Origin of the sequence: Labrys sp. 22185 (assembly GCF_052045555.1) — a bacterium.
Lineage (GTDB): Bacteria > Pseudomonadota > Alphaproteobacteria > Rhizobiales > Labraceae > Labrys > Labrys neptuniae.
The window spans coordinates 97433-154848 of record NZ_JBQEPH010000015.1; the positions used below are offsets into that span (position 1 = coordinate 97433).

A 57416-nucleotide genomic window follows, 5' to 3' on the forward strand; every position below is an offset into this window, starting at 1 on the left:
AAGGTCCTGGTGCATCAGGGCTATTCGACGCTCCTCGTGCTGGTCCTCGGCCTGGTGATCATCGGTGTCTTCGACGTTTCGCTGCAATATCTGCGCACCTATGTCCTTTCGCATACGACGAGCCGCATCGATGTCGAGCTTGGCCGCCGCCTCTTCCATCACCTGCTACGCTTGCCGCTCGGCTATTTCGAGACCAGGGCGGCAGGCCAGACCGTCGCCCGCGTGAGGGAGCTCGAGACGATACGCTCCTTTCTGACAGGCCAGGGCCTGTTCTCGGCGATCGACCTGTTCTTCACCTTCATCTTCATCGCCGTTCTCTTCCTCTATTCCTGGAAGCTGACGCTGATCGTCATCGCGGCGATCCCGCTCTATTTGATCATCACCCTGCTGGTGCGTCCGCATCTGCGAGACAAGGTCAAGCAGAAGTTCAACACGGGAGCCGAAAGCCAGCAATTCCTGGTCGAGACCGTGGTGGGCATCCAGACGCTCAAAGCCGCGGCCGTCGAGCCGGCTACGCAGTCGCAATGGGAGGAGCGGCTCGCCGCCTATGTCCGCACGGCCTTCGATGCAACGCTCCTGGCGAGCATCGGCCAGAACGCCATTCAATATGTCAGCAAGCTGATGACGGCCGCCCTGCTCTTTTTCGGCGCCATGGCCGTGATCCGCGGCGAGATCACGGTAGGCGAACTCGTTGCTTTCAACATGATCTCCGGGCAGGTGATGCAACCCATCCTGCGCCTATCGCAGTTGTGGCAGGATTTCCAGCAGGTGCAGGTTTCCATCGAAAGACTGGGAGACATTCTCAACACCGTTCCGGAACATTCACCCCGGATGCCGTTGGCGTTGCCGACGCCGCGCGGACAGATTGCCTTCCGGAACGTATCCTTCCGCTACAGAGCCGGTTTGCCGGAAGTTCTCAAAACCATCACCCTGCAGATCAATCCGGGCGAGGTGATCGGCATTGTCGGTCCGTCGGGTTCGGGCAAATCGACGTTGACCAAGCTGATCCAGCGTCTCTACACGCCGGTAGAGGGACAGATCTTTCTCGACGGAGCCGATATTTCACAGGTCGACCCGGCTTGGCTGCGCAGCAATATCGGCGTGGTCCTGCAGGAAAACCTGCTGTTTCACCGTTCGGTTCACGACAATATCGCCTTGGCCAATCCAACGATGTCACGCGGCGCAGTGATGCAGGTCGCACGCCTTGCCGGCGCCGACGAATTCATCAGCAAGCTGCCGAGCGGCTACGAGACCATCATCGAGGAACGCGGCGCCAATCTCTCGGGTGGGCAAAGACAGCGCCTCGCCATTGCCCGTGCTTTGGCAACCAATCCGCCGATCCTCATTTTCGACGAGGCCACGAGCGCCCTCGACTATGAGAGCGAGCGTGTCATCCATCGTAACATGCGACAGATCGTCAAGGGGCGCACGGTCATCATCATCGCCCACCGGCTTGCCGCCGTCAGGAACTGCAACCGCATCATCAGCATGGCCGATGGGCGCATTGTCGAGATCGGCACGCATGACGCATTGGTGGCGAGAAAAGGTGGTCTCTATGCTCATCTGTGGGCGCTGCAGACCAGCCAGGCGAGTGGGGAGGACGTATCGTGAGTACCGCCTCACTCTCCACCGCACGCAAGCGGCCCACACCGCGGCGATCCGATCAGGAGTTCCTGCCGGCGGCGCTCGAAATTCTGGAAACCCCGGCGTCTCCGGCAAGGCTGGCGCTGCTGCTGCTGATCTGCGGTTTCCTTGCCAGCGCGCTGGCCTGGTCCTACTTCAGCCGGATCGACATCTTTGCCGTCGCTGCCGGCAAGATCCGGCCGATCGGCCAGATCAAGACCATCGAGCCTCTGGAAACAGGACGCATTCGGGCGATCCGGGTCGACAATGGCGCGCATGTGAAGGCCGGGGACATCCTCGTTGAACTCGACACCGTCGAGACCGAGGCCGACGTCGGCAACATCGCGGCAAGCCTGGCCGCCTATCAAGCCGAAGCCTTGCGCCGACGGGCAGCGATCGAAACTGCGGAGAAGAACATCGTCGATATAGCCCCCGCCATCCCATGGCCCGAGACCATTCCCGCCAATGTGCGTGCACGCGAGGAACAGGTGCTGCGCGATGACCTGGCAAGCCTGCGCGCCGAGTTGAACAGCTTGGCTGCCAAGAAGGCGGTGAAGACGGCGGAACGTGATCGGCTGATCGCCACCACGACTTCCCAGGCGACCCTGATAGAGACCCTGCAGAGCCGGGTCGACATGAGAAACACGCTGATGGAGAAGAATGCCGGCACGCGCACGAACCTGTTTGACGCGCTCCAGGCTCTCCAGTCGGAAAAATCCGCCCTCGCCGCCAACAATGGCTGGCTGGAGCAGGCGAAGGCCGAGATGGTCACCTTCACGGTTGAAGCCACCAAGATCCGGGATGCCTTCATCAGCGACAACTCCCAGAAAAAGGCGAATGCCGAACGCCAGGCCGACGACCTCAGCCATCGCCTGATCAAGGCGAAGGCGAGCCTCGAACACAAGACCTTGATCAGCCCGATTGACGGCACCGTGCAGTCCGTCTCCGTGACCACCATCGGCCAGGTCGTGACCACGGGCCAGGAATTGATGCGGGTGGTCCCAGCCAATGCCACGCTCGAAATCGAAGCCTATGTGGAGAACAAGGACATCGCTTTCGTCCATAAGGGCCAGGAGGCCATCGTCAAGGTGGAGGCCTTCCCGTTCACCCGCTACGGTACGATCTCCGGCCTCGTGACGCATGTCGCCGCCGACTCCATCCCTGCGCCGGAAGCCCAGCGCGCCGAAGGCGACCCGACGCAGGCCATCCGACAGCAGGATATGTTTGCCGGCGCTTCGAGGGTTCAGGCACTCGTCTATCCCGTCACGCTCACTCCTTCGACCACCTTCATTGCAGCAGACGGCAACAAGGTGCCGCTCGGAGCAGGCATGACGGTAAGCGTCGAGATCAAGACCGGCAGCCGGCGTGTCTTGGAATATCTCTTCTCGCCCCTTGTCGAGGTGTCGTCCCAGGCGATGCGCGAGCGCTGATCCGCGGCGCGGAGAACCCAGGCGCTTCCCCCTGGGCATATGTCAGTCGTCAGCGTTCGGCTGCGAAGGTCCCAGATCTGCGTCGGGGATGGGGGAGCCCCGAGGCGAATCGACAAGCGGAGCCTGCGTAGCGGGCGGCGTGGCACTGGCAACCGGCTTCGTTCTGGCCGGAGCCCAGGGACGGGCCCCCTCGAGGTCACGCGCCATGACGATGCGCCAGGTGAGGCGGCCGTCGCCGCCACGCGGGCCGGCATAGAGCGCGATCGAACCCGCCGCACGGATCAGCTCTCGGTCCAGTGTCAGGCCAAGCGCGGCACAACGGGCACCGATCGAAACCGGCCCGGCCAGGACGCTGACGCGCCCGCAATCCTCCTCCGCCGCATTCGCCGTCTTGTCGAGCATGAAGACCCCGCCTTCCCCGATAGGCGCGGAACAACCTTCCCTATCGCATAGGCGCTGCGCCGCCAGAGTGGGATCCTCCGGCTTGCGCCGATCACCCATGGCCAGCAGCCATTGCTGAACGGTGAAAGCATCGGACCGCTGCGCGAGCACGGTCAATTGATCGCCCTTGCGAACGAGGGCCGCATGGCCGTTGGCGCCGAACAAGGCCACCGGCAGCGGCGCTGTCGCGGCCAGGGCAATACCCCCGCCAAGGGGCAACAAGGCCAGCAAAGCCAGGCGCGTGCGCAGGATGGTCAGCAGAACCAGCGTCAGGGCGAACAATCCGAGAGCAACGGCCGAAAATTGCGGCATCACGAGGTCGGAACCGGGCCAGGTGGCAACCGAACGGGCCACCTGCATGAACAGGCCGACCGCCCAACCCATCGCCTGCCAGAATGGAGCACCGTAGCCGAACGGCTCGGCCACCAGCGCCAGCATGGCGAGTGGCATGATCAGGAAGGAAACGATGGGAGTCGCGACCAGGTTGGAGGCCAGCGACTGCAAGGTAAGACGATGGAAATGAAAGGCCGAGAACGGCGCCGTGGCGAGCGAGGCGACGATCGTCGTCAGCATCATGGCAAGGACCAAGGTCACGGCGCCGCCAATGGCCCTTTCCCACGCCATCGCAGATTTCTCTCGCTCACGCCGGCTCCATTGCTCATGTGCGATCACCAGCATCGCCACTGCCGCAAAGGACATCTGGAAGCTCGGCCCCAGAAGCTGCTCCGGTGTCGTCAACAGGACGAAGCTCGCGGCCAGGGCGACGTTGCGCCGGGTGATGGCATTGCGTCCCAGAGCTACGGCCAGCAGCACGATGGCCGTCATCAGGAAGGATCGGACGGTCGCGACCTCGGCACCGGAAAACAGCGTATAGGCCGCCGCCGGCAGCAGCGAGAGCAGCGCGGCGAGTTCCTTGGTACCCCGGTAGAGCACGATGCGGCGCGACAAGGCCAGCATGGCGCGGATGAGGCCGAACAGCCCACCCGCAAACAGCGCCATGTGCAGGCCGGAAATCGAAACGACATGGTAGAGGCCGGAAGCGCGCAGCGCATCGTTGGCATCGCCGGGTATCTGGCCGCGCTTGCCGGTAACCTGCGATGCGGCGATCGCCCCATTCTCCCCCTGTATCGTCTCGACGATCCGCCGGGTCAGATGGTTGCGCTGCCGGTCGATCCAGATAGTGAAGGCTTCCGCCCAGCTTGCTTCGACCGGACTGGCGGCGGGCGAGATCTTGCCTGCTGCGAAGCCAACACCGCCAATGCCGTCGAAGAAGGCATCGCGGGCAAAGTCATAGCCGCCCGGCAAGGCCGGTGGCGGGGGCGGTCGCATGATGGCCTTGAGGCTGACGCTGTCGCCGGCACGGATTTCGCTGCCCTTGCGGACCGTGAGGCGTATGCGGGCCGGCATGGCTGCAGGCTCCAGTTTCTCCACCGAGACCGGTCTGATGACGATGCGGGCACTGCTGCCCAGGCGGGGTTCGACCGAAAGGACGAGGCCTGTGACGGCTCCCGCCATCGAACGTGAAAGCTGCGGCGCGGCGACGCTCATCGTACGCAGCTTGGCCGAGCAAAAACCTGCTCCTACCGCCGTCAGGCAGACCAGGCCGACATGCAGCCCCCAGCGCCCTCGCAAACCATAGGCAAGGCAGGCCATGCCCACGGTAAGAAATGCCGGAAAGACAAGACCGGGCTCTTCCGGTGCCGCGAAATAGGCAATGACGCCCAGACCCAGAAAGATCGGAACGACGAGAGCAAGCTCGAAGGCGGCCATCTCAGCTGCAAGCGCGGCTGCCACCCAGGCCAGCAGCCGCTGCAGCCCCTGCCCGAACAGCATGCCACCGGGCAATGCCAATCCCCGCTGTCCCGGCCTTCCGCCAAGGACACCAACTCGCGCGCGGCCCCGATCATTCTCAGGCAAAGGCGCCCCCGCCGCTACCGCCCGATGAAACCCTGTGCTAAAGCCCCAAGCTTATTGATGTGATCCGGGTTAGCCAAGGGCCTCCACACTTCCGCCTCTATGCTGCTTCGCTCTGGCTTCGCTCTCCCTGCCTTTTGGAATTGCCAACTTCGATGTCTACTCCTGTCGTCACCCGCTTTGCTCCCTCCCCCACGGGCTTCCTCCATATCGGCGGCGGCCGCACGGCGCTGTTCAATTGGCTCTATGCCAGGGCCAAGGGCGGCAAGATGCTGCTGCGCATCGAGGACACCGATCGTGAACGTTCGACCGATGCCGCCATCACCGCCATCCTGGACGGCCTGGCCTGGCTCGGCCTCGACTGGGACGGCGATCCGATTTTCCAGTTCTCCCGCGCGGCTCGTCATCGCGAGGTCGCCGAGTCGATGCTCGCTCAGGGCAAGGCCTATTATTGCTACGCCACCCAGCAGGAGCTCGAGGAGATGCGCGAGCTCGCCCGCAAGGAAGGACGGCCGCCGCGCTATGACGGCCGCTGGCGCGACCGCGACCCGGCGACCGCCCCCAAGGACGTCAAGCCGGTGATCCGCCTGCGTGCCCCCACCGAGGGCGAGACTGTCATTCATGACGACGTCCAGGGCACCGTGCGCTGGGCCAACAAGGATCTCGACGATCTCGTCCTGCTGCGCTCCGACGGCACGCCGACCTATATGCTGGCCGTGGTGGTCGACGACCACGACATGGGTATCACCCACATCATTCGCGGCGACGATCATCTCACCAATGCCGCCCGCCAGAAGCAGATCTATGAAGCCATGGGTTGGGAGGTGCCGCATATGGCGCATATTCCGCTGATCCATGGGCCCGATGGCGCCAAGCTCTCCAAGCGCCATGGCGCACTCGGCGTCGATGCCTATCGCGCCATGGGTTACCTGCCAGCGGCAATGCGCAATTATCTGGTGCGCCTGTCCTGGAGCCATGGCGACCAGGAAGTGTTCACCACCAAGGAGATGATCGAGCATTTCGATACGGGTGCCATCGGCAAATCAGCCGCCCGCTTTGATTTCAAGAAGCTCGAAAACCTCAATGGCATCTATATGCGCAACTCCACGGACGAGGAATTGCTCGCCGCCATCGACCAGTTGCTGCCCCATATTCCCAATGGCCCTGACCTCGCTGCCCAACTCGCCGCCGGCAATGGTGCCAGGCGCTCCCAATTGCTCGCCGCCATGTCGGGCCTGAAGGAACGCGCCAAGACCCTGGTGGAACTGCTGGATGGCGCCAATTTCCTGTTTGTCTCGCGCCCCCTGCCGTTGGACGACAAGGCCAAGGCCATGCTGAATGAGGAAGCGCGCGCGACCATCGCCCTGCTGCTGCCGCGTTTCGAAGCCTTGACCGAATGGAGCGCCAGTGCGACCGAGGCCACGGTGCGGGCCGCGGCCGAGGAAACCGGCGCCAAGCTCGGCTCGCTCGCCCAGCCGCTGCGGGCTGCGCTCACCGGCCGTACCACCTCCCCACCGGTCTTCGACGTGCTGGCCGTCCTCGGTCGCGAAGAAAGCCTGGCCCGGCTGAAGGATCAGGCTGGCTGAGACCAAGCGCCGCATGATTGTGTTTCCCGGGCATCGGGTTTCACGCAATAGGTGTATTTTTCGCAGCTTTGACGCGAAAGATTTGGAAAGCTTTCGCGTCAAAGTGGGGCAATCGACCCCACCCTGGACTATTGCTGCCAGGCCTGTCGCCGAACCGACAGTTCGCCTCTTCGTCTTTCTTGCGGCATTGCAGCAAATGGTCTACCCAACACCGACGGATCGGCGATACGTAGGCCTTACTTGAGCCGGGGGGCTCCTTTCTGGCCAAGGCGTGACCGCGTATTTCCGTACAAGGAGGATTGCATGAGCGGTAACACGGCGACTCTGACTATTGGTGACAAGGCAATCGAATTGCCAACCAAGGCCGGCTCCGTTGGTCCGACGGTTGTTGATATTGCGCCCCTTTATAAGCACACGGGCATGTTTACCTATGATCCGGGCTTCACCTCGACGGCGAGCTGTGAGTCCCAGATCACCTATATCGATGGCGATGAGGGCGTACTGCTCTATCGCGGCTACCCGATCGAGCAACTTGCCGAGCATGGCGACTTCCTCGAAACCTGTTATCTGCTGCTCTACGGCGAACTGCCGACTGCCGCGCAGAAGGCGGACTTCGACTATCGCGTCACGCGCCACACCATGGTGCATGAGCAGATGGCCCGCTTCTTCCAGGGCTTCCGCCGCGACGCCCATCCGATGGCGGTGATGGTCGCCTCCGTCGGCGCCCTCTCGGCCTTCTATCACGACTCCACCGACATCTCTGACCCGCATCAGCGCATGATCTCGTCGATGCGGCTGATCGCCAAGATGCCGACCCTGGCTGCGATGGCCTACAAATACACCATCGGCCAGCCCTTCGTGTATCCGCAGAACAATCTGGACTATCCGTCCAACTTCCTGCGCATGTGCTTCTCGGTCCCCTGCGAGGACTACAAGCCCAATCCGATCCTGGCCCGCGCTCTCGATCGCATCTTCATCCTGCATGCCGATCACGAGCAGAACGCCTCGACCTCGACGGTGCGCCTCGCCGGCTCCTCGGGCGCCAATCCCTTCGCCTGCATCGCGGCCGGCATCGCCTGCCTGTGGGGCCCCGCTCATGGCGGTGCCAACGAGGCTGCCCTCAAGATGCTCCAGGAAATCGGCACCGTCGATCGCATTCCGCAATATATCGCCAAGGCCAAGGACAAGAACGATCCGTTCCGCCTGATGGGCTTCGGCCATCGCGTCTACAAGAACTACGATCCGCGCGCCAAGATCATGCAGCGCACCACCCACGAGGTGCTGAACGAACTCGGTCACAAGGATGACCCACTGCTCGAGGTGGCGCTGGAGCTCGAGCGCATCGCCTTGCACGACGAGTACTTCATCGAAAAGAAGCTCTATCCCAACATCGACTTCTATTCGGGCATCACCCTCAAGGCGATGGGCTTCCCGACCTCGATGTTCACCGTGCTGTTCGCCCTTGCCCGCACGGTCGGCTGGATCGCCCAGTGGAAGGAGATGATCGAGGATCCTTCCCAGAAGATCGGCCGCCCGCGCCAGCTCTATACCGGCGCAGCCCGTCGCGACTACGTTTCACCGGCCCAGCGCCGCTAGAGCGTTTTCCAGAAAAGTTGATAGACTTTTCGATTAAGAAAACGCGTCAAAACAAAAGGTTAGAGAAAAGTGCGATTCAGCGAAATCGCCCTTTTCTCTAGAAGAACAAAGGGCGGATCCTCAGATCCGCCCTTTTGGTTTCCAGCCTCTGTTTCGTATGCTCGAAGCGTTCACTTGGTCTTGCCGGCGATGGTTTCCAGGACGATGCGGGCCGCTCGTTGCGAGGGTGTTTCCCCCACGACCTGCATGCGCTGATCGATCTCGTCGAAGGCTTGCATCTGGGCTTGCCGCTCGTCCGTATCCCCCAGCAATCCAGTCATCAGGTCGGCCAGGTGTTCAGGCACGACTTCTTCCTGGAAAAGTTCGGGTACCGCCCGCCGATCGAGAATCAGATTGGGCAGCAGGAAGAAACGGCCCTTGACCAGACGCCTTGCCAGGAAGGCCTCCCAGGCCGGAAAGCGATAGGTGCCGATCATCGGCACCTGCGCCAGGGCCAGTTCGAGCGTCACCGTGCCCGATGCCGCCAGCGCTGCCCGCGCCCGGCGGAAGGCCGCGTATTTCTCATCGGGGTCAGTGATGACGCGCGGCTTCACAGTCCAGCCGGCCGTCGCCTGTCGCAAACGTTCGGCATGGCGCGGTACCGTCGGCAGCACGGCATCGAAAGGCTCGATCCTGGTCGACAAGAGCTCGATCGTCCTGCCGAAATCCTCGGTCAGCAATCCCACTTCACTCGAGCGGCTGCCCGGGAGCACCAGCACCAGCGGGCGCGTCCCTTGCCGGATCGCCTCTTCCTCGGCATTGGGCCGCAATTCGCCAAGACGTTCCATCAGGGGATGGCCGACATAGGAACAGGGCGGACCGTTCAGCCGGCGATAGGCTTCGGGTTCGAACGGCAGCAAGGCAAGTACATGGTCGACATAGGCCCGCATCGACACGGCCCGGCCCGGGCGCCAGGCCCAGACGCTGGGCGAAACATAGTTGATGATCGGCAGATGCGGCAGGCGCCGGCGCACACGCTTGGCGACGGCATGGGTGAAATCCGGGCTGTCGATGATCACCAGGCCATCCGGCGGATCGGCAACGATGGCATCGATCACCTGCCAGGCCCGCCGGTAGATCGTGGGAAAGCGCCCGATCACGGCGGCAAAGCCCATCACCGCGATATCATCGAGGGGAAACAGGCTTTCCATGCCCTCGCGCGTCATGGCGGGACCGGCAGTGCCCTTGAACACGACAGGCATACCCGCCTGGGCCCGAAGGGCCTGCATCAGCTTGAAGCCGAGCTGGTCGCCGGAATGTTCGCCCACGACGATAGCGATCTTCAAGGGCCGATCGGTCATCGTCACACCCCGACAAGGAATAGGCTGGCCGCGTCGGCCGCCGCGATGGTGGCATCACGCTCCAGCACGAGCACATTGCCCGCCTCGATGGCGATACCGGCGAGACCGGCTTTCTTGGCGAGACGCACGGTACGCGGGCCGATGCCCGGAAGATCGGCCCTGAAATCCTGCTCGGGCTTGGCTGCCTTTACCAGCACGCCACCATCCTGCTCGGCCACGGGCGGTCGGCCATGGCGCAACAGGCGTCCGAGCAAGCCAGGCCGACGCAAAAGAGCCACCCTCCGGATCATATTGTCGGTACCTTCGGCCGCCTCGACGGCCAGCACGCGCTTTTGGGCCACGACCACACCCTGGCCGATATCATCGGCGCCCATGGCGACAAGAGCACGTCGGCCGATGGCGATCCCCTCTAGTTCGGCTGAACTCGGCGACAAGCGGCCAAGCGGCCCCACGGGCGCCATCAACGCCGGCGCGACGTCACGAACGCCGACGACCGCATAGCCGTGCTTTTCCAGGAACACGATCACGCCCCGCAGGAGATTGTCGTCCCCGCCCTCGAGCACGTTGCGGATTTCATCGAGATGCCGGACAGCCTGGATGCCTGAGCGTACCATGCCAAGTCCCGGCCGATGCACGGCGCCGGCCAGGACCACGCGGCCGGCGCCCGCCCGGGCCAATTCCTGCAGAACCCCCTTCGGATCAATCAGGCTGACGGGATATTGGGCGTAGCCCGCAAAATCGGCGTCGGCGAAGCCCTTCAAAGGCAAGATCGCGACAGTCTCACCCCGTTTTGCAGCCTCTGCCGCGATCTCGGCCGGCAAACGCCCTGCCCCGGCGATGACCGCCAAGGCAGGCAAGGCCGAAACCACTCCGGCAACAGGCGGTGTGCTCACGCCTCGCTGCCTGCGAGATCGCGCGCCGCCGCATCGCGCGGCGTCACCAGGGCACGATGGCCCCCGGCTCTCACAAAATCGACGATCTCTATGACCGCCGCCTGATCGGCGAAAGTCTCGGCAACCCGCTCGACTCGCTCCTTCAATGTGCCGGCGGAAGCGAACAGCATGCGATAGGCGTGGCGCAAAGCATGGATCTGTTCCCGCCCGAAGCCGCGGCGCTTCAGGCCGACGATATTGAGGCCAGCCAGGCTGGCACGATCGCCCAGGGCCATGCCGAAGGGAATCAGATCGTTCTCGACGCCGGACAGCCCACCGACGAAAGCATGCGCGCCGACCCGTGCGAACTGAATCACCGCCGCCGCGCCGCCGAGAATGGCGTAGTCGCCGACAGAAACATGGCCAGCCAGCAAGACGCCATTGGAGAGGATGATGTTGTTGCCGAGCCTGCAGTCGTGCCCGACATGGGAATTGGCAAGAAAGGCACAGCGATCGCCGACCACGGTGTGCATGCCGCCACCGCTGGTGCCGGGGTTCATCGTCACCCCTTCGCGGATCAGGCAATCGCTGCCGATGGTGAGATCCGAGGGTTCGCCCGCATATTTGAGATCCTGCGGCTGGTGCCCCAGCGAGGCGAAGGGGAAGACCTTGGTACGCGCCCCGATGCTCGTCCGCCCGGTGACCACGACATGCGAATGCAACGTGACACCGTCCGCCAGCGTCACTTCAGGCCCGACGACGCAGAACGGGCCGATACTGACGCCCTCGCCGAGCTTCGCTCCCGCCTCGATGACGGCGGTGGGATGAATGGTCTGTTGCGCCCCCCCGACCATTATTCGGTAACCAGCATGGCGGAAACCACGGCCTCGGCCACCGTGACACCGTCGACCTTGGCCTCGCCCTTGTACCACCACATATTGCGGCGATTCTTCAGCTTGGTCAGGTGCAGGCGCATCTGGTCGCCCGGGGTGACCGGCTTGCGGAAACGGCACTCGTCGATGGTCATGAAATAGACGACCTTCGGCTTGGCCTTGCCTTCCGTGCTGAGCACACAAATCGCGCCGGCCGTCTGGGCCATCGCTTCGATCACTAGCACGCCCGGCATCACCGGCTGTTCAGGAAAATGGCCGGTGAAATGCGGCTCGTTGAAAGTGACGTTCTTGATGCCGACGGCGGAATTGTCGCCATCGATTTCGACAATGCGATCCACGAGCAGGAAGGGATAGCGATGCGGCAGCAACGTCAGGAGCTTGCCGATATCTGCAGTTTCCAGCGTTCCAGGGGTTGCTTCACTCATATAGGTCTCGTTTCCTGAACCGGCTCGGCCTCTGGCCAGAGCGCTTAAGCCAAACTCCAACTCGCCCCCTCAGGGAGCGGATCCCTCATCCGTTCCCTGCCCCGACCGAACCCGCGAATTCTTGACCAGCTTCTTGAGCAAAGCCAGTTCGCGGGCATAATCGCCCAGCGGCTGAGCCGGCGTGCCGCCCATGCGTGCGCCCGGCGGCACATCATCCTTGACATTGGCGGCGCCGGCGATCTGGGCACCCATGCCGATGCGGATATGGCCAACCGTGGCAGAGGCGCCGCCCATCACCACGAAATCTTCCAGAACGGTCGAACCGGAGATCCCGACCTTGGACACCAGCACGCAGTGCCGGCCGACCATCACGTTGTGGGCGATCTGCACCTGATTGTCGATCTTGGTACCCTCACCGATGATGGTGTCCCGATTGGCACCTCGGTCTATCGTGGTGCAGGCACCGATCTCGACATCATCCTGCACGACGACACGGCCGACCTGCGGCACTTTGAGATGGCCGCGCGGCCCCATCGAAAAGCCGAAACCATCCTGGCCAAGGCATGCCCCGGCGTGGATGATGACGCGATTGCCGATCAGCGAATGCTGGATCACGACATTGGGACTGATCGAGCAGTCACGCCCGATCCGCACATCCGGGCCGATCACCGCATTGGCGCCGACGATGGTTCCCGCCCCGATTTCCGCACGAGGCCCGATCACGGCACCAGGGTCGACCGTCACGCCGATCTCGAGCCTCGCTTCGGGATGCACGACGGCGCCCGGTGAAATCCCCTTGGCCCCGAAGAAGGATTGAGGGCGTGCCGCATCCGGGAACAGGGCCATGCCGATCTGCGCGAAGGCGCGGTAGGGCTCGCGCGCCACCAGCAGCGGTGCATGTTTCGGGGCACGATCGACGAATTTGGGAGAGATCAGGATGGCCGCAGCCTTGGACGTTTCCAGCATCGGCAGGTAGTGCGGATTTTCGAGGAAGCTCAGATCGCCTTCCCCCGCATGATCGAGCGGCGCGACGCGTTCCACCGTCAGGTCCACCGACAGACCGGCCACGGGTTCCGCGCCGGTGAGTTCGACGATATCGGCAACGGTGAGGCGGTTGCGCGCGTGAAAGAATACCGGATCCGTCATCAAGTCCACGCTACGGTCAGCCCCTCCAAATCCGGCTTCGAGTGGCTGCTTCGAAACCGGCGATCTTTTCCATCATGAATAGACCAGTCCTTTTGCAAAAGCGTTACCGGCCTGAACATTCATGCGCCAGCCCATACACGACGAAAGGGGTGGGATGCAAAACACCGAATATGTCCGTTCGTTGCGACATCCAGGCGATGGCACTTTGCGAACAAAAAACCGGCCGGCCCCGAAGGGACCGGCCGGCGAAAACGTCAGGTCAGATCATCAATAGTTGACGATCGTGCCGAAGCGGAAGGCCTGCGTGTCGTCATGCTTATCCTTGGTCAGGACATAAGCGTAGTCGAAGCGCAACGGACCGAGCGGCGAGGCCCACAGCAAGCTGGCGCCGACCGAAGAGCGGATCTTGTGGCTGTCGACGAGATCGAACTCGCCGGGATGCTGGATGGCGAAATTCTTGCCACCATAGCCATAGAGCGTACCGGCGTCTGCGAATACGGCGCCGCGCAGACCGACTTCACGCGGCAGGCCGAAGATCGGGAACTGCAGTTCCACCGTGCCGCCGAAGTAGGTGGTGCCGCCCAGGCCGTTGCCCTTGGCACCACCGGCGATGTCGCGTGCACCGATACCGCCCGGAGCAAAGCCACGCACCAGATCGGGGCCGGGGTTGAACTGGTCGACGATCGCCAGACTGTCCTTGTCACCGAAGCCGCGCATATAGCCGCCCTGGCCGCGGACCATCAAGGTGAGGTCGTCGGTCAGCGAATAGTAATAGCGGCCATCGATCGACTGCTTGATGAACTTGGCGTCACCGCCCAAGCCGGCAATGTCCTGCTTGAACTGAACATAGACACCCGAACTCGGCTGCTTGAGATCGTCGAGCGTGTTGTAGGTCAGTGTGTAGCCGATCATGGAGACAAGGCGCCTATCGCCCGCCAACTCCTTGATTGCCCACGATGCTTCGCCGTTATCGAACTTGCCGTCGGTGTAGCGCGTATCCGGAATCGTCACCTTCTCCGAATAGATCGTGTAGTTGACACCGACGGTGAAGTTCTCGGTGATCGGGAAGGCGGCACGCAGCGTGCCGCCCGTGGTCTGGTCCTTGTAGTAGCTATAGTCGCTGTCATCGGTCGTCTTCGAGAACAGGTCGAAGCCGGCAGCGATGCGCTGACCGAGGAAATAGGGCTCGGTGAAGGACAGGCTGTAGCCCTGCGTGCGCTGGCCATACTGCACCGAAGCCTTCACATACTGGCCGCGGCCGAGGAAGTTGCGCTCGGTGAGCGAAACTTCGCCGAGGAAGCCGTCCGAGGTGGAGTAGCCGCCGCCCAGCGAGAATTCGCCGGTGGACTGGTCTTCGACCTCGACGTTGACGACCACGCGGTCCGGTTCCGAGCCCGGCTCGTTGGTGACGCGGATGTTCTTGAAGTAACCCAGATTCCGCAGCCGGCGGGTGGCCCGCTCGATCAAGGCCTTGTTATAGGGGTCGCCTTCACCGATATCGAACTCGCGACGGATCACATAGTCACGCGTGCGGGTGTTGCCGCGGATATTGATGCGCTCGATATAGACCTTCGCGCCCTCTTCCACGACGTAGTTGACACTGATGATGTTGCCGCCGGCATCGCGGACCGCACGAGGACGAACCTGAGCAAACGGATGGCCGGAAGCAGCCAGCTTGACCGTCATGTCCTCGACGGTCTTGTCAACGTCCTCGCCGCGGTAGGTCCAGTTGTTCCAGGACTGAACGTCGCCCTGGAGATCGGCCGGGTTGACGTCGGAAATGCTGGATTCAACCTGCGAAGGACCGAATTTGTAGTACTGGCCCTCATCGACCGTAACGGTCAGGACATAGGCATCCTGCTTCTCGTTCAGCGACGGAACGATGGAGACGACGCGGAAGTCGGGATAGCCGTGGTTCACATAGAACTGGCGCAAGCGCTCCTCATCGCCGGCGAGGCGATCCGGATCGTAGGTGTCGGTGGTGCGCAGCCAGCCGAGATAGCCGCTCTCGACCGTCGCCATCTGGCGCTTCAGGCGCCAGGCGGAGAAATTGTTGTTGCCGACGAAGTTGATCGAGTCGATGCCGACCTTCGAGCCTTCAGCCACGGTGAAGACGAGGTCGACGCGATTGTTCGGCAGCGGGACTTCGCGGTAGGTAATCTGCACCGTCGAGCGACCGGTCCGGTTATAGGCCTCACGCATGCGATCGATATCGGCGTTGAGGGTAGCCTGGTTCACCTGGCTGCCAGGCTTGGTCTCCATGATGGAAGACAGCTGATCCGCGGTGACCTTCTTGTTCTTCTCGAACACGATGCGGTTGACGATCGGCGCCGAGCGCGACGCAACATGCTTCCTCGGAGCGGCTTCAGCCGTGCCCACCAAGGGAGATGCCACGAAGGCCCCGAACAACGACGGAACCGCGACGGCCGCGAGGGCAACGCCCAGCTTCAACTTGTACATTGCTGTTGCCATCGGGTCTAAATCCCACTCTTTTTACCAAACCAAGTCGAGTTCAACGCCAAACCTCGCCAGCCCGCATTGCTCTCATTGGAAATGCTTCTACAGGGTTTCCGGACGCATGCAAACCGACCCTCGGCCGCCATCCGTCCTTTTTTGGGAGACCGTTGCGAATCCGCCACGCCCTCTCAGCCGCCCGATAATTGCTGTGACAGATCATGGCCCAACACCAAAACGGTGATTGTAATTATCAACATGAGCCCGATGCCGAAGGACAACTCCTGCGCGCGCGCTCCAACCGGCCGCCCCCGGATCGCCTCGATGGCGTAGAAGACCAGATGACCACCATCTAGAACCGGTATCGGCAACAGATTGATGAAGCCGACCGAAATAGACAGCCCTGCCGTGAGCAGGATCAAGCCGGCGAGCCCGATGGTTTCCGTGATCGTCTTGGAGGCTACCGCAATGCCGACAATGCCGGTCACCTGTTTGGGATCACCGCGGCCCGCAAAAAGATCGTAGATAAATTTCGCTGACGCACCAATGCCTTGGACAGTTTCCTTGGTACCCTGCCACAGCGCCGATGCCGGATCGAGACGCGACATGCCGCCGGGACCGATGCCGATGATCGCCCGCGAAATGGTCTTGCCATCCGGCGTGGTGAAGGTGCGGGTTTCCGGCGTGACGCTCACGTCGAAACTCTCCTGCCCCCGCTCGATGGTGAGATTCACGGGGCGCCCGGGCTCCGCCGAAATCAGTTCCGGAAGCTGGTCGAACAGTGTGACCTTGGTGCCGTTGACCTCGACGATCCGGTCACCCTTGCGCAGGCCGGCCTTGGCCGCCGGCCCATCGGCCTTGATCGGCCCGATAATGGCGTCAGAATTCGGGTAACCATAAATCGAGAATGCGGCGGCGAAGACGAAGGCGGCCAGGATGAAATTGGCCAAAGGACCTGCCGCCACGATGGCGATGCGCTGCCAGACCGGTTTGTGGAACAGACTGACCGCCCGCTCCTCCGGCGTCATCAGCTGGTTGCGCTCCTCATCGGGCAGAGAAGCGGCATTGGCATCGCCGAAGAAGCGCACATAGCCACCGAGCGGGATTGCCGCGATGCGCCAATGGGTACCGTGCCGATCGTCATAGCCGAACAATTCCGGCCCGAAGCCGATCGAGAAGGTCACGACCTTCACGCCGCACCAGCGTCCGACCAGGAAATGCCCAAGCTCGTGAAAGAAGATCAGGATGGAAATGATCACGATGAACGGCACGAAGCCGAGAGCACCGAGACCGAAACTATCCAGAAGACCCATCATCCGTTCCCCTCACGCACCAGAAGCCAAGCCAGACCGCCCTGCTTTTTCGGCACTACCACACAATGAAGCCCTGGGCCGGGTGCAAGCCGGCATGCACAAGTCCGATCAGCAAGGCGGCCAGTGCCGCCGCCAGGAAGCCGTCGAGCCTATCCATGACGCCGCCATGACCCGGGATCAGATGGCTCGCATCCTTGGCATCAAAGCGGCGCTTCAAGGCGGATTCAAGGAGATCGCCCCCCTGAGAGATCGCTGCCAGCACCGCGCCTATGGGAACCAGAACAAGGGAGCCGCCAACCAGGCCGGCCGCCAGGGCGGCAAACACCGTACCACCGATGAAACCCGACCAGGTTTTCTTTGGGCTGACCCTCGGCCACAGCTTCGGCCCGCCAAAGGTGCGGCCGGTAAAGTAGGCCAGCACGTCCGAACCCCAGACGATGGCGAACAGCACGAAAATGGCACGCATACCATAGGGCTCATCCAACCTTAGCAGGGTAGCCGGCAAGACCACGCAGGCCGCATAGGGCAAGGCGGTCGCGACCAGCAAAGGCTGCATCGCCCCTCTCCCCCAGGCCAGCCCCCCCATCACCGCCGCGCCTCCCAGGACTGTCAGCAGGGCTACGCCTCCCTGCCCGCCCTGGGCGAGCACGGTCGATACCGCGAGCAAGCCGACACCAAGCGCAACGATCAACCAATCCCGTCGGCCGCCGGCGATCAGGAACAGCCATTCGCACAGGACGGCTGTGGATGCGAGAAACCAGAACAACGCGAAAAGCGGCCCGCCCCACCAGGCGGTGGCCAGCGCCAGGCCGGCCATGACCAGGGCCGAGGCGATACGGATGGAAAGATCGGACCAGTTGGCCTTGGATACGCCCGCCATGTCAGAGACCACGGGCGGATGAAACCGTCCCCCGCGGACGGCCAGCCGCTATCCCCCGACACAAAACTGCTCTCACATCATCCCCCACAGGCACGCCGACGATATTGCCCTAGCCGGAATTGGCCTGACGGGGCGGATTGGCCTCGCCGAGCCCCCCGAAACGACGATCACGCGCATGATATTCGGCCAGCGCAGCCTCCAGGGCGCGCCGATCGAAATCCGGCCAGAGCAGGGGGACGAAGACGAATTCGGCATAGGCCGCCTGCCAAAGCAGGAAATTGGAAAGCCTCTGTTCGCCAGAGGTTCGGATGACCAGATCCGGATCCGGAATATCATGTGTGTGAAGATTGGCGGCAAGGGCATCGGCCGTGATGTCCTGAGGATTGAGCGTCCCCTCTGCCACCTGCTGGGCCAGGCGCCGTGCGGCAGCGACGATCTCCTGCCGGGCGCCATAGTTGAACGCCACCACCAGGGTCAGCCCCGTATTGGCAGCGGTGAGGTTTTCGACCTCGACCAGGAGTTCGGCAAGTTCGGCGTCGAGCCCCTCGCGCTCGCCGATGATGCGCACCCGAACATTGTTGGCATGCAGGTCCGCCAGATCGTTGCGAACGAAACGCTTCACCAGCCCCATGAGATAGTCGACCTCGGTTCGAGGTCTCGACCAGTTTTCCGAGGAGAAGGAGTAGAGCGTAAGATAGCGAATGCCCAGTTCCGCGGCGGCACGGACCGTCCGCCTGAGGGCCTCGACCCCCCGGCGATGCCCCTCGAAACGGGGCATCAGGCGCTTGGAGGCCCAACGGCCATTGCCATCCATGATGATGGCGACATGAGCCGGCGGGGCCGCCACGGTGGTATCGTCGATTTCGTCCCTGCCAAACATTGGTGCCTCGAAGCTTCTCCGCCGAACCGGCTGGCACGAATTCTATCGAACGATCATCGGATAGACAGTGGATAATTGGTGTCGAATTGGGGAAGTAGAATAGTCCTTGCGGATAGTCTGCAACCCTCTTCCGTCACACCTGCATGATTTCCTTCTCCTTGGAGACGAGCGTCTTGTCGATTTCGGCAATCATCGCATCGGTCGCCTTCTGCACCTGATCGGCCAGACGCTTTTCTTCGTCCTCGCCGATGGCACCGTCCTTCTCCGTCTTCTTCAGGATATCCAGGCCGTCGCGGCGGACATGGCGGACAGCCACACGCGCGGACTCGGCGTATTTGTGGGCCACCTTGACCAGCTCCTTGCGGCGATCCTGGGTCATCTCGGGAATGCGCAAGCGGATCACCTGGCCCTCGGTCTGCGGATTGAGACCGAGATTGGAGTTCAAGATCGCCTTCTCGACGGCGCCGACCATGCCGCGGTCCCAGACCTGCACGCTGATCAGGCGCGGCTCGGGCACGGAAACGGTGGCAACCTGCGACAGCGACATGCTGGCGCCATAAGCCTCAACATGCACGGGCTCGAGCAGGGAAGAAGAGGCACGGCCGGTGCGCAAGCCGCCCAGTTCATGTTTCAGCGCATTGAGTGCGCCTTCCATGCGACGCTTGACTTCGGCGAGATCGAATGATGCAGCCATGTTCCTGCCCTCGAAATTTCTTGACGGAAGCGGTCAGGGAGTGACCAGGGTGCAACGCCCCTCCCCGCGCAGCACGGCTGCCAGGGATCCGGGTTGTTGAATCGAAAAAACAATTATCGGCAAGCGCGCCTCGCGGGCAAGCGCAAACGCTGCCGTATCCATGATCTTGAGGTCTTTGCGGATGACCTCGTCATGGGTGATGTGATCATAACGGGTCGCGGCCGGATCCTTCTTGGGATCGGCGGAATAGATGCCGTCGACCTGCGTGCCCTTCATCAGGACATTGCATTCCAGCTCCGCAGCGCGCAACGCGCCGCCGGTATCGGTGGTGAAGAAGGGATTGCCGGTGCCGCCCGCCAGCAGCACGACACGGTCCTTGGCCAGATGCTCCATCGCCTGCTGGCGCGTATAGGTCTCGACCACCGACGGCATGGCGACGCCGGACATGGCGCGGGCGGACTGGCCGAGCGATGCGAGCTGGGCTTCGAGCGCGATGACGTTCATCACGGTGGCGAGCATGCCCATCGAGTCGGCTGCAGGCCGCGACAGACCCATGCCGGCAATCTGCGAGCCGCGGAAGATATTGCCGCCGCCCACCACCACGGCGACTTCGACGCCGAGCTTGACGGCTTCGATCACATCCTCTGCGATACGGCGGACCGTGGCCCGGTCGATGCCGAAGGCCTCGCCTCCCATCAATGCCTCGCCGGAAAGCTTCACCAGGACGCGTTTATAGGGAAGTACCGCCATGATTGCTCTCCGATTCGCTGGCCACTTATACAACAGGCGGCCCATGGCCGCCTGTTGTCGATCTCCGTCATCCACATGGCCGAAATGCGGCCAGCGGCATTTCCTGAAACAGAACGCTCAGGCGGCGTGGCCGGCCTGGGCGGCGACCTCAGCGGCGAAATCGTTCTCCTGCTTCTCGATGCCGTCACCGAGAGCGTAGCGCACGAAGCCCGCCACCTTGATCGGCGCGCCGGCAGCCCCTTCGCTCTCCTTGACGGCCTGGCCGACCGACTTGGAGGGATCGAAGATGAAGCCCTGCTCCAGCAAGGTCACTTCCTTGAAATAGGTCTTGATGCCGCTTTCGACGATCTTGGCGATCGCCGCTTCCGGCTTGCCCTGCTCGCGATACTTGTCGGCGAGAATGGTCTTCTCGCGCTCGATGGTTGCTGCATCGACGCCGGCGGCATCGACCGCGACCGGGTTCGAGGAAGCGACATGCATGGCGATCTGACGGCCGAGCTCGGCCAGCTTCTCGGCATTGCCGGTCGATTCGAGCGCAACGATCACGCCGATGCGGCCCTTGTTGGCCACCACGGGATTGTGGACATAGGTCGCCAGCACGCCCTGGCCGACCGAGACGATCTTGGCGCGGCGCAGCGACATGTTCTCGCCGATCTTGGCCACCGTGTTGGCGATCTTCTCATCGACGCTGCCGCCACCGGGGAAACCGGCTGCCTTGATGGCCTCGACATCCTCACCCGTCTTCAGGGCGACTTCGGCGATGCCCGAAACCAGGTCCTGGAATTCAGGATTGCGGGCAACGAAGTCGGTCTCGGAGTTGACCTCTACGGCAACGCCCTGATTGCCATCGACCAGAACGGCGACGAGCCCTTCAGCAGCGACACGGCCAGCCTTCTTGGCGGCCTTGGACAGGCCCTTCTTGCGCAGCCAGTCAACGGCGGCTTCCAGATCGCCGGCGGTCTCGGTGAGCGCTGCCTTGCAATCCATCATGCCCGCGCCGGTCTGTTCGCGCAGCTCTTTCACCATGGCGGCGGTAATGTTCGACATCGCAGGATACCTCTTTGGGAAACCGGAACAGGTCCGGTGATGGGAAGCGGCCCGGCGCTTACCACTCCAACATCACAATTGGAAGGCGAGCAACCGGGCCGTGTTCAGGAATAGATAGGAAGGCTGCAATCAGATTGCAGCCCAAAAAACCACAGACCCTGGAAGGTCAGGCGCCGGCAACCAGATTGCGAGCCAGTTCCACCCAGCCGTCGCGATCGATACGGCCGTTGAGCTTGAGCTCGGCATCGACCTTGGCGACGTCTTCCGGGGTCATGGCAGCGACCTGCCAATAGTGCCAGATGCCGCCCTCGTTGAGCTTCTTCTCGAGCTGCGGGCCGACGCCGGTCAGCTTGGTCAGGTCGTCGGGCGCGCCGCGCGGAGCCGACAGCAGCTCGAAGAGCTCGCCAGCGGGGGCAGCCTCGTCGGCGACCGGCAGTTCCTCGACCAGCGGAGCTTCCTCGGCGCCGATGTCGAGACCCATGTCGCCATGGGCGCGGGAGATGCCGTCGAGAGCGGCTCGGGCGACGAGATCGCAATAGAGCGACAGAGCGCGCCCGGCGTCGTCATTGGCCGGAATCGGGAAGGTGATGCCATCCGGATCGGAATTCGAATCGAGGACAGCAGCCACCGGAATGTTGAGGCGACGGGCTTCCTTGATCGCGATGTCTTCCTTGTTGGTATCGATGATGAAGATCAGGTCGGGGGTGCCGCCCATGTCCTTGATACCGCCGAGGGCGCGCTCAAGCTTGTCGCGCTCGCGGGTGAGGTCGAGGCGCTCCTTCTTGGTGTAGCCCTGCTGAGCACCACCGGAGAGCAACTCGTCGAGCTTGCGCAGGCGCTGGATCGAGTTGGAAATCGTCTTCCAATTGGTCAGCGTGCCGCCGAGCCAACGCGAATTGACGTAATACTGGGCCGAACGGCGGGCCGCATCGGCAACCGCGTCCTGAGCCTGGCGCTTGGTGCCGACGAACAGCACGCGACCGCCACGGGCGACCGTGTCCGACACGGCCTGCAGGGCGCGATGGAACGCGGGAACCGTCTGGGCGAGGTCGATGATGTGGATGCCGTTACGCACGCCGAAGAGATAGGGCCCCATCTTGGGGTTCCAGCGGTGCGACTGATGGCCGAAATGGGCTCCAGCTTCGAGCAGCTGGCGCATAGAGAAATCTGGCAGTGCCATAGAGTTGTAACTCCGGTTTGATAAGGCCTCCGCGGACATCTACCGTGCCTGCCTCGCCGCGCCATTGCGGACGAAACAAAACACGGCACCGGAGCGGCAGGGCCGCTTCGTCCGCGTGTGGAATGGCGCGCTCTATAAGCGGATGCGGCCGATTAGGCAAGCCCCCAGACATCCGCGATCACGATGAAGTCCGATCCTGCGCTCCCTCCACCGCCACGGGCTATGCCTCCGCTGTGTCTTTCGATCGGCGGAGGCGGCCTTCCATCGACCTCAAGGCCCGGTGGTCGCCTGCTCGCCAAGCAGTTCCCTCAGGCTGGCGCGCTGATTCTGCCGGATGTAATCGTCGAGGCGAAGGATACTCGTGCCGCGGACCAGCGCCAATACCCTGCGCGGGTCCGTATTGGTGACGAAGCGGCCGTCCGGTGCCAATGCCAGTGTTTCGGCCCTGCCGCTGGTGGGAGACTGGTTGGCGTGGAGCGTCACCAGCAATGCGCCGCTACGGCCATCGCGCAGTTCGACGCCGCCATTTTCGTCTCGGGACTCGACGGCCTTCCAGCGCCCGTCCCGCGAGACGACCGCGCCATGGGCCGGTGACATCGCGACATCGGCCAGCGTGCCCTGCCCCGTATCCAGATCCCACTGGACCACCCGGCTGCCAGAGGCAACTTGCAAGTACCGGCTGTTGGGCCCGAAACTCAACCGGGAGACATTCGGGTTTCCAGCCAGCGAAATCTCCCGCCAGGCGTTCTCGGCTTTGTTCTCGGCTTCCCGGCCAGCCTTGTGGTCCGCCCCTTGCCAGAGCCGCACCGGATAGTCGAATTCCGCGGACAATACGCTCTGCCCATCGGACGCGAACTGAAAATTCCGCTTGAATCTGCTTTGAGGGATAAAGCGCGACGTTCCGTCGATGGTGGACCAAAGATAGGCGCCGCTCCCGTCAGCCTTGATGATGACCAAGCCGCCATCGGCGGAAAAATCGAGAGCCTGCTGCCTGTCGCCGGGATCGCCCCTTGGCCATGTGGCAAGGCGGATGCCGGTGGCGACATCCCAAAGGACAAGCGAGGAATCGGACATCCGCGACAAGGCGCGTGGATTGCGGGCGGATGCGGCGACAACAGGACCCGGCGGAACGCTTCGCGCCGTCGCAACGCAGCGCCCAACATCCCACGCTATGGCATCGCCGCCGCCCGCGTCCAGGAGCAGCACGCCTCGCCCGTCGAGCGAGAAAACCCTGCCGGCCTCCCGCCGCGCCGCCTGCATCTGGCAATAGCGTCGATCGCCCTCGACGAGGCAGGAAAGCGCAGGGCGTTGATCCGGCATGGTGCAAGTCTTGCCGCCGCTCTCTGCGTCAAAGGACGCGGTTTCCCACCGCGACGACACCGGATCCTTCCAGGAGACCAGAATCGCACGGCCATCCGGAGAGATGGCGACGACGTCGGCCGGCGCGGCGCGGCCCGGGTGGTCAGCAAGAAGGGATCGCACCAGAGCGCCGGTTTCGACGTCCCACAAGGCGATGCCGCCCTTGTTGCAGGCGATGACGGCGCGCCGTCCACCCCGGCTCAATGCCATTGTCGAAATTTGCGACGCCTCGCAGGGCACGAACGTCCTGATCACGTTTCCGCCACGTGTATCCCACAGCGTCAGATCGTCCTGCGAGCGTGCCTTGTTTCGGTACCAGACGAGGAAGGCATCAGCGTCGCGGAGGAAGTCCAATCCCTTGATGACCTTGTAGTTCTGTTCGCCTGTGTCGGGAAATCGGCGCAGCAATGTCGCCGTGGCAACATCCCATAGCCTGAGATCGTCGAATTGATCGGCGGTCAGCAGGAGGCGCCCGTCGCGCGACATCGCCGTCGGGCCATTGCCAAAGGCATTGCCGGCCTGCACCACGAGACGCGGCTCGCTTTCGCCAGAAGGATCCGCAGCATCTGACCTCGGGGCCCCTCCTCCGACGCCGGCTGCCTCGAAGGCCCGGTTTCGCGCCACCATCTGCGCTGCCTCGCCGTTGAGACGTAGCAGCTCGGCATGCTGGTGCTGCCTGAACCAATAATAGACCGCCGAGGCCGCGAGCACGCCGAGAACCAGCAGGGCAGCAAGCAAATGACGTCGAGACCGAACAACCTGGCCCATATCGTTCAATGCGCGCCTCTCATCGAAGGTTGTCCCGGACAGGTTAGCACCCATGTGCTTTGCCGATCTGTGCCCTTCGAAACCATGGCCATGCACGGACCGCGCAGCGAACCGCCATGCAGCCTTACATCTGCATGACGGTCGCCACGCCCGGTATCGCCTTGATCGCGCCTGCGACCTGGGGGGTCACCATGAACTTGCCGGGCAGCTTCAGCTCGACCTCCCGCATGCCGCCATCGAGCTGGAGAATCAGGAAGACCTCCCCTTCCCCGCGCTGACCCAGCCGCTTGGCAACGGATTCGAGCGCCTGCTCGCCCTGCAGGAAGACCTTGATGCCGCGCTGGGTCTTGGCGGTGGCGTTGTCGAGCCTCTCGGCCGTCACGATGCGGATGCGGACGTCATCGCCTTCATGTGCGGCCTGCACGCCGACCAGCACTGCCGTGCCCGGCTCGAGCAGGTCGCGATATTGCGCCAGGCCTTCGGAGAAGAGCACCGCCTCGAACTGGCCCGAGGCATCGGAGAGCATGATCACGCCCATCTTGGAACCGGTTCGGGTCTTGCGCTCGGAGCGCGACAGCACGGTCGCTGCCAGGCGCCCTGCCGTGGCGCCCTGCTTCACCTTCTGGGTGAACTGCGCCCAGGACGGCACCTGCAGGCGCTCCAGGGCCGTGGCATAGGCATCGAGCGGATGACCTGAAAGGAAGAAACCGATCGCGTCGAACTCGCGCTGCAGACGGTCGGCGGGTTCCCAAGGTTCTACGACCGCCCCCTTGAGCGGCTCCGGGGTCGAAGCAGAACCGAACATATCGGCCTGGCCGTCGCTCTTCTCGGCGTGGGAGCGTTGCGCCTGCGCCATGATGGCATCGATGGAGGCGGTGACGCGAGCCCTGTCACGGTCGAATTCGTCGAAGGCTCCCGCCGCCGCCAGGTTTTCGAGAATACGCTTGTTGATGGCTTTGGGATCGATGCGCCGGGCGAAGTCGCCAAGGTCGAAGAAGGGCTGGTCACCGCGGATCTCGACCAGGCGCTCCATCGCCGCGAGGCCGACGCCCTTGACCGCGCCGAGCGCATAGCGGATCGCGCCGTCATGGACCTCGAAGTCCGGTCCCGAACGGTTGATGGAAGGCGCCTCGACCTTGATGCCCAGCCGACGCGCCTCCAGACGGAATTCGGCGAGCTTATCGGTGTTCGACATATCCAGCGACATCGAGGCCGCCATGAACTCGACCGGATAATTCGCCTTCAAGTAGGCGGTCTGGTAGGAGACCAGCGCATAGGCTGCCGCATGGCTCTTGTTGAAGCCGTAATCGGCGAATTTGGCGAGATAATCGAAGATCTCGTCGGCCTTGGCCTTCTGGATGCCCCCTTCGACCGCGCCCTTGACGAAGCGCGCACGCTGGGCGTCCATCTCCGCCTTGATCTTCTTGCCCATGGCGCGGCGCAGCATGTCGGCCTCGCCCAGCGTGTAGCCGGAAAGGATCTGCGCGATCTGCATCACCTGTTCCTGGTAGATGATGACGCCATAGGTCTCTTCCAGGGCAGGCTTGAGCTGGTCGAGCATGTAGTCCGGCTCTTCCAACCCCTTCTTTCGGGCATTGTAGACTGGAATATTGGCCATCGGGCCCGGGCGGTAGAGCGCCACCAGGGCGATGATGTCCTCGAAACGGTCGGCATTCATGTCGAGCAATGCCTTGCGCATGCCCGCACTTTCCACCTGGAACACGCCCACCGTCTCGCCGCGGCCGAGCATTTCATAGCTCTTCCTGTCGTCGAGCGGCAGGGCGGCAAGGTCGAGAGCGATGCCGCGCTGCTTGAGGAACATCAAAGCGCGCTCGAGCACGGTGAGCGTCTTGAGACCGAGGAAGTCGAACTTCACCAGGCCCGCCTGCTCCACCCACTTCATGTTGAACTGGGTAGCCGGCATCGGCATCGAGGTCTTGGGATCGTGATAGAGCGGCACCAGCTCCACCAGCGGACGATCCCCAATCACCACGCCGGCGGCATGGGTCGAGGCGTGGCGATAGAGCCCTTCGAGCTTCTGGGCGATGCTGAGCAGGCGCTCGACGGTGGGATCGTCCTTGGCGGATTCGCGCAGTTTCGGCTCGTCCTCGATCGCCTTGGCCAAGGTGACCGGATTGGCCGGGTTCTGCGGCACAAGCTTGCACAGCTTGTCGACCTGGCCATATCCCATCTCCAGCGTGCGCCCGACGTCGCGCAGCACGCCGCGCGCCTGGAGGGAACCGAAGGTGATGATCTGGGCGACGCGATCCTCCCCGTATTTCTCCTGCACATAGCGGATGACCTCGTCACGCCGCTCCTGGCAGAAGTCGATGTCGAAGTCCGGCATCGAGATACGTTCGGGATTGAGGAAGCGCTCGAACAGCAGGCTGAAGCGGAGTGGATCGAGATCGGTGATGGTAAGGGCGTAGGCAACCAGGGAGCCAGCGCCGGATCCGCGCCCCGGACCGACTGGGATGCCCTTCGCCTTGGCGTGCTTGATGAAGTCCGACACGATCAGGAAGTAGCCGGGAAACTTCATCCGCTCGATGATCGAAAGCTCGAACTCAAGCCGCTTGGCATAGCTCTCTTCAGTATGGCCAGGAGCCGGACCATGCGCGGCCAGCCTGGCCCTGAGGCCATCCTCGGCCTGGCGGCGCAGCTCGACGCCCTCGTCGACAGGGGCCCCCGTCTCGTCGAGGCCCGTGGAAAAGCGCGGCAGGATCGGCTTTCGCGTGCGTACGCGAAAGGCACAACGTTTGGCAATTTCGATTGTATTCTCAATTGCCTCTGGGATATCCTTGAACAAGGACATCATTTCCGCACGGCTCTTGAAGTAATGGTTCGGCGTCACTCGCCGCCGGTCCGTCTCTGCGAGGATGCGACCCTCGGCGATGGCAAGCAACGCATCATGCGGTTCGTTGTCGGCGCGCGCGGCGAAATAGACCTCGTTCGTCGCGACCAGCGGCACCTCGGCGGCATAGGCGAGTTCCAGAAGCGGTGCCTCGACCTGCTGCTCCTCCGCGCTGTCATGGCGCTGCACTTCGACATAGAGCCGATCGGCGAACATCGCCTGCAGACGCTGCAGCCGGGTTCGCGCGAGATCATCGAGCCCCTCGCGCAGGGCCATGTCCAGCGGGCCGGCGGGACCGCCGGTCAGCGCGATCAGGCCTTCTTGGAATTCGGCCAGGCACCCGATCGAGATATGGGCTTCCTCGCCGCTGGCGGGATCCATGTAGCAATGGGAGGACAGTGCCATCAGATGGCCGTAGCCCACTTCGCTCTGGGCCAGCAGGATCATGCGCGGTAAGCGCCGCTGATGCAGAGGACGCCGGTCCGAGGCATCCTCGCGGTCAGCAAAATTGATCGCCAGCGAGATGCCCATGATCGGTTGGATGCCGCTGCCCGCCAGCTTTTCGGAAAACTCCAACGCTCCGAACAGATTGTTGGTGTCCGTCAATGCGAGGGCCGGCATGCCGTCGGCCTTGGCGAGATCGGCGAGTTTAGGGACCTTCATCGCCCCCTCGAGCAAGGAATAGGCCGAACGGACATTCAAATGCACGAATCCCGGACCGTTCACCTTTCCCTCCGCCATGACACCTCCGCTCCGCGCTGGCGGGCAGCGCGACTCGCGGCCTGCCCCTCACCTTGGTGTATGGCAATCCGGCCCGACACCAAAGCCGACTTTGTACTCGGGCCGGCGATGGCCACATCGGCGTCACATCTTCGCCACCGCTGCTTGTTGAGAGCCTGTGGACAAGTGTGGACAAATCTGGCTTAAACACCGCTCAGGAAGCTCGTCCACATGGCGAGCATGACCAAGAACAGGCTCATCGAAGCAATGGCGGCGAAATCTTCGGCGAAACGCGTAAGCATGATGTTCTCCTCTCTTCGATAAGGACATCTTGTTCACGTTTTGTTCCGAGTCAAGCACGGCGTCGTCGAACCGCCATCTTATGTCGCTCTTATGTTCCGCCCGCATGGCGCAGCCTGTCTCCGCCCAGAGTACTGGAAACGCTACATTCTCATGATTATTCAAAGACTTAAGGAGACGCCTGCGCTGCGCCTAGCTTTGCCTCGGCAGCGTTTACCATACCGCGAGGCTGCCGTGGCACCGGGGCTCCCGCTGTCACAATCGTCAGTCGAGTTCGACGATATGACCGTCGCGCAGGGTAACGCGGCGGTCCATGCGCGCCGCCAGATCGAGATTATGGGTCGCGATCAGGGCCGCCAGGCCGGACGCGCGTACCAGCGCCGTCAGCGTGCCGAAGACATGGTCTGCCGTACCGGGATCCAGATTGCCGGTCGGCTCGTCGGCCAGGATGAGATGCGGCGCATTGGCGACGGCACGGGCGATGGCAACTCGCTGCTGCTCACCGCCCGATAATTCGTTCGGCCGGTGACCGAAGCGCTGGCCAAGGCCGAGGAAGGTCAGCAACTCCTCGCCCCGCTGGCGCGCCTCTCGGCGCGAGAGGCCGCGGATCATCTGCGGCAGGATCACATTCTCCAAGGCCGAGAACTCCGGCTGGAGATGGTGGAACTGATAAACGAAACCGATCGAGTTGCGGCGCAGGCGGGTTCGTCCCGTATCGTTCAGATCGGCGGTTGAATAGCCGGAGATCAGCACGTCGCCGCCATCCGGTCTCTCGAGCAGGCCGGCCGTGTGGAGCAGCGTCGACTTGCCTGCCCCGGAGGGCGCGATCAGCGCCACCGACTGCCCCGGCATCACCACAAGGTCGACGCCCCGCAGAATATGCAGTTCCGTGGGGCCTTGCTGGTAGCTGCGCTCGACCCCTCGCAGTTCGAGGGCCGGAATTTCACCCGACATGCTCATGGCTCAGCCTCCTCTCAACGCTTCCACCGGGTCGAGCTTGGCAGCCCGCCAGGCGGGATAGAGCGTGGCCAGGAAGCACAGGACCAAGGTGGTGATGACCACCACGGTCACCTCTGTCGGATCGGTCTTGGCTGGCAGGCGCGAGAGGAAATAGATCTCGGACGCGAACAATTGCGTGTTGGACAGCCAGGAAATGAATTCCTGGATGTTCTCGATATAGCGGCACACCAGCAGCCCCAGCAGCAGGCCGAATATCGTACCGAGCAAACCGATAGCCATGCCGGTGATGAAGAAGATGCGTAGCATCGCCCCACGCGTCGCGCCCATGGTCCGCATGATGGCGATATCGGTCTGCTTGGACTGCACCAGCATCACCATGCTCGAAACAACCCCGAGCGCCGCCATGATCACCAGAATCAGCAGGATCATGAACATGACGTTGCGCTCGACCTGGAGCGCCGTGAAGAAGGCCGAATTGCGCTGGCGCCAGTCGACCAGCGAGACGGGACGTCCGGCCGCCGTCTTGATCGCCTCGCTCTCCGACTGCACGTGGTCGGGGTCCTCGATATAGACCTCGATCGCCGTCGTATCGCCGTCGCGATTGAAATAAGCCTGCGATTCCTGCAGCGGCATGATCACGAAGCCGCTGTCGATATCGGACATGCCGACCTCGAAGGTGGCGACCACCGGATAGACCTTCATGCGCGGCGTGGTGCCAAAGGCGGTCTGGTCGCCCTTGGGCGAGATCAGAGTGATGCCGTCGCCGATCTGCAACCCGAGCGAGGATGCCAGTTTGGCACCGATCACCACGCCCTGCCCCTGGTCGAAATTGTCCAGCGTGCCGTCCTTGATATTGTTGGCAAGGCCGGGCAGGCGCTTGAGATCATCGAGCTTCATGCCGCGCACCAGGGCGCCGCTCGCCGAGAAGGGCGAAGATACCAGCACCTGGCCTTCCACGAAGGGGACCGCCAGGGTCACACCAGGCACCTTGGCGATGCGACTGGTGACCGCTTCATAGTCGGTCAACGGCGTCTCATAGGGAGAGACGACGATATGGCCGTTGAATCCGAGGATCTTGGACTGCAGTTCGACGCGAAAGCCGTTCATCACCGACATCACGATGATGAGGGCAGCGACGCCGATAAGGAAGCTGAGAAAGGACAGGACGGCAATCAGCGAAGCCACCCCCCCCTTGCGGTGCGGCATGAGATAGCGCAGCGCCACCATCCACTCGAAGGCGGAGAAGGGCGGCGTTCCGGTCGGTTCCGACGATGTCGTGGCTGAAGCAGACGCGTTCATGACATTCCAGGTGGGGCGCGAGGCCCCTTACTCCGCGAGAATCGCGGCGTTTGCACGGCAAAAATTCAGCGATGTCTCGCTTTGCCACGGCTTTTTTGACGCTCCAATCACGGCAAAGCCACCCCAGCCACAACGAACACATCGAGATTAAGTTTTATAATTCAAATAAATACGTCGATTTCTTGATAAGAAGCAAAAACGCCGCGAATACCCTGGGCATTCGCGGCGTCGATAGTACCGGCCGGCAGGCCACGGCAAAACAGGATCAGCTCACCAGCACGAGCGCGTCCGATGGCGTCAGCAACTGGCGTTCGCCTGTGCGGCGGTTCTTTACCTCGACCTTGCCTTCCGCCAGGCTCTTGGGACCGACGATGATCTGCCAGGGCAGGCCGATCAGATCCATCTTGGCGAATTTGCCGCCAGGCCTCTCATCGGTATCGTCGAGCAGCACATCGACGCCCTTGGCGCCGAGCTGGAGGTAGAGATCGCCGCAGGCTGCATCCACCGCGCTGTCTCCCGGCTTGAGGTTGATCAGGCCGACCTTGAACGGCGCGATTGCCTCCGGCCAGATGATGCCGGCTTCGTCATGGCTCGCCTCGATTGCCGCACCGGCCACGCGGGTCGGCCCGATGCCGTAGGAGCCGCCATGCACGGGGATGAGGGAGCCGTCCGGACCGGCGACGACGGCCTTCATCGGCGTCGAATATTTCGTGCCGAAATAGAAGATATGCCCGACCTCGATGCCGCGCGCCGAAACCTGCTTGTCGGCCGGCAGGGCGTCGAAGACAGCCTTGTCGTGCTTCTCCTCGGTTGCCGCATAGAGCGAGGTCCACTGGTCGACGATCGCCTGCAGCCCGGCCTTGTCGTCGAAATCCGTGCCAGCGGAAGGCGGCGCCATCGACAAATAGTCACGATGGCAGAACACTTCGCTCTCCCCGGTCGAGGCCAGGATGATGAACTCATGGCTGAGATTGCCGCCGATCGGGCCGGTGTCGGCCACCATGGGGATGGCCGTCAGGCCGAGCCGCGCGAAGGTGCGAAGATAGGCCACGAACATCTTGTTGTAGGAATGCTGCGCACCGGCCTGGTCGAGGTCGAAGGAATAGGCGTCCTTCATCAGGAATTCACGCCCGCGCATCAGGCCGAAGCGGGGACGGATCTCGTCCCGGAACTTCCATTGTATATGGTAGAGGTTGAGCGGCAGATCCTTGTAGCTGCGTACATAGGCGCGGAAGATCTCGGTGATCATCTCCTCATTGGTCGGCCCGTAGAGCATCTCCCGCTCCTGGCGGTCCTTGATGCGCAGCATCTCCTTGCCGTAATCGTCATAGCGCCCGCTTTCGCGCCACAGGTCGGCCGACTGGATGGTCGGCATCAGCAGTTCGATGGCGCCGGCGCGATTCTGTTCTTCGCGGATGATCGTATTGATCTTGTTCACCACGCGCAGGCCGAGTGGCAGCAATGCGTAGATTCCAGCCGCTTCCTGACGGATCATGCCTGCACGCAGCATCAGACGATGGGAAACAATTTCTGCTTCCTTCGGCGTCTCGCGCAGAATAGGCAGGAAATAACGGCTCAAACGCATAGGACAGACCTTCTCCAAGCTGCCGGCGAACCTTGGCTGCGCCGGGTAACACATGTGGCGAAATCGCGATTCAGGATAAAAAGGCGCGCCTGATCGAAACCTCGGCACGCCTCTCCGGCAAATCGCTTCCGATCGCCAGTCCGTGCCAGCTTGACCCGATCCCTCGCAAAAACACAAGGGTAAGACCAGCAAAAGCGCCATTATTTGGCGGTTTTCGCTCCCGACATGCCCCGTGCGATGCACCCTGCCTGCTCATCAACCTGCCCACGAACAGCACAGCCTAGCGAAATGACGCGCACAAATTTTAAGCAAAGATATTAATTTTGTGCCGATCGCTGCACAAAGACGTGACAAGCAAAAAAACTTCGTCTAGCGTCCGTCCCGTCAACGACAGGGCATCCGAACTCAGCGATGAGTAGAAGGAAGTCAGGGTCCAAGTCTTGGGAGGAAGCCCGCAGGCGCCGCCGGTGAACAAACCGTTGTCGAGCAGCCGTCCTGACACTTCAAACAGCACAAAGATGCGTGAAGGAAGTCTCAGGAAGATGGGTTAGGACGAGGTCTAGAATAAGGCGAGGCTCGCGAGAGCCTCGCCTTTTTTCACTGACGTTTGCGTAACGGCATGTTGCATCATGCGGGCTTGCCATGACAACCGCGTGACAATGTCGGATAGGTCGAACCTCCGTCGCAACGGCGACAGCGCCACAGAGAGGAATCGGGTTTTCCGAAAGAGACTTCTCCGGATCGAACGGCGGTTTTGGTCAGGAGGAACCTGCCGGATCTCAAACTCCGCTTCGCTTCGCATTGTCTGCCCGACCGATTTACTTTAGCCTTTGACGGCTGTGTGACGTGCGGCAGAACTGAGGCGAAGGCCGGCAGTTATCAGCGCCTCCCAGACTGTATTGAGCACGTTGAGCCTGTAGATCGATGAGCCGTAGCCCTGTCTCGCAACCCGCGCGCATCGCGCCGCTGGCGGTATTGCCGGTATTCTATCGCCTGACCGGCAAACCCGTGCTTGTCATCGGCGCGAGCCAGGCGGCTTTGTGGAAGGCCGAGCTTCTGGCGTCAACCGGCGCCCAAGTTCGCATCGCGGCACCTGAAGCGAACGATGCCCTGGCGCAGTTATGCGCCCGCGAGGACGCAAGTGTCCGCCACCTCGCCCGCTCCTGGCACGAAGCCGACCTCGATGGCGTCGCCCTCGTCGTCGCGGACGTCGAGGACGACGAGCAGGCCGCCGACCTTGCCGCCGCCGCGCGCCGGGCGGGAACGCCGGTAAACATCGTAGACCGGCCGGCCTTCTGCGATTTTCAGTTCGGTGCGGTGGTCAATCGCTCGCCGCTGGTGGTGGGCATTTCGACCGACGGCGCCGTTCCCGTCTTCGCCCAAGCAATCCGCAGCCGAATCGAGATGCTGCTGCCAACGGGTTTCCAGAAATGGGCGGAGGCCGCCCGCAACTGGCGCCCTCTGGTGCAGGCGCGGGATCTCTCCCTGCAGGCCCGCAGGACGATCTGGGAGCGTTTCGTCAATGCGGCCTTCCGGCATCCCGACCGCACGCCGGGCGAAGCCGAACGCGCCGACCTATTGGCCGGTATCGAACAGCAGGAAAGAAATCCGGCACTGGGCAGTGTCGCCCTGGTGGGAGCAGGCCCTGGAGATCCGGAACTGCTGACCTTGAAAGCGGTGCGCGCCCTGCAATCGGCGGATGTCATCCTGCACGACGACCTAGTCTCGCAGGAAGTGCTCGATTTCGCTCGCCGCGAGGCTGAGCGCATCATCACCGGCAAGCGCGGGCATCGCCCGTCCTGCAAGCAGGACGATATCAATGCGCTCATGGTCTCCCTGGCCAGGGACGGCAAGCGCGTGGTACGGCTGAAAGGCGGCGACCCCTTGATATTCGGACGGGCCGGCGAGGAAATCGCAGCCTGCCGCGCGGCTGGCGTCGCCGTCGAGGTCATTCCTGGCATCACCGCAGCGTCCGGCGCTGCCGCGAGCCTTGAAGTCTCCCTCACCCATCGGGACCATGCCCGACGCCTGCAATACATCACTGCCCATGCCAAGAACGGCAAGCTGCCGGACGATCTCGATTGGAAGTCGCTTGCCGACCCGGCCGCCACTACCGCCATCTATATGGGCAAGCTTGTCGTCGCCGAGGTCGCCACGCGCCTGCTCGAGGCCGGCATGGCCGTCGATACGCCGGCCATCATCGTGGAATATGCCACCCACGTGCGCGAGCGCCGCTTTCACACCACGATCGGTGAAATGGCCGGCGTTTTTGCCGCAAATCAGCTCGACGGCCCCTGCATCATCCTGCTCGGCCAAGCCATGTCCGAAGCGAGACCCGACCGCCCAAGCTGAACGGCAGCGGTCTGCGCGGTACAGCTTCCGTTAAGGAAACGTTTGCGACCATGGTCCAATGGTGAGCCGCAGATTCGCGCGCCCGCCGGGCGAATGAACGACAGGAGCATTTGATGAAGAAATTGATTCTCGCGGCCGCCCTGGCCACGATCGGTTTTGCGGGTTTCTCAAGCGGTGCCTCGGCGATGCCGGCCAACCCTGCCGTCGGTGCGGATAGCGGCCTCGCCGAGACAGTCGCCTATGGCTGTGGACGTGGCTATGCGCCCAACCGTTGGGGTCGCTGCGTACCCAATAATTACGGTATCCGCCCTGCCCCGGCCTATCGTCCTGCCCCCAATTACGGCCGCCCACCAGTCTATCGCCGCGGGTCGGTCCCGGCTAATCGCAGCGGCTATGGTCGCGTCTGCCCGCCGGGCACGCGCCTCGGCCCCCGTGGCGCCGCCTGCCATCCGGTCTATTGAGCCACCTGCCCCATCGAGCCAGCAGGCGGCACGAGATTTCACCGTCTCACCGAACCCGGCAAGGCCTGTCCTTGCCGGTTTTTTTGGGGGCCACCAGAGGGACATCCGCTTCAAGGAAAACCCGTGCTCTCACGCCGGGGAAGTCCATCTGCGGACGATCCTACGGATGGCCTGTCGAACCGAGATCACCAGCCCGACACGCAGCGGCCGTACAAACCCGGATACCTGCCGGGCGGGCAGCGGCGCGGAGCGGCCCAATAGCGCGGGCCATCGTAATAGCCGGGGCCATCGAAGTAGCCCGGACTGTCATAATAGGGACGCACATAATATCGCGGCGCGTCGGCATAACCGTCGCCGTAACGCGGCCCCCGATAACCCCGGCTGTTGGGGACACAGCGTCCATAGCTGCGATAATAGTTACGCGGGCAACCATCCGTCACCGTTTGCAACAGGGGATTTTCTGCGCCAGCCGCAGGCGTCAACGGCATGGCGGCAGCAGGTGCAGCAGCAAGGCCCGCTGAAGCAAGGCCCATGGCTGCTGCATAAGCGGCAATAACCCATTGTCTCATCACACGCTCCTCGAGCGAATCCAGCGCGGTATAAACGCAGCGCGGGAAACGTTCGTTCCACGCCAGAGGCGATCCCCTCCCGCAATCTATGGCGGCAGCCGGAGCATTCATAGATAGCGGGAAATTCTTCCTCATATTTCTGGTGCGCGCGCTTCCGCCTGCCAGGCCTGTGCATTTCATGTCTCTCATATGACGAGAAACTGAAATCGGGGCTTGCGCATCGGAGCGAAAAACCCTATTCAGCCCACGCTCAATGAGCGTCGGAGCGTAGCGCAGCCCGGTTAGCGCACTAGTCTGGGGGACTAGGGGTCGGAGGTTCGAATCCTCTCGCTCCGACCATTTTTCCTGAATATCTTGAATATGCCCGCCCTTCGCCTGGAGCGAAGGAGCGCAAGCGCGTAGGGTCCCCTGCCCTGCGGGCACAAAGGGCCGCCCCTTGGGCTCCCGATGCTGAAAGTCATCGCTCAGGATTTCATAAAGCCCGAACATGTGGATGCCGTGCTTCCCCTCTACAGGGAACTGGTCGCCAAGACGCGCCAGGAAGAACATTGCATCGCCTATGACCTTTTCATCGACCAGAAAGACCCTGGGCATTTCGTTTTCATCGAGGCATGGCCGGATCGCGCCTCCCTCGACGCCCATTGCAGTACCGAACGTTTCAAGCAACTGGTTCCGCAGATCGATGCATATCAGCGCCAACCGGGCAGCTATATTCTAATGGACTCGTTCGAGGCCTGAGCAAGGCGCTCCCTCTCCGCATCGATTTCCGCCCTTCCTCGTTAGGAACAAAAAGAGAACAAAATACTGGACAAGCCCCCCTTCGGGGCATAAGGTCCTGCCCTCAACCGAAGGTAATCGACATGCTCGACGGTTATTTCGACGGCACGCATAGGCTGGCCGCCCGGCCGGAGGAAGTCGCGGAGATCGCCCGTTTGGTCGAAAAGGCGGGCGGCGGCGGCGCAGCCCTACTGGCACTCTACCGGTATGCCAGGCAAGCCCAGACCTCGCTGATCAACCGGGACCGGCTGATCGAGGAATTGAAACGCCAATCCGATCGGCTCGAGGACGAAGACCTTCACGAAAGAGTGGATGGCGATGCCCAAGGCGTGTCGATCGACTGGATCGTCAGCCGCGAATTGAAGCGGACCGATGGCAATGCCGTCACGGCATTGCGCAGGGCCATTCGCCGCAATGTCCGGCTCGACGACGAACTCGACCGTCTGGCGAGCCTGCTGGAGGCGGCAGGCAATCCTCTCAGCCTCTCCGGCAAGCCATGAACGGGCGGCCCGCAGGCCTGGAGCCATTCCTGTCCCAGGAGGCCGAAATAGTGCAGCGCGATGCCGACCAAGCAATCGCCACTTGCGGAGGCGATGCACGCGTCGCCGTTCAGGCCTTGGTCGCGATGGTGGATCATCTCAAGGCCGAACTCGCCGAGCGGGACGATGCGATCGCGGCGCTGACAGCCAGCGTATCACGCGGCTATGCGCGTGGTTTTGGCGAACGGCCTCTGCCTGGCGCGAGGGACAAGGTGCTTCGCAAGCCGGTTGAGTGAGGACCGGCCTTGCAAGTCTCCGCGCCCGGCCAGCGCAATCCCTTATCGTCAGCGAGATTGTCAGCCGCCATGCGTGAAAACACACGGTGGCCTCGCCTCCATGCGGCACTCCTGCTGCAGCAGTTGTCAAAAGGATTGTGCTGCGCCTGTAGTGCAATCACCGGGGCGCGCGACACACAAACCTCCCCGTCCGCCGGACGGCTCACGTCACGGTCGTCGCGTCACAGTGCGTAGGCGTTCAGCACCAGACGATGTCGCAGCCGATCTTCGGATCGAGGCTGTGCTTGCCCGGAGCAGCAATCTGTCTCGCTTGCTTCGCGGCCTTGGCCGGCGAACGCCAATCAATCACCGTATCGATAATCAAAATTGCGATCACCAGGACAACCAGAAAACCCGTGATCATTTCACTCAGATCCATGACGAACCTCCATCAGCCGGTGTCTGATCCGGCCATGAGGGACTCAGCCCCTGACTTGAACGCCTGAATTCTGCGCTTGTTCCTACTATCCTTCAAGTTTAAATCGCTGTCGGTTGCCGGAACTCAGCGCCATCTTGCAATGCACACATGTTGCTGCATCGCAACCAAAAGAAAAGCCGGCTGCTGCCGCGCCGGCTTTTCCTGAAAATCTGACGGTATACCGAAAGACTCTATGGGTCGCTTAGGCCGCGGCCTGGAGCTGGTCAGCGGCCAACTTGCCCGAGCGGCGATCCTGGACCAGCTCATAGCTGATCTTCTGGCCTTCGCGCAGCTCATACAGGCCGGCCCGTTCAACCGCGCTGATGTGGACGAACACGTCCTTGGAGCCATCATCGGGCTGAATGAAACCGTAGCCCTTCTGGGCGTTGAACCACTTCACGGTACCTGTGCTCATCGTGAGCTATTCCTTCAACGTAGTGAAAGCCAAAGCCCGCGATGACGCGGACCCAGCGAGTGTCGAATTTTGGTGAGAGCTTGTCAGCACGCATCCAGCGAGCGCCGCGACGCGAGGCCAAGTCGTTCGGCCGAAAATCGATGCCGATAGGCTGCCCGATTGGAAACCAGCGGTCAAGACAAACCTGCGACAAAATGGACGTTTTTGCGATCTGCTTCGCTTTTCTGAAACGCCAATAACAATATAGTGCCAATTCAGCCGAAATCTTCCGAGCAGAACATCGAAGCGGTAATTCCGCAGCACACACATGATCCTATTCTTATGGATTCACTACGCTTCAAATCACTTTCCTGCCACACAATCCTCTGACTTTTCGCTGGAAGAGCATTCGCTCCGCCCCAAAATCGCCGCTGAGACTGCCCACGTCACACCCTTCCCCCGCCCAAGCGCGGCAAATGGCCTTAACCATGACGCGGTGCGGTTGGCGCCCTGATCCCGCTTGCGTCTATAAGGACGGGACCGTGAAGGCAGGCGAAGGATCGAGGAAACGATGGAGGGGGCGGATCCGACGATCGCGATTTTGGTGCCCTGCTACAATGAGGCGGTCTCCATCCAGTCCGTCATCCAGCGGTTTCGCGCGCAGCTGCCGTCAGCCGTCATCTATGTCTATGACAACAATTCCAGCGACGATACCGCGCGCCTGGCAGAGGAAGCCGGGGCCGTGGTGCGCCATGAAGCCCGCCAGGGCAAGGGGCACGTGATCCGCCGCATGTTCGCGGATATCGAGGCCGACATCTATATCATCGTCGACGGTGACAACACCTACGATCCCGCCAGTGCTCCGGCGCTGGTCGCGGCCCTGCGCGCCGGGCCCCTCGATCTCGTCAACGGGGTGCGCGTGGCCAATGGCGAAACGGCCTACCGCCCCGGACATCGTTTCGGCAACCGGATGCTCACCCGCCTGGTCACGCGATTCTTCGGCTCGTCCTCGCGTGACATGCTGTCGGGCTACAAGGCGATGTCCCGGCGCTTCGTCAAGACATTCCCTGCCCTCTCGACCGGTTTCGAGATCGAAACCGAACTGCTCGTGCATGCTCTCGAAATGTCGCTTCCGCTCGGCGAGGTCGAGACGGTCTATGGAGAGCGGCCGGCCGGTTCGCAGAGCAAACTGCGCACCGTGCAGGACGGCATGCGCATTCTCAAGCTCATCGCCAAGCTGGTGAAGGAGGAAAGGCCGCTGCTCTTCTTCAGCCTGCTCGCCGGCGTGCTGGCTCTGTCGTCCCTTGTCGCCGCCACCCCGGTGGTGGTGGAATATCTCGAATACGGCTCCGTGCCGCGCCTGCCCACGGCCGTGCTCGCCACCGGCTTGATGCTGTCGGCTATCATCGCCTTCTTTTCCGGCATGATCCTCGATACGGTCACGCGTGGGCGAAGGGAGCTCAAGCGGCTGCATTATTTGCGCTATGCGCCCGTCCACTGAACCACCTCCCGGCAGATCTCTGCGTTGGCGGCTATGCTGTTTTGCCCTGGCCGGTTTCGTCGGCTTCACCTTCGATGCCGGCATCCTGACCATTCTGGTCAATCTCAGCCTCGATGCTCGCCTGGCGCGCCTGGCCTCGTTTGCCGGTGCCGTGGTGGTGACCTGGCTGATCAACCGCTCGCTGGCCTTCGGCGACCGCGCCGGCTCCGACATCGCGGCCGAGTTCCTGCGCTACCTGTCCGCGAGCGCGCTGGCCGCTTTGGTCAATCTCGGTACCTTCATGGCGCTGGTCACGCTCGGCGGGCCTTTTGCACGCTGGCCGGTGCTGGCGGTGGCAATTGCCGTCGCGCTGTCGATGACCCTGAATTTCTGGAGTTATTTCAAGGCGGTCTTCACGCCGAAGGCCCGCGGGCCGGACGAAGCGGCATGAAGCCTGCTCCCACGCCAGGCCATACGGCCTGACGCAATCACCGCTGTTTGCAAAGTCAATTGAAAACGAAGACCCGCGGCAAGGAAGAGCCTGGGACCAGGCGCTTCCCGCTCTGCCGTTGAACTCGTTATCGACCGAAGCCCGGAATACCCGCCGTCATGCCGCGTGCGAGCTGCGTGACGAAGTTGAGGTCGCCGCCGGCCGTCGGCGTCGTACGGGTGATCGAATCGAATACCACGCCGTCCTTCAGGCCGTAATTGGCGACGCGCGACACCCGGCCATTGGTGAAGTAGACGGCCAGCACGTTACGGTCGGTCACATGCGGAGACAGGAAGGCCACCGGGCGGGACGTGGTCTGAGACACATAGTACCAGGCCTGGCCGTCCAGCGTGGACTGGGTGGAGGGCGTGCCGAGTGCATCGAGCACCTGGGCCTGGGACGTGCCCGGCTTGATCGCCGACAAGGTACTCTCCGTCACCACGATGCCGTGCACATTGGTCTCGCCGATCGAACCGCAGCTCTGCAGCAGCCCGGCCAGGGAGATGACGACAGCGGCCGCCAGCGCGGGAGACCGGAAACGGGGGGGCAACACAACTATACTCACTTTGGCCTCCATCGGGCACACAGGCTCGTTCGCCACATCGTCGCGTGGGTTCTGGCGTAACCCGCTCGCGCACGAAATTCAACCTTGGCGCTCAGAGAGCATCCACTTATATGGAGCATCCGTTATAGAGTGCGGTCTTCGACCGGATCGTACCAGGGCACCGCCACGGTGCCGCCCCGCGGAACACCGGTCGAAGACCCCTGCTGGTGAAGGAGCTCATGTTCGGCCTGTTTCGCAATAGAGCGCGCGACGCGCAGATTGCCCGCCTCTACGACCAGATCGTGGCCCAGGGCCGCGATCCCGCCCTGTTCGTCGAGGGTCGCGTCCCCGACACGGTGGAAGGGCGTACGGACATGATGCTGCTGCATCTGTTCCTGCTCATGCATCGGCTCAACGATGAGCAGGGCGAGATCCGCGAGATTGCCCAGGGCGTTTGCGACCGCTTCTTCGCCGAGCTCGACCGAGCCATGCGGGAAATGGGCGTCGGCGACCTCGCCGTCCCCAAGAAGATGCGCAAGATCGCCGACATCTATACGGGATGCTCCTCATCCTATGGCAATGCCCTGCATAGGCCGGATGACGAGGAACTCACCCAGGTCCTCCTGCGCAACGTCTATGCCCGCGACGAAGAGAGGTTGCCTCAGGCGCGGGCCCTCGCAGGCTATGTCCGGCGCGCTTCCAGGGCCCTTGCCGACGCTTCCCTGGCGAGCCTTGCCAGCGGCTCCCTACCCTTCCCCACTCCAGCCCTAGGTGAGAGCGCATGACCAATCCAACGCCCCACTTCTCGCGTCCGGTCCATCTGCGCGAGATTCCGGCCACGGGCCGCCATTTCATGATCGAGACGAACGAAGACGAGCGCAGGGCCGTCGCCCGCCAGCTTGGCCTTCCGGATGTCGCGGCCCTGACGGCCAAGCTCCACGTCACGCCCTTCCGCAAGGATGGGCTGGCGGTCGAGGGAACCATTCTTGCCCAGATAACCCAGATCTGCGTCGTCACGGCAGAACCGTTCGAGAGCAAGGTCGAGGCTCCCGTCGACATCCGCTTCTCGCCGGATGGGCAGGATCCCAATGCCGAATTCGATCTGGCCGAATTGAACGATCCGGAAGCCGAAGATCCGCCAGACCTGCTGGTCGGCGACACCATCGATCTCGGCGCCGTCGTCAGCGAATTCCTCGCTCTGGCGCTCGATCCCTATCCCCGCAAGCCGGGCGCCACCTTCGAGGGCGACGGAGACGAGGCGGGCCTTTCCCCCTTCGCCGCGCTCAACAGGCTGAAGGACAAGGATTCCTGAAGGCAAGGCTAATTCTGCCGAGAACCGGCAAAAGCCTCCGTGAATGCCTTCGATCGAACACGATTGTGTGAGATCGCACGTCCCTGAGCTGCGATTCATTGATCCGTTACGGGCCTGGACCTATCCACGTCCCAAAGCGTTTTGTGGTTTGAACGAAGGACATCAAATCGCAAGGACGCGCCGAACCAAAGAGTGAGAGCAAGGCGCGTTTCGCTAAAACGCGCTTGGCTCCTGGGATTTCTGCCTTTTGGAGAAGTATATGTCGTTGAAGCGTCTGATGGCCGGGGTTGCACTCGGCATTGGCTTGCTCGCATCCGGCCAGCCTGCCCTCGCTGCCGAACCGCTGGACAAGCCCGCGGTCGAGGCAATCGTCAAGAATTACCTGATGGAGCATCCCGAGGTCATCGTCGACGCCATCAACGCCATGCAGGCCAAGCAGGAAGCGGCGACGGCCGAGCGCCAGAAGAAGCTGCTCTCCGACAGCATGGACACCATCCTCAACGGGTCGCAGAACGCCGTGCTCGGTAATCCCGAAGGCGATGTCACCTTGGTCGAGTTCTTCGACTACAATTGCGGCTACTGCAAGCGCGGACTGGCCGACATGGTCAAGCTGCTCGATACCGACAAGAAGCTCAAGGTGGTGCTGCGCGACTACCCGATCCTGAGCGAAGGCTCCAAGGAAGCAGCCATTGTTGCCCTCGCCGTCAAGAAGCAGTTGCAGGGCGACAAGTTCCTGGAGTTCCACCAAGTCCTGCTCGGCACGCGCGGCGCCGTGGGCAAGGACCGCGCCTTGCAGGTCGCCCAGGATTCCGGCGTCGACATGACCAAGCTCCAGGCCGACATGAAAGATCCGGCTCTGCTCAAGGGACTGACCAGCACGATGCAGCTGGGCGAGGCATTGGGCATCAACGGCACGCCCTCTTACGTGCTCGGCAGCGAGATCACCCCCGGTGCCGTCGGCTACGATGCCTTGAAGTCCAAGATCGATTCGCTGCGCAAATGCGGCCAAACCGCCTGCGGTTGAGCCGGACAGGCCCTTCTCCAACAAAGCCGGCGGTTTTTCGCCGTCGGCTTTGCCTTCCTGGATCGGGCGCCCTATAAGGGGCGTTCGCAGCAAAAGGCCCGTTGCAGCAAGCTTCGGGCTTTCAATTTATGGTCCTGATGGCAAGCATGGCGCTCGTCTACATTCTGAATGGCCCCAATCTCAACATGCTGGGTGTGCGTGAAACGTCCGTCTACGGCACGCTCGACCTCAACGGCATCGAGAAACTGGCCCGGGCGCGCGCCGAGCAATTGGGTCTTACCATCGAATTCCGGCAGACCAACCATGAGGGCGTACTGCTCGACTGGGTGCACGAGGCCTATCACAAGGGTGCGGTCGGATTGATCATCAATCCCGGCGCCCTCACCCATACCTCGATCGCTCTCCACGATGCGATCAAGGCCGTTAGCCTGCCGGTAATCGAATTGCATCTATCCAACGTGTTCGCGCGCGAAAGTTTCCGGCACCATTCCTGGGTCTCGCCGGCAGCCAAGGGCGTGATCTGCGGATTTGGCCCCAAGGGCTATGAACTTGCCCTCGAAGCATTGGCTTCGAGCGTATCGGCTCAATGAATGACGGGGCCTCGGCCCCGCGGAAACGCAAGGCATGACGATGTCGCGAACCAAATCGGGGATTGACCCCGAGATTATCCGGGAACTCGCCAATCTCCTGACGGAGACGGATCTCACCGAAATCGAGGTGCAGCAGGCCGACCTGCGCATCCGGGTGGCGCGGCAGATCAATGTGACGGCAACCGTGCCGGTCAGCGCGCCGGCCGTCGCCGTCGCTGCTCCGGCTGCTGTTGCAGCCGCTCCGGCCGCTGCCGATCCAGCCAATCATCCCGGCGTCTTGAAATCGCCGATGGTGGGCACCGCCTATCTCGGCGCCGCACCAGGCGCCAAAGCCTTCGTCGAGATCGGCAGCAAGGTCAACCAGGGCGACCGCGTGCTGATCGTCGAGGCGATGAAGACCTTCAACGACATCATCGCGCCGCGTTCGGGAACGGTGAGCGCGCTGTTCATCGAGGACAAGCAGCCGGTCGAATATGGCCAGCCTCTGATGATCATCGAGTGACGTGAATGTTTGACAAGATCCTGATCGCGAACCGCGGTGAGATCGCCCTGCGCGTGCTGCGCGCCTGCAAGGAGCTCGGCATCAAGACGGTGGCTGTCCATTCCACCGCCGATGCCGATGCCATGCACGTCAAGCTGGCGGACGAAAGCGTATGCATCGGCCCGCCGCCGGCTCGCGAAAGCTATCTCAACATTCCCGCTCTGATCGCGGCTTGCGAGATCACCGGCGCCGAGGCCGTGCATCCGGGCTATGGCTTCCTGTCGGAAAACGCCCGCTTCGCCGACATCCTCGATCAGCACAACATCGCCTTCATCGGCCCCAAAGCGGAGCATATCCGCATGATGGGCGACAAGATCGAGGCCAAGCGCACTGCCAAGCGCCTCGGCATTCCCTGCGTGCCCGGCTCGGATGGCGGCGTCACCAATGACACCGATGCTGCCCGCATCGCCGAGGAGATCGGCTATCCGGTGCTGGTCAAGGCCGCTGCCGGCGGCGGTGGCCGCGGCATGAAGGTGGCTCTGACGGCGGAAGACCTGCCCGATGCTCTCGCCACCGCCCGCGCGGAAGCGCTGGCCGCCTTTGGCGACGATGCGGTCTATCTGGAGAAATATCTGCAGAAGCCTCGCCATATCGAATTGCAGGTGCTCGGCGACGGCCAGGGCCACGCCATCCATCTGGGCGAACGCGATTGCTCTCTGCAGCGTCGCCACCAGAAGGTGTGGGAGGAGGGCCCCTCGCCGGCCCTCAACGCTGCCCAGCGCAACAAGATCGGTGATATCGTCGCCAAGGCGATGATCGAGCTCGGCTATGTCGGCGCCGGCACCATCGAGTTCCTCTATGAAAATGGCGAGTTCTATTTCATCGAGATGAACACGCGCATCCAGGTGGAACATCCGGTCACCGAGATGATCACCGGCATCGATCTGGTCAACGAGCAGATCAAGATCGCGGCTGGCTCGCCGCTGTCGATCAAGCAGTCGGACGTGCAGATCGAAGGCCATGCCATCGAATGCCGCATCAATGCCGAGAATGCCGCGACCTTCCGGCCTTCGCCCGGCACGATCAGCTATTTTCATCCGCCGGGTGGCCTTGGCGTGCGCGTCGATTCGGCCGTCTACCAGGGCTACAAGATCCCGCCCTATTACGATTCGCTGATCGGCAAGCTGATCGTGCACGGCCGCACGCGCACCGAATGCCTGATGCGCCTGCGCCGAGCCATCGACGAATTCGTGGTCGATGGCGTGGAGACCACCCTGCCACTGTTCCGCACTCTGGTGCGCAACGCGGATATCCAGAACGGTCTCTACGACATTCACTGGCTCGAGAAATTCCTCGAAGCCGGCGGCATGAGCGACAGCGCCTAGGCGGCTCTGCCATGTCGGGCGCCGAGCTCAATCTGGAGATCACGCCGCAGGTCCTGCTCAAGGCCTATGCCTGCGGCATCTTCCCGATGGCCGAAAGCGCCGACGATCCCGGCCTCTACTGGGTCGAGCCGGAATTTCGCGGCATCATCCCGCTCGACGGGCTGGTGATCTCCCATCGTCTCGCCCGTACCATCCGCTCCGATCGTTTCGATATCGTGGTCGATCATGATTTCGAGGCGGTGATCGAGGGCTGCGCCCGATCCGGACCGGGACGCCGCACCACCTGGATCAACTCGTCGATCCGTCGGCTCTATGGCGAGTTGTTCCGATTGGGCCATTGCCACACCGTCGAGGCCTATCGCAATGGCCGGCTGGTCGGCGGCCTCTACGGCGTCGATCTCGGCGGCGCCTTCTTCGGCGAAAGCATGTTCCATCTGGAGAGCGACGCATCCAAGGTGGCCCTGGCCCATCTGGTGGCACGGCTGCGCCATGGCGGCTACCAGCTGCTCGACACCCAATTCGTCACCGATCATCTGATGAGTCTGGGCGCCATCGAGTTGCCGCGCACGCTCTATCATCGTTTGCTGGACGACGCCCTGGCCGAAGATGGCGATTTTCTTGCGTGGCCCAAGCGCGAAGCCCGGTCGGGCGCGGACATCCTGGCCGCCCTTGCCGACTGAGCCAGCCGGTCAGGAAGAGCTTGTCGGAAGCTGGCAACATAGGCGACGGCGCCAGTTCTGCCTCCCTCCCCCTCGACAAAGCGGTGCAGAGGCAGCGAAAGACCGTCCGCTTAATCCTGCGGTGCGTTGGGATCCACCGGCTGGTCGAAGAAATCGGTGTTGCCGTCACCGGTCTCGGGCGGCGGAGCGACATCCGGCTCGGGCGCCGCGGCCTGTCCCTTCTTGCCCTTGGCGGGCTTGGTGCCCGGCTGCGCCGTGACGACGGGCGGAGGCGGCGGATCGCTGGTCTTGCCGCCCTTGCAGTCCTTGAGCCAGACGTCATAGACAGGATGTTCGACGCCATTGAGGCCCGGGCTGGACGCGAACATCCAGCCATTGAACAGGCGCTCGACCTTCTTGCTGAGGGTCAGTTCGTCGATCTCGACGAAACTCGTGGTTTGCGGATCTTCGCTGGCCGAGCGGCTGTAGCACACGCGCGGCGTCACGCTGAGCGCGCCGAACTTCACCGTCTGTCCAACCGGCGCCTCGAAGGTGCTGATTTCACCGGAGATCTTGTCGAGGCCGGTGAACACCGCGGTGGGATTGGCGATGCGTTCGGCCCGGGCGGCGGTGCTGCCCAGGATCAAACCGAGGCAGGCCACGCTTGCCATGGCAAGGCAGCGCGAGCGGCCGGTCGGGGGAAAGAAGGCAAGCGGACGCAAAAGCAAATGGATCCGTATCTGGACGAGTCGAGAAGCGATAGCGCCCCATCGGGGCAAAAAGACGGCCACTGACATGGCCGCGCCCCGGCCATGCGGTGCGTCAGTCTCCCGGCGACCAGGCCTGGTAATCGCCGGTCGCCGACTGGCGATGGCCATGGGAGAGCATCGAGCCTTTCGGATGATAAGCGTTCACCGTACCGGTCTGGTTCGGGCGATGCGGCTTTTGCCATTCGCGCGGCTTGTATTCGGTCTCGCTCGGCGGGGTGTCGATCTGATGGTGCATCCAGCCCCACCAGCCCGGCGGAATCGCCGTGGCCTCGGCATAGCCATTGTACTGCACCCAGCGACGCTGCACGCCGATGGTCGGATCCACGGCGCCGCCCTTGGTGCGGTAATAGACATTGCCGAACTCGTCCTCGCCCACGCGCTCGCCCTTCCGCGAGGTCCAGAAGCGGGTTCCGATCGTGGAGCCGTTCCACCACGTGAAGATCTGCAGGAGCGTTTTCATCGAGGGCTGCCGTTTCGTATTCCGTTGCAAGTCTTATGGCCAAGCGCGACGGGGATGTCCACCATTGCGCATAGCCTCATCGGTGATTTCTAACGCAAAGCGCCTGCCGACGGCCCTAGAGCCGCGCAATCGCCTGCGCGATCAGGTCGAAATAGCCCTCGGCATCGATGCCCCCCAGGACGAAGGCATTCTTCGGACGGTCGGTGACACCCCACCAGTCGATCACCGTCATGCCCTGGGTGAGCTGAGATTCAGTCTCGATCTCGACATTGCAGGAACGGCCGGTGAAGAGTTCGGGCTTGAGCAACCAGGCGATCACGCAAGGATCATGCAGCGGTCCGCCTTCCGAGCCATATTTCTGCACGTCGAAGCGCTCGAAGAAATCGAGCCAACCCACCGCGGCATCGGAAACTTTGGTACCGATCTTCCGGATCCTGTCGACGCGCGGGCGCGTGGTGAGCGCCTTGTGCGTCACATCGAGCGGCGCCATGGTGATCGGAACCCCGGAGGCGAAAACCGCTTTGGCGGCATGGGGATCGACAAAAATGTTGAACTCGGCTGCCGGCGTCATGTTGCCGCCCTCGAAGCAACCGCCCCCCATCAGCACGATTTCCTTGATGCGCGGGACAATGCGCGGCTCGCGCAGGAGCGCCAGCGCGATATTGGTGAGAGGACCGAGCGGGCACAGCGTGATGGTGCCGGAGGGGCGCGTCATCAGGGTTTCGACGATGAAGTCGACACCATGGCGCGGGCTGATCGGCATGGTGGGCTCGGGCAGGTCCGCGCCATCGAGGCCCGTCTTGCCATGCACATGTTCCGCGGTGACGAGCGGACGCAGCAGCGGCCGGTCCGCGCCGGCGCACACCGTGATGTCCGATCGCCCCGCTAGTTCGCAGACCACGCGCGCGTTTCGGCTCGTCAGGGCCAGCGGCACATTGCCCGCCACCGTGGTGATGCCCAGCACCTCGAGCTCGGGACTTCCCAGCGCCAGCAGCAGCGCCAGGGCGTCATCCTGGCCGGGATCGGTGTCGATGATGATGGAGCGGGACATGGCTGACTCGGGAGCATTGAAGAAGGCGGGACCATGGACCGGCGGCAGCCGGCACGCAAGGCGCCGCAGCCGCACGCTCGTCGCCGGTTTCAGGCCGGTGGCGCCTGGCCGGCGGCATCGAGCTTCTCCTCCAGCCGCTTGACCAGCTGCATCAGCTCCGCGACCTGGGTCTCGCGCAGGAAGTCGATCTTCTCGTGCAGCAGTTCGATCTCCAGTTCCGCCTTGGTATTGACGTCATAGTCATGCGTGGCAGCGGCGCGATCGATGGCAGCTTGCCGGTTCTGGCTCATCATGATGAAGGGAGCGGCATAGGCTGCCTGGAACGACAGCGCCAGATTGAGCAGGATGAAGGGATAGGGATCCCAGTGCTGCATGAAGACGACGACATTGAGCACCACCCAGGCCGCGAGCACGGCCGATTGCACGATGATGAAGGGCCAGCTTCCCATGGTTGCGGCGACGGCATCGGCGATGCGGGCTCCGGCGGGCAAGGCGGCCGGATCCGGCCGCCGATGGGCACGTCGCTCCTGGCGCAATCGATGCAGGAGCGTGCGTTCCTCGTCATGGAGTTGATGGGCTTTGGCGATGAGGCTCATCTTCCCGTTCTTTCCGACTCTGCTTGCGGGAATGGAATGCTACAAGCTTCTGTGCGTGGACGCAGGATCTTGTCGGGCATGATTCCATGCCATGGCACGAGAACGTCGCGATTCGGGACTGTCGAGCAGGAGGCTATGCCATGGCGGGCGAACCCCACCGCATCGTGGTCGTCGGGGCGGGCTTCGGAGGGCTGGAGGCCATCCACCATCTCAAAGGCGCGCCCGTCGAGATCACCCTGGTGGACCGGCGCAACCACCATATCTTCCAGCCCCTGCTCTATCAGGTCGCCACCGCCTCGCTATCCACCTCCGAGATCGCCTGGCCGATTCGCCATCTCATGCGCGGCCGGCCGGAGGTGACCACGCTGCTCGGCGAAGTCACCGGCATCGACGCATCGGCGCGCCAGGTGCTCCTGAAGGACGGGGCGCGGCTTGCCTACGACACGCTCATCCTGGCGACGGGCGCCCGCCATGCCTATTTTGGACATGACGAATGGGAGCCTCACGCCCCCGGCCTGAAGGCGATCGAGGACGCCACCACCATTCGCCGACGCATCCTTCTTGCCTTCGAGAAGGCGGAACGCGAAACGGACCCCGAGGTGCAGGACGCCTTGCTCACCTTCGTGATCGTCGGCGCCGGACCGACCGGCGTGGAGCTTGCCGGCACCATCGCCGAACTGGCGCGCGACACGCTGGCTCCGGATTTTCGCCGCATCGACACCCATAAGGCACGGGTCGTGCTGGTGGAGGCAGGCCCTCGCGTGCTCGCGGGCTATCCCGACGATCTGTCGGACTACACGAAACAATCGCTCGAAAGCCTTGGTGTCGAGGTGGTTCTCGGCGCCGCAGTCACCGAATGCACGGCCGACGGCGTCGTCTATGGCGGCAAGCTGCTGCCAGCGCGCACCATCGTCTGGGCCGCGGGCGTGCGCGCTTCCCCGGCCGCCGAATGGCTCGGCGTCCCGGCGGACCGCAACGGCCGAATCATCGTCGAGCCGAACCTGACCGTGCCCGGTCATCCCGAGATCTTCGCCATCGGCGACACCATCAGCCTTGCCGGGCCCAACGGCAAGCCGGTCCCCGGCATCGCCCCGGCTGCCAAGCAGGCTGGTGTCTATGTCGCCCGTGTGATTCGAGCGCGCCTGGCGGATGCCCCCGCCCCGCCCCCTTTCCACTACAAGCATCAGGGCAGCCTGGCGCAGATCGGCAAGAAGCGCGCAGTGATCGATTTCGGCTGGATCAAGCTGCGTGGCGCGCTCGCCTGGTGGATCTGGGGCATCGCCCACATCTATTTCCTGATCAGCGTGCGCTCCCGCCTCAGCGTCGCCCTGAGCTGGCTGTGGATCCACACCCGCAACCAGCGCAGCGCCCGCCTGATCACGCAGGGTGGCGACGAGGACGATTCGCACGCTCAAAAGGTGTGAGGGAATCACGGCGCCCTCGATTCGCCCCTTCCGGCTCCTCACGCTTGCCCTTACGGCAAGCCTTCAGCGACCTCTCCACAAGGGCTTGTGTGCCATTTTGGGTCATCCACCGGGGATGGTAAATGAAACATGACCGGAACATGGCAATTCAAAGACAGGTTGAAGGCGGCAATTTTGCCAGGGATTCCGGAACCTTGAGGGCTCCCGCTCAAGCTTGTCCCCGATTTCCACAGCCTCTACTATATGTAGATAGCCGCTCATTTTGCCGGCACTAAATCTTGACGCCCCTGCCCGCGAGTCATACCTATTGAGTCATAGTCGGAAACGTCGGCGGCGGGGGTGACCTCGCGGAATTGCGGGGCACGAGCCCCGGCATTCGAACGTTGGCAGGGCCATGTACTCACCGACAAGTAAACAGGATGTCAGACAGTTTTCGAACCGAGCCGTAACGATGGCACGGCGCGGATTTTTGCGTCTAATTTTCGGGGCAGAACGCAATGCGGATTGAACGGCTTTACACCAAGAAGGGGCAGTCCCCCTACGCGTCCATCGCGTTCCGGACGGCGACGAGCGAGATCCGGAACCCGGATGGCTCGATCGTCTTCCGGCTGGAAGGCATCGCCGTGCCGGAGGCCTGGAGCCAGGTCGCCGCCGACATTCTGGCGCAGAAATATTTCCGCAAGGCGGGCGTGCCCGCCCGCACCAAGCGCGTGGAAGAAAACGCCGTGCCGTCCTGGCTCTGGCGCACCATCCCCGACAAGAAGGCTCTGGCCGCCCTCCCCGAGGCCGAGCGCACTGTTGGCGAGACGGATTCACGCCAAGTCTTCGATCGCCTCGCCGGCACCTGGACCTATTGGGGCTGGAAGGGTGGCTATTTCGATAGCGAGGACGATGCCCAGGCCTTCTTCGACGAGCACCGCTACATGCTCGCCATGCAGATGGTCGCGCCCAATTCGCCGCAATGGTTCAACACCGGCCTGCATTGGGCCTATGGCATCGACGGCCCCGGCCAGGGCCATTTCTATGTCGACTACAAGACCGGCAAGCTGACCTCCTCGACCTCGGCCTACGAGCATCCCCAGCCGCATGCCTGCTTCATCCAGTCGGTTGCCGACGACCTCGTCAACGAGGGCGGCATCATGGATTTGTGGGTGCGCGAGGCGCGCCTGTTCAAATATGGTTCGGGCACCGGCTCCAACTTCTCGGCCCTGCGCAGCGAGGGCGAGAGGCTGTCGGGCGGCGGTCGCTCTTCCGGCCTGATGTCCTTCCTGAAGATCGGCGATCGCGCCGCCGGCGCCATCAAGTCGGGCGGCACCACCCGCCGTGCGGCCAAGATGGTGGTGGTCGATGCCGACCATCCCGACATCGAGACCTATATCGACTGGAAGGTGCGCGAAGAACAGAAGGTCGCCGCGCTCGTCACCGGTTCCAAGATCGTGCAGAAGCACCTCAAGGCGGTGATGCGCGCCTGCGTGCAGTGCGAAGGCCCGGGCGAAGATTGCTTCGACCCCGAGCGCAACCCGGCCCTCAAGCGTGAGATCAAGGCTGCCCGCCGCGCCTTGGTGTCCGACAACTACATCAAGCGCGTCATCCAGTTCGCCAAGCAGGGCTACAAGGACATCGCCTTCGACACCTATGACACCGATTGGGATTCGGAGGCCTATCTCACCGTCTCCGGCCAGAATTCCAACAATTCGGTGCGCGTGGACGATGACTTCCTCAATGCTGTCGAGAAGGATGGCGACTGGGAGCTGAAGGCCCGCATCACCGGCAAGACGGTGAAGACGCTGAAGGCGCGCGACCTGTGGGAGAAGATCGGCCACGCCGCCTGGGCTTCCGCCGATCCCGGCATCCAGTTCCACACCACCATCAATGACTGGCACACCTGCTCGGTCTCGGGGCCGATCCGCGCCTCCAATCCGTGCTCGGAATACATGTTCCTCGACGACACGGCCTGCAACCTGGCTTCGCTGAACCTCCTGCAGTTCCGCAACGCCGACGGCACTTTCAACCTGGCGTCCTACGAACATGCCGTCCGCCTGTGGACGATCGTGCTCGAAATCTCGGTGATGATGGCGCAGTTCCCGTCCAAGGCGATCGCGGAACTGTCCTATCGCTACCGCACGCTGGGCCTGGGCTATGCCAATATCGGCGGCCTCCTGATGACCTCCGGCATCCCCTATGATTCCGATGCCGGTCGCGCACTCGGCGGTGCCTTCTCGGCGATCATGACCGGCGTTGCCTATGCGACCTCGGCCGAGATGGCCAAGGAACTCGGCTCCTTCCCCGGTTTCGAGCCGAACCGCGAAGCCATGCTGCGCGTGATCCGCAACCATCGCCGCGCCGCTCACGGCGAGAGCGGCGGCTATGAGGCGCTGTCCACCGCGCCCGTCGCCCTCGACCACGCCTCCCTTGCCGCGCTCGGTGACAATGGCAAGGCCATTGTCGAACACGCCAAGGCCGCCTGGGACAACGCGCTCGCCCTTGGCGAGGCCCATGGCTACCGCAACGCCCAGGCAACCGTGATCGCGCCGACCGGCACGATCGGCCTGGTGATGGATTGCGACACCACCGGCATCGAGCCCGATTTCGCTCTGGTGAAGTTCAAGAAGCTGGCCGGCGGCGGCTACTTCAAGATCATCAACCGCGCCGTGCCTGCGGCCTTGCGTACCCTCGGCTATTCGGAAGCGGACATCGCCGAGATCGAGGCCTATGCCGTCGGCCATGCCTCGCTGCGCCAGGCACCGGCGATCAACCACACCTCGCTGGCCGCCAAGGGCTTCACCGAGGAGAAGCTTGCCGTGGTCGAGAAGGCCCTCGCTTCGGCCTTCGACATCAAGTTCGTCTTCAACAAGTGGACGCTGGGCGAGGACTTCATCACCGGCAAGCTCGGCGTGCCGGCCGAGAAGCTCAACGAGCCGTCCTTCGACCTCCTCGTCCATCTCGGCTTCGCCAAGGCGGATATCGAGAAGGCCAACATCCATGTCTGCGGCGCCATGACCCTCGAAGGCGCGCCGCATCTTAGGGACGAGCACCTGCCGGTGTTCGATTGCGCCAATCCCTGCGGTCGCCTCGGCAAACGCTTCCTCTCGGTCGAAAGCCACATCCGCATGATGGCGGCGGCGCAGCCCTTCATCTCGGGCGCGATCTCCAAGACCATCAACATGCCCAACGACGCCACGGTCGAGGACTGCAAGGCCTCCTACATGCTGTCCTGGCGCCTGGCGCTGAAGGCCAACGCCCTCTATCGCGACGGCTCCAAGCTCTCCCAGCCACTGAACTCGCAGCTTCTGGCCGACGAGGACGAGGCCGATGCGGTGGAGGAACATCTCGAGCGTCCGGTGCCCGCCCGCGCGGCCCAGGTCGCCGAGAAGATCGTCGAGCGCATCATCGAGCGGGTGGAAGTGGCGCGCGAGCGCGAGAAGATGCCCGATCGTCGCAAGGGCTACACCCAGAAGGCGGTGGTGGGCGGCCACAAGATCTATCTGCGTACCGGCGAATATGACGATGGTCGCCTCGGCGAGATCTTCATCGACATGCACAAGGAAGGGGCCTCCTTCCGCGCGATGATGAACAATTTCGCCATCGCCATCTCGCTCGGCCTGCAATATGGCGTGCCGCTGGAGGAATATGTCGAGGCCTTCACCTTCACGCGCTTCGAGCCCTCGGGCTTCGTGCAGGGCAACGACTCGATCAAGAACGCCACCTCCATCCTGGACTATGTATTCCGCGAGCTCGCCATTTCCTATGTCGGCCGCTACGACCTCGCCCATGTCGTGCCGGACGAGGATGGCCATGCCACGCTCGGCCGCGGTGACGGCGAGAGCAAGGCCCCGGCCCAACCGGTGACCGTGCCGGTTTCGCGCGGCCTGGTCCGCTCCAAGACCGAGCGCTTCGTGGTGATGCCGGGCGGCGCCACGGCGGCTTCGAACACGCTCGCCCCGGTCTCCAGCGATGCCCGCGGCGCCATCACGGCGTTGTCGAGCGCCGTCAACACCGGTCGCGGTGTCGTGGCGGGACCGGGAGCCCAGACTCTCGGCGCCCAGACCGTCGGCGCCACCGCGCTGAAGGAGGAGGAAGCCTTCGACCCAACAAAGACACTTCACTTTTCTAAGCCAGAGGAAACACCTCAGGCTTTGATGGCGAGCCGGCGCGCTGAGGCCAAACTGAAAGGCTACCTAGGTGATGCTTGCCCTGAGTGTGCCAACTTTACCTTAGTCCGCAATGGCACATGCCTGAAGTGTGACTCCTGCGGAAGCACGACTGGCTGCTCTTAAAACCAAGGTCGTTCCAGATGACGCGTCGAGATCACTATGCTGATTTCTATAGCCAAACAGCTCTGGAGCGATCCGCCTTGGAATTTCGAAAGCTTGCTAACAGATCACAACACGGAAATCTCAATGTAGCCGACTTCGTGGAACAACTAGCAGCCAATAGACCCTTTGGAACAAAAGGTCTATTGGTTCTAAAGGTTGATGATTTTCTAGATAGCAAAGACTACCCCGGATTTGTGCGATATTCGCCCTTTGAAATGCATATTGATCAGAGGGTCTGGCAAAAAGCAAAAAAAGGTGATGCTGAATGCAATGCAATAGTGGCACACGAACTTGCACACGCCATATTGCACGATAATGCTGATAGGAACTATTCTGACGATCCAGAAGCCAGGTTGAAGTATGCAACAAAAGAGTACTCAAGCGAATGGCAAGCCATTACTTGGTCAGATGCTCTTATATGTCCAGAATACCTGTTGGAAAAAGACTCTGCAGTCGACGTTCTGATTGAATGGCACAATATCGACAAAGATGTAGCGGCTCGCAGAGCGACCGCATTCCGGGAAAATAAAGCACGATCACACCAAAATAAATGCGTAACCTTTTGCTCTAGCTGCGGCCAACTTTCAGCGTTTAGCAATGGGATAACAAGAACATGTATGGATTGCGGCCATAGAGACCTTAATAAGTTCTAATCACGTCACCGATGGAGATTGTTATGGCAAAGAATACGGGCGACGATTATCGTCGAGGTGCGGTAACAGGTAGAACACAATTTCAGCGACCAGACGGACATTGGCAGAAGCGCGATGAACGTACCGGCGAGTTCATGCCGGTTAAGCAAGGCGACGGTCCCTATAAAGGAGTTGCCAAAGAACCGGATGGCCGCGATACAAAAAACTCCTAAACAGAGCAGACACCGTCGTTAGGAAGCCCCGGCCGCTCCCGCGGTGAAGCCGGCCTCCGAGCGGCGCAAGGAAGCCAAGCTGCGCGGCTATGAAGGCGAAGCCTGCCCACGCTGGTCCGTAACGGCACCTGCCTGAAATGCGACACCTGCGGCGGCACCACCGGCTGCAGCTGAGGATGGATGGAGAGTGTGCCACGGTGCGATGGATGTCCTTGAACATCCATCGCCGCTGAAGAAGAGGGCGTAATTTCAAAGCCTTGGGCAATTCGGATAATGCACCCGCCAAACCTGTTTGGCGGGTGCTCTTTTTGGAACAACGCCCGATTGCGGCCCTTACAACAACCGCCTGTCCTGCTCACCGCCAGCCGAGCGCAGGCGCGACCTCGGTCAAGATCGTCTCGATGACATGGGCATTGTAGGCGACGCCGAGCTGGTTGGGGACGGTGAGGAGCAGCGTATCGGCCTCGGCGATCGCTTCGTCCTGCTTGAGCTGCTCGATGAGCACCTCGGGCTCCGCGGCATAGCTGCGTCCGAAGATCGCGCGCGTCCGCTCGTCGATGAAGCCGATCTGGTCCTCTCCATCGCCTCCCCGGCCAAAATACATCCGGTCCTCGTCATTCATCAGCGCGAAGATGCTGCGGCTGACGGAGACCCGGGGCTCGCGCGCATGGCCGGCCTCCTTCCATGCCGCCCGATAGGCGCGGATCTGCTTGGCCTGCTGGATATGGAAGGCCTCGCCCGTCTCGTCGTTCTTCAGGGTCGAACTCTGCAGGTTCATGCCCAGCCTGGCGGCCCAGACCGCGGTTGCATCCGATGAGGCGCCCCACCAGATCCGCTCGCGCAAGCCTTCCGAATGCGGCTCGAGGCGCAGCAGGCCCGGCGGATTGGGAAACATCGGCCGTGGATTGGGCTGCGCGAATCCTTCTCCACGCAGCAGGTTCAGAAAGACCTCGGCATGCTGGCGGCCCATGTCGGCATCGCTCTTGCCCTCCGCGGGCTGGTAGCCGAAATAGCGCCAGCCATCGATCACCTGCTCGGGCGAGCCGCGGCTGATGCCGAGTTGCAGGCGCCCTCCTGCGATGAGATCGGCGGAACCGGCATCCTCGACCATGTAGAACGGGTTCTCGTAGCGCATGTCGATCACGGCGGTGCCGATCTCGATGCGCTTGGTCCGGGCACCGATGGCCGCCAGCAAGGGGAAAGGCGAAGCGAGCTGGCGCGCGAAGTGATGGACGCGAAAATAGGCGCCATCCGCCCCCAATTCCTCCGCCGCGACGGCCAGGTCGATCGACTGCAGCAACGTATCGGCAGCAGATCGCGTTTGCGATTGACTTGATGGTGTCCAGTGCCCGAACGAAAGAAAACCGATCTTCTTCATGCGAAATGTCTGCCTGCTGAATGCCCAGATGCGTCCGGCAGCGGGAAAAAGGGCCGGCGCGTTTCAGATATAGGGACTCCAGATCCATTTCAGCAGCCCCCTACCCGAACCGGATGACCAGTCGGAGACCCGTAACGGCAAATGGGCCTCATCAAGAAGACAGACCTCATCCGGCGATCTCGAACCGGCTTTACGCGCTGACGCTTTTTGCGATTTGGCGGAATCGCCGACAATCGCAAAGACGCGTCGAACCAAAGAGTGAGAGCAAACGGCGTTTCCGTCTGAACGCGTTTTGCTCTAACGCTCCCACCCCTGATTGAACGGGAAACGCTCCGCCCAGAGGGCCGTCAGCCGGGGATCTGCATCCACCCGGCGTATTGTCTCCGCCAGACCGGGTGCGGCCTCACAGAAGCGCCGCCGCCCGGGCGACCAGCGTGAGGCCGTTGCCACATAGAGGTCGAGAACCGATAGATCCTCGCCGAGGAGATACTTTCCCGGAC

The 57416-nt window shown here is 62.6% G+C and carries 50 protein-coding genes, 1 tRNA gene and 1 pseudogene (2 of these 52 running past the window's edge); 23 read left to right on the forward strand and 29 right to left on the reverse strand.

Translation table 11 applies throughout. The features are described 5' to 3' along the window. Window positions 1-1611, forward strand: the 3' portion of a protein-coding gene (locus ACTJKX_RS24810; RefSeq protein WP_367622991.1) for a type I secretion system permease/ATPase. 564 nt of this gene lie to the left of the window's left edge; only the last 1611 of its 2175 coding nucleotides appear in the window; its start codon lies beyond the left edge, outside the window; its stop codon occupies window positions 1609-1611. Then, window positions 1608-3053 (forward strand): HlyD family type I secretion periplasmic adaptor subunit, encoded by a 1446-nt coding sequence (locus tag ACTJKX_RS24815; protein ID WP_440726868.1) that lies wholly within the window; start codon window positions 1608-1610, stop codon window positions 3051-3053. Before ACTJKX_RS24810 ends, ACTJKX_RS24815 begins: the two co-directional genes overlap by 4 nt. A gap of 42 nt (window positions 3054-3095) precedes the next feature. Here the strand turns inward: ACTJKX_RS24815 and ACTJKX_RS24820 are convergent, their stop codons facing one another. Further along, complete coding sequence (locus ACTJKX_RS24820) at window positions 3096-5345, reverse strand: ComEC/Rec2 family competence protein (RefSeq protein WP_440726869.1); 2250 nt, start codon at window positions 5343-5345, stop codon at window positions 3096-3098. A 218-nt stretch (window positions 5346-5563) separates the two neighbouring features. Here ACTJKX_RS24820 and gltX point away from each other — a divergent pair, with 218 nt between their 5' ends. Both gltX and gltA read left to right on the forward strand, forming a co-directional pair. Continuing rightward, on the forward strand, window positions 5564-6994 hold the full coding sequence (gltX, locus tag ACTJKX_RS24825; protein ID WP_311935023.1) for a glutamate--tRNA ligase: 1431 nt from the start codon (window positions 5564-5566) through the stop codon (window positions 6992-6994). 303 nt (window positions 6995-7297) lie between these two features. Next, a complete protein-coding gene (gltA, locus tag ACTJKX_RS24830; RefSeq protein ID WP_311935025.1) occupies window positions 7298-8590 on the forward strand; it encodes a citrate synthase in 1293 nt (430 codons plus the stop codon). Window positions 8591-8760: 170 nt separating this feature from the next. Here the strand turns inward: gltA and lpxB are convergent, their stop codons facing one another. From lpxB to proS, 18 genes are all read right to left on the reverse strand, one after another. Then, window positions 8761-9930, reverse strand: coding sequence for a lipid-A-disaccharide synthase (lpxB, locus tag ACTJKX_RS24835; RefSeq protein ID WP_440726870.1), 1170 nt, complete (start codon window positions 9928-9930; stop codon window positions 8761-8763). 2 nt (window positions 9931-9932) lie between these two features. Continuing rightward, window positions 9933-10823, reverse strand: coding sequence for an LpxI family protein (locus tag ACTJKX_RS24840; RefSeq protein WP_311935029.1), 891 nt, complete (start codon window positions 10821-10823; stop codon window positions 9933-9935). Next, on the reverse strand, window positions 10820-11656 hold the full coding sequence (gene lpxA / locus ACTJKX_RS24845; protein WP_440726871.1) for an acyl-ACP--UDP-N-acetylglucosamine O-acyltransferase: 837 nt from the start codon (window positions 11654-11656) through the stop codon (window positions 10820-10822). Before lpxA ends, ACTJKX_RS24840 begins: the two co-directional genes overlap by 4 nt. Beyond that, window positions 11656-12120 carry a 3-hydroxyacyl-ACP dehydratase FabZ gene (gene fabZ, locus ACTJKX_RS24850; RefSeq protein ID WP_068296063.1) on the reverse strand — a complete coding sequence of 155 codons (465 nt, stop codon included), beginning with the start codon at window positions 12118-12120 and terminating at the stop codon, window positions 11656-11658. Before fabZ ends, lpxA begins: the two co-directional genes overlap by 1 nt. Window positions 12121-12189: 69 nt before the next feature. Beyond that, window positions 12190-13266, reverse strand: coding sequence for a UDP-3-O-(3-hydroxymyristoyl)glucosamine N-acyltransferase (lpxD, locus tag ACTJKX_RS24855; protein WP_440726872.1), 1077 nt, complete (start codon window positions 13264-13266; stop codon window positions 12190-12192). Window positions 13267-13533: 267 nt separating this feature from the next. Further along, window positions 13534-15738 (reverse strand): outer membrane protein assembly factor BamA, encoded by a 2205-nt coding sequence (gene bamA / locus ACTJKX_RS24860; RefSeq protein ID WP_440726873.1) that lies wholly within the window; start codon window positions 15736-15738, stop codon window positions 13534-13536. Window positions 15739-15911: 173 nt separating this feature from the next. After that, entirely contained in the window at window positions 15912-17036 is a 1125-nt protein-coding gene (locus tag ACTJKX_RS24865) for a M50 family metallopeptidase (RefSeq protein WP_367622999.1), read from the reverse strand. 52 nt (window positions 17037-17088) lie between these two features. Next, window positions 17089-17913, reverse strand: coding sequence for a phosphatidate cytidylyltransferase (locus ACTJKX_RS24870; protein ID WP_440726874.1), 825 nt, complete (start codon window positions 17911-17913; stop codon window positions 17089-17091). Window positions 17914-18022: 109 nt separating this feature from the next. Next, window positions 18023-18793, reverse strand: a complete 771-nt coding sequence (locus ACTJKX_RS24875; protein WP_367623000.1) for an isoprenyl transferase — start codon at window positions 18791-18793, stop codon at window positions 18023-18025. Between the two features lie 133 nt (window positions 18794-18926). Then, the gene (gene frr, locus ACTJKX_RS24880) at window positions 18927-19487 is read right to left on the reverse strand and encodes a ribosome recycling factor (RefSeq protein WP_367623001.1); all 561 of its coding nucleotides are present in this window, start codon (window positions 19485-19487) and stop codon (window positions 18927-18929) included. A gap of 33 nt (window positions 19488-19520) precedes the next feature. Further along, the gene (pyrH, locus tag ACTJKX_RS24885; RefSeq protein WP_068296050.1) at window positions 19521-20237 is read right to left on the reverse strand and encodes a UMP kinase; all 717 of its coding nucleotides are present in this window, start codon (window positions 20235-20237) and stop codon (window positions 19521-19523) included. 117 nt (window positions 20238-20354) lie between these two features. Further along, window positions 20355-21284 (reverse strand): translation elongation factor Ts, encoded by a 930-nt coding sequence (gene tsf / locus ACTJKX_RS24890; RefSeq protein WP_311935043.1) that lies wholly within the window; start codon window positions 21282-21284, stop codon window positions 20355-20357. A 166-nt stretch (window positions 21285-21450) separates the two neighbouring features. Further along, window positions 21451-22464: a 30S ribosomal protein S2 gene (locus ACTJKX_RS24895; protein ID WP_068296046.1), complete on the reverse strand. Its 1014-nt coding sequence runs from the start codon at window positions 22462-22464 to the stop codon at window positions 21451-21453. A 270-nt stretch (window positions 22465-22734) separates the two neighbouring features. Further along, window positions 22735-24351, reverse strand: coding sequence for a WD40 repeat domain-containing protein (locus ACTJKX_RS24900; RefSeq protein WP_440726875.1), 1617 nt, complete (start codon window positions 24349-24351; stop codon window positions 22735-22737). A 364-nt stretch (window positions 24352-24715) separates the two neighbouring features. Further along, window positions 24716-28183, reverse strand: coding sequence for a DNA polymerase III subunit alpha (gene dnaE, locus ACTJKX_RS24905; protein ID WP_440726876.1), 3468 nt, complete (start codon window positions 28181-28183; stop codon window positions 24716-24718). 543 nt (window positions 28184-28726) lie between these two features. Next, window positions 28727-29422, reverse strand: a complete 696-nt coding sequence (locus tag ACTJKX_RS24910) for an ABC transporter ATP-binding protein (protein ID WP_311935049.1) — start codon at window positions 29420-29422, stop codon at window positions 28727-28729. 3 nt (window positions 29423-29425) lie between these two features. Then, window positions 29426-30721, reverse strand: a complete 1296-nt coding sequence (locus tag ACTJKX_RS24915; RefSeq protein ID WP_367623004.1) for a lipoprotein-releasing ABC transporter permease subunit — start codon at window positions 30719-30721, stop codon at window positions 29426-29428. Window positions 30722-30986: 265 nt separating this feature from the next. Further along, window positions 30987-32306 (reverse strand): proline--tRNA ligase, encoded by a 1320-nt coding sequence (gene proS / locus ACTJKX_RS24920; protein WP_440726877.1) that lies wholly within the window; start codon window positions 32304-32306, stop codon window positions 30987-30989. Between the two features lie 924 nt (window positions 32307-33230). On the opposite strand from proS, the gene cysG reads away from it, so the two are divergent. Continuing rightward, on the forward strand, window positions 33231-34658 hold the full coding sequence (gene cysG / locus ACTJKX_RS24925) for a siroheme synthase CysG (RefSeq protein WP_440726878.1): 1428 nt from the start codon (window positions 33231-33233) through the stop codon (window positions 34656-34658). Window positions 34659-34771: 113 nt separating this feature from the next. Next, entirely contained in the window at window positions 34772-35119 is a 348-nt protein-coding gene (locus tag ACTJKX_RS24930) for a GCG_CRPN prefix-to-repeats domain-containing protein (protein WP_440726879.1), read from the forward strand. Between the two features lie 185 nt (window positions 35120-35304). Here the strand turns inward: ACTJKX_RS24930 and ACTJKX_RS24935 are convergent, their stop codons facing one another. After that, window positions 35305-35688: a hypothetical protein gene (locus ACTJKX_RS24935; RefSeq protein ID WP_440726880.1), complete on the reverse strand. Its 384-nt coding sequence runs from the start codon at window positions 35686-35688 to the stop codon at window positions 35305-35307. A 261-nt stretch (window positions 35689-35949) separates the two neighbouring features. On the opposite strand from ACTJKX_RS24935, the gene ACTJKX_RS24940 reads away from it, so the two are divergent. From ACTJKX_RS24940 to ACTJKX_RS24955, 4 genes are all read left to right on the forward strand, one after another. Continuing rightward, a tRNA-Pro gene (locus ACTJKX_RS24940) sits at window positions 35950-36027 on the forward strand. A gap of 108 nt (window positions 36028-36135) precedes the next feature. Further along, window positions 36136-36426 carry a putative quinol monooxygenase gene (locus ACTJKX_RS24945; protein WP_440726881.1) on the forward strand — a complete coding sequence of 97 codons (291 nt, stop codon included), beginning with the start codon at window positions 36136-36138 and terminating at the stop codon, window positions 36424-36426. Between the two features lie 122 nt (window positions 36427-36548). Then, on the forward strand, window positions 36549-36965 hold the full coding sequence (locus ACTJKX_RS24950) for a hypothetical protein (RefSeq protein ID WP_394308352.1): 417 nt from the start codon (window positions 36549-36551) through the stop codon (window positions 36963-36965). A 50-nt stretch (window positions 36966-37015) separates the two neighbouring features. After that, on the forward strand, window positions 37016-37240 hold the full coding sequence (locus ACTJKX_RS24955) for a hypothetical protein (RefSeq protein WP_440726882.1): 225 nt from the start codon (window positions 37016-37018) through the stop codon (window positions 37238-37240). A 238-nt stretch (window positions 37241-37478) separates the two neighbouring features. On the opposite strand, the gene ACTJKX_RS24960 is transcribed toward ACTJKX_RS24955, so the two are convergent. Both ACTJKX_RS24960 and ACTJKX_RS24965 read right to left on the reverse strand, forming a co-directional pair. Then, window positions 37479-37658, reverse strand: a complete 180-nt coding sequence (locus ACTJKX_RS24960; RefSeq protein WP_311935068.1) for a hypothetical protein — start codon at window positions 37656-37658, stop codon at window positions 37479-37481. Window positions 37659-37899: 241 nt separating this feature from the next. Continuing rightward, window positions 37900-38112 (reverse strand): cold-shock protein, encoded by a 213-nt coding sequence (locus ACTJKX_RS24965; protein ID WP_068296022.1) that lies wholly within the window; start codon window positions 38110-38112, stop codon window positions 37900-37902. A gap of 550 nt (window positions 38113-38662) precedes the next feature. Between ACTJKX_RS24965 and ACTJKX_RS24970 the strand changes: the two genes are divergently transcribed. Both ACTJKX_RS24970 and ACTJKX_RS24975 read left to right on the forward strand, forming a co-directional pair. Next, complete coding sequence (locus ACTJKX_RS24970) at window positions 38663-39592, forward strand: glycosyltransferase family 2 protein (protein WP_440726883.1); 930 nt, start codon at window positions 38663-38665, stop codon at window positions 39590-39592. Beyond that, entirely contained in the window at window positions 39576-40022 is a 447-nt protein-coding gene (locus ACTJKX_RS24975) for a GtrA family protein (RefSeq protein ID WP_394308348.1), read from the forward strand. The genes ACTJKX_RS24970 and ACTJKX_RS24975 overlap by 17 nt, the downstream gene beginning before the upstream one ends. A 127-nt stretch (window positions 40023-40149) precedes the next feature. On the opposite strand, the gene ACTJKX_RS24980 is transcribed toward ACTJKX_RS24975, so the two are convergent. Then, window positions 40150-40626, reverse strand: coding sequence for an outer membrane protein assembly factor BamE (locus ACTJKX_RS24980; protein ID WP_311935076.1), 477 nt, complete (start codon window positions 40624-40626; stop codon window positions 40150-40152). 218 nt (window positions 40627-40844) lie between these two features. Here ACTJKX_RS24980 and ACTJKX_RS24985 point away from each other — a divergent pair, with 218 nt between their 5' ends. From ACTJKX_RS24985 to aat, 7 genes are all read left to right on the forward strand, one after another. Continuing rightward, window positions 40845-41390, forward strand: coding sequence for a ubiquinol-cytochrome C chaperone family protein (locus tag ACTJKX_RS24985; RefSeq protein ID WP_440726884.1), 546 nt, complete (start codon window positions 40845-40847; stop codon window positions 41388-41390). Continuing rightward, window positions 41387-41917: a YceD family protein gene (locus tag ACTJKX_RS24990; RefSeq protein WP_311935079.1), complete on the forward strand. Its 531-nt coding sequence runs from the start codon at window positions 41387-41389 to the stop codon at window positions 41915-41917. The genes ACTJKX_RS24985 and ACTJKX_RS24990 overlap by 4 nt, the downstream gene beginning before the upstream one ends. 259 nt (window positions 41918-42176) lie before the next feature. Beyond that, complete coding sequence (locus ACTJKX_RS24995; protein ID WP_367623063.1) at window positions 42177-42941, forward strand: DsbA family protein; 765 nt, start codon at window positions 42177-42179, stop codon at window positions 42939-42941. Between the two features lie 146 nt (window positions 42942-43087). After that, window positions 43088-43531: a type II 3-dehydroquinate dehydratase gene (gene aroQ, locus ACTJKX_RS25000; protein WP_068296342.1), complete on the forward strand. Its 444-nt coding sequence runs from the start codon at window positions 43088-43090 to the stop codon at window positions 43529-43531. Between the two features lie 34 nt (window positions 43532-43565). Continuing rightward, window positions 43566-44033, forward strand: coding sequence for an acetyl-CoA carboxylase biotin carboxyl carrier protein (gene accB, locus ACTJKX_RS25005; RefSeq protein ID WP_440726885.1), 468 nt, complete (start codon window positions 43566-43568; stop codon window positions 44031-44033). A 5-nt stretch (window positions 44034-44038) separates the two neighbouring features. After that, window positions 44039-45397 carry an acetyl-CoA carboxylase biotin carboxylase subunit gene (gene accC, locus ACTJKX_RS25010; protein ID WP_311935085.1) on the forward strand — a complete coding sequence of 453 codons (1359 nt, stop codon included), beginning with the start codon at window positions 44039-44041 and terminating at the stop codon, window positions 45395-45397. Between the two features lie 11 nt (window positions 45398-45408). Beyond that, on the forward strand, window positions 45409-46077 hold the full coding sequence (gene aat, locus ACTJKX_RS25015; protein ID WP_311935087.1) for a leucyl/phenylalanyl-tRNA--protein transferase: 669 nt from the start codon (window positions 45409-45411) through the stop codon (window positions 46075-46077). Between the two features lie 266 nt (window positions 46078-46343). On the opposite strand, the pseudogene ACTJKX_RS25020 reads toward aat, so the two are convergent. The 4 genes and pseudogenes from ACTJKX_RS25020 to ACTJKX_RS25035 all read right to left on the reverse strand — a co-directional run. Further along, window positions 46344-46796, reverse strand: a pseudogene (locus ACTJKX_RS25020) (DUF2155 domain-containing protein); the annotation flags it as partial. Between the two features lie 82 nt (window positions 46797-46878). Beyond that, complete coding sequence (locus ACTJKX_RS25025; protein WP_068296007.1) at window positions 46879-47286, reverse strand: NADH:ubiquinone oxidoreductase subunit NDUFA12; 408 nt, start codon at window positions 47284-47286, stop codon at window positions 46879-46881. Window positions 47287-47401: 115 nt separating this feature from the next. After that, complete coding sequence (locus ACTJKX_RS25030) at window positions 47402-48337, reverse strand: nucleoside hydrolase (protein ID WP_440726886.1); 936 nt, start codon at window positions 48335-48337, stop codon at window positions 47402-47404. An 89-nt stretch (window positions 48338-48426) separates the two neighbouring features. Continuing rightward, window positions 48427-48933, reverse strand: coding sequence for a DUF1003 domain-containing protein (locus tag ACTJKX_RS25035; RefSeq protein ID WP_440726887.1), 507 nt, complete (start codon window positions 48931-48933; stop codon window positions 48427-48429). A 140-nt stretch (window positions 48934-49073) separates the two neighbouring features. On the opposite strand from ACTJKX_RS25035, the gene ACTJKX_RS25040 reads away from it, so the two are divergent. From ACTJKX_RS25040 to ACTJKX_RS25055, 4 genes are all read left to right on the forward strand, one after another. Further along, on the forward strand, window positions 49074-50357 hold the full coding sequence (locus ACTJKX_RS25040; protein ID WP_440726888.1) for an NAD(P)/FAD-dependent oxidoreductase: 1284 nt from the start codon (window positions 49074-49076) through the stop codon (window positions 50355-50357). Window positions 50358-50854: 497 nt separating this feature from the next. After that, on the forward strand, window positions 50855-54634 hold the full coding sequence (locus tag ACTJKX_RS25045) for a vitamin B12-dependent ribonucleotide reductase (RefSeq protein WP_440726889.1): 3780 nt from the start codon (window positions 50855-50857) through the stop codon (window positions 54632-54634). A gap of 17 nt (window positions 54635-54651) precedes the next feature. Next, window positions 54652-55326 (forward strand): hypothetical protein, encoded by a 675-nt coding sequence (locus ACTJKX_RS25050; protein WP_440726890.1) that lies wholly within the window; start codon window positions 54652-54654, stop codon window positions 55324-55326. Window positions 55327-55349: 23 nt separating this feature from the next. After that, window positions 55350-55538, forward strand: a complete 189-nt coding sequence (locus ACTJKX_RS25055; RefSeq protein ID WP_440726891.1) for a hypothetical protein — start codon at window positions 55350-55352, stop codon at window positions 55536-55538. A 355-nt stretch (window positions 55539-55893) separates the two neighbouring features. Here ACTJKX_RS25055 and ACTJKX_RS25060 read toward each other — a convergent pair whose 3' ends face one another. Next, window positions 55894-56916: an LLM class flavin-dependent oxidoreductase gene (locus ACTJKX_RS25060; RefSeq protein ID WP_440726892.1), complete on the reverse strand. Its 1023-nt coding sequence runs from the start codon at window positions 56914-56916 to the stop codon at window positions 55894-55896. Between the two features lie 297 nt (window positions 56917-57213). Continuing rightward, a protein-coding gene (locus ACTJKX_RS25065; RefSeq protein WP_440726893.1) for a hypothetical protein crosses the window boundary here: on the reverse strand, window positions 57214-57416 show its 3' portion. 142 nt of this gene lie beyond the right edge of the window; 203 of the gene's 345 nt are visible here — the last part of the coding sequence; the start codon falls outside the window, past its right edge; its stop codon occupies window positions 57214-57216.

What these genes read in the sequence shown, in the direction of transcription:
- gltX (WP_311935023.1), top strand. Translation starts at nt 5,564, where the DNA reads ATGTCTACTCCTGTCGTCACCCGCTTTGCTCCCTCCCCCACGGGCTTC.
- gltA (WP_311935025.1), top strand. Translation starts at nt 7,298, where the DNA reads ATGAGCGGTAACACGGCGACTCTGACTATTGGTGACAAGGCAATCGAA.
- lpxB (WP_440726870.1), bottom strand. Translation starts at nt 9,930, where the DNA reads ATGACCGATCGGCCCTTGAAGATCGCTATCGTCGTGGGCGAACATTCC.
- lpxA (WP_440726871.1), bottom strand. Translation starts at nt 11,656, where the DNA reads ATGGTCGGGGGGGCGCAACAGACCATTCATCCCACCGCCGTCATCGAG.
- fabZ (WP_068296063.1), bottom strand. Translation starts at nt 12,120, where the DNA reads ATGAGTGAAGCAACCCCTGGAACGCTGGAAACTGCAGATATCGGCAAG.
- lpxD (WP_440726872.1), bottom strand. Translation starts at nt 13,266, where the DNA reads ATGACGGATCCGGTATTCTTTCACGCGCGCAACCGCCTCACCGTTGCC.
- bamA (WP_440726873.1), bottom strand. Translation starts at nt 15,738, where the DNA reads ATGGCAACAGCAATGTACAAGTTGAAGCTGGGCGTTGCCCTCGCGGCC.
- ACTJKX_RS24865 (WP_367622999.1), bottom strand. Translation starts at nt 17,036, where the DNA reads ATGATGGGTCTTCTGGATAGTTTCGGTCTCGGTGCTCTCGGCTTCGTG.
- ACTJKX_RS24870 (WP_440726874.1), bottom strand. Translation starts at nt 17,913, where the DNA reads ATGGCGGGCGTATCCAAGGCCAACTGGTCCGATCTTTCCATCCGTATC.
- ACTJKX_RS24875 (WP_367623000.1), bottom strand. Translation starts at nt 18,793, where the DNA reads ATGTTTGGCAGGGACGAAATCGACGATACCACCGTGGCGGCCCCGCCG.
- frr (WP_367623001.1), bottom strand. Translation starts at nt 19,487, where the DNA reads ATGGCTGCATCATTCGATCTCGCCGAAGTCAAGCGTCGCATGGAAGGC.
- pyrH (WP_068296050.1), bottom strand. Translation starts at nt 20,237, where the DNA reads ATGGCGGTACTTCCCTATAAACGCGTCCTGGTGAAGCTTTCCGGCGAG.
- tsf (WP_311935043.1), bottom strand. Translation starts at nt 21,284, where the DNA reads ATGTCGAACATTACCGCCGCCATGGTGAAAGAGCTGCGCGAACAGACC.
- ACTJKX_RS24895 (WP_068296046.1), bottom strand. Translation starts at nt 22,464, where the DNA reads ATGGCACTGCCAGATTTCTCTATGCGCCAGCTGCTCGAAGCTGGAGCC.
- dnaE (WP_440726876.1), bottom strand. Translation starts at nt 28,183, where the DNA reads ATGGCGGAGGGAAAGGTGAACGGTCCGGGATTCGTGCATTTGAATGTC.
- ACTJKX_RS24910 (WP_311935049.1), bottom strand. Translation starts at nt 29,422, where the DNA reads ATGAGCATGTCGGGTGAAATTCCGGCCCTCGAACTGCGAGGGGTCGAG.
- ACTJKX_RS24915 (WP_367623004.1), bottom strand. Translation starts at nt 30,721, where the DNA reads ATGAACGCGTCTGCTTCAGCCACGACATCGTCGGAACCGACCGGAACG.
- proS (WP_440726877.1), bottom strand. Translation starts at nt 32,306, where the DNA reads ATGCGTTTGAGCCGTTATTTCCTGCCTATTCTGCGCGAGACGCCGAAG.
- cysG (WP_440726878.1), top strand. Translation starts at nt 33,231, where the DNA reads ATGAGCCGTAGCCCTGTCTCGCAACCCGCGCGCATCGCGCCGCTGGCG.
- ACTJKX_RS24930 (WP_440726879.1), top strand. Translation starts at nt 34,772, where the DNA reads ATGAAGAAATTGATTCTCGCGGCCGCCCTGGCCACGATCGGTTTTGCG.
- ACTJKX_RS24935 (WP_440726880.1), bottom strand. Translation starts at nt 35,688, where the DNA reads ATGAGACAATGGGTTATTGCCGCTTATGCAGCAGCCATGGGCCTTGCT.
- ACTJKX_RS24945 (WP_440726881.1), top strand. Translation starts at nt 36,136, where the DNA reads ATGCTGAAAGTCATCGCTCAGGATTTCATAAAGCCCGAACATGTGGAT.
- ACTJKX_RS24950 (WP_394308352.1), top strand. Translation starts at nt 36,549, where the DNA reads ATGCTCGACGGTTATTTCGACGGCACGCATAGGCTGGCCGCCCGGCCG.
- ACTJKX_RS24960 (WP_311935068.1), bottom strand. Translation starts at nt 37,658, where the DNA reads ATGGATCTGAGTGAAATGATCACGGGTTTTCTGGTTGTCCTGGTGATC.
- ACTJKX_RS24965 (WP_068296022.1), bottom strand. Translation starts at nt 38,112, where the DNA reads ATGAGCACAGGTACCGTGAAGTGGTTCAACGCCCAGAAGGGCTACGGT.
- ACTJKX_RS24970 (WP_440726883.1), top strand. Translation starts at nt 38,663, where the DNA reads ATGGAGGGGGCGGATCCGACGATCGCGATTTTGGTGCCCTGCTACAAT.
- ACTJKX_RS24975 (WP_394308348.1), top strand. Translation starts at nt 39,576, where the DNA reads ATGCGCCCGTCCACTGAACCACCTCCCGGCAGATCTCTGCGTTGGCGG.
- ACTJKX_RS24985 (WP_440726884.1), top strand. Translation starts at nt 40,845, where the DNA reads ATGTTCGGCCTGTTTCGCAATAGAGCGCGCGACGCGCAGATTGCCCGC.
- ACTJKX_RS24990 (WP_311935079.1), top strand. Translation starts at nt 41,387, where the DNA reads ATGACCAATCCAACGCCCCACTTCTCGCGTCCGGTCCATCTGCGCGAG.
- ACTJKX_RS24995 (WP_367623063.1), top strand. Translation starts at nt 42,177, where the DNA reads ATGTCGTTGAAGCGTCTGATGGCCGGGGTTGCACTCGGCATTGGCTTG.
- aroQ (WP_068296342.1), top strand. Translation starts at nt 43,088, where the DNA reads ATGGCGCTCGTCTACATTCTGAATGGCCCCAATCTCAACATGCTGGGT.
- accB (WP_440726885.1), top strand. Translation starts at nt 43,566, where the DNA reads ATGACGATGTCGCGAACCAAATCGGGGATTGACCCCGAGATTATCCGG.
- accC (WP_311935085.1), top strand. Translation starts at nt 44,039, where the DNA reads ATGTTTGACAAGATCCTGATCGCGAACCGCGGTGAGATCGCCCTGCGC.
- aat (WP_311935087.1), top strand. Translation starts at nt 45,409, where the DNA reads ATGTCGGGCGCCGAGCTCAATCTGGAGATCACGCCGCAGGTCCTGCTC.
- ACTJKX_RS25025 (WP_068296007.1), bottom strand. Translation starts at nt 47,286, where the DNA reads ATGAAAACGCTCCTGCAGATCTTCACGTGGTGGAACGGCTCCACGATC.
- ACTJKX_RS25030 (WP_440726886.1), bottom strand. Translation starts at nt 48,337, where the DNA reads ATGTCCCGCTCCATCATCATCGACACCGATCCCGGCCAGGATGACGCC.
- ACTJKX_RS25035 (WP_440726887.1), bottom strand. Translation starts at nt 48,933, where the DNA reads ATGAGCCTCATCGCCAAAGCCCATCAACTCCATGACGAGGAACGCACG.
- ACTJKX_RS25040 (WP_440726888.1), top strand. Translation starts at nt 49,074, where the DNA reads ATGGCGGGCGAACCCCACCGCATCGTGGTCGTCGGGGCGGGCTTCGGA.
- ACTJKX_RS25045 (WP_440726889.1), top strand. Translation starts at nt 50,855, where the DNA reads ATGCGGATTGAACGGCTTTACACCAAGAAGGGGCAGTCCCCCTACGCG.
- ACTJKX_RS25050 (WP_440726890.1), top strand. Translation starts at nt 54,652, where the DNA reads ATGACGCGTCGAGATCACTATGCTGATTTCTATAGCCAAACAGCTCTG.
- ACTJKX_RS25055 (WP_440726891.1), top strand. Translation starts at nt 55,350, where the DNA reads ATGGCAAAGAATACGGGCGACGATTATCGTCGAGGTGCGGTAACAGGT.
- ACTJKX_RS25060 (WP_440726892.1), bottom strand. Translation starts at nt 56,916, where the DNA reads ATGAAGAAGATCGGTTTTCTTTCGTTCGGGCACTGGACACCATCAAGT.